This window comes from [Clostridium] aminophilum, assembly GCF_900101295.1.
GTDB classification, from domain to species: domain Bacteria; phylum Bacillota; class Clostridia; order Lachnospirales; family Lachnospiraceae; genus Clostridium_R; species Clostridium_R aminophilum_A.
In genome coordinates this window covers 1-57,671 of record NZ_FOIL01000003.1, presented here as the reverse complement: position 1 = coordinate 57,671, position 57,671 = coordinate 1, and the positions used below count along the sequence as shown (strand labels likewise).

Below are 57,671 nucleotides of genomic sequence, written 5' to 3'. Positions count from 1 at the left end.
GTCTTATCCGCCAGCGTACCGATGGTTCCCGCCCGGAAGGTCTGACCCTTTCCGAAGATAACCTCCGTGTAGGCGTGGGCTCTGGACTGATACTCTCCGGAGAAGTTCAGATCGATATCCGGCTCCTTGTCTCCGGAGAAACCGAGGAAGGTCTCAAAGGGGATGTCATATCCGTCCTTGATGAGATTCTCCCCGCAGTTCGGGCAGGCCTTATCCGGCATATCGCACCCCGCCATGCCGGCGAATTTCTTTACCTCTTCCGAGTCGAAATCCACATAGTGACATTTCGGACAGCGGTAATGCGGCGACAGGGGGTTTACCTCCGTGATACCGGACATGGTGGCGACAAAGGATGAGCCGACGGATCCACGGGAACCGACGAGGTATCCATCCTCATTGGCCTTCCACACCAGCTTCTGCGCGATAATGTACATAACCGCGTATCCGTTGGAAATGATGGAGTTCAGCTCGGTCTCCAGACGCTTTACCACGATCTCCGGAAGCGGATCGCCGTACCACTCGTGGGCCTTGTTGTAGCAGATGGTGCGGAGGGTCTGATCCGAATCCTCGATGATCGGCGGACGCTTGTCCGGCCGCACCGGCTCGATCCGCTCGCACATCGCGGCAATCTTCCGGGTGTTGGTGATCACCACCTCCTGCGCCTTGTCGCTTCCGAGGTACTCGAACTCTTCGAGCATCTCCTCGGTCGTCCGCAGATACAGCGGTGCCTGCATGTCCGCATCCTTAAACCCCTTACTGTACTGAATGATGCGCCGGTAAACCTCGTCCTCCGGGTTCAGGAAATGAACATCACAGGTGGCGCAGACCGGTTTATTGAACTGCTCGCCCAGCGAGACAATCTTCCGGTTCAGATTCTGCAGATCCTCCACCGTCTTATAGGAGCTTGACTCATCCCGGAGCATGAACTCATTGTTCCCGATGGGCTGGATTTCCAGATAATCGTAGAATGAGACGATCTTTCCGAGTTCTGAATCCGGAACACCGCGAACCACCGCCTGAAAGAGTTCCCCCGCCTCACAGGCGGAGCCGATGATAATGCCCTCCCGGTATTTCGCAAGCAAACTCTTCGGAATACGCGGCTGGCGGTGATAATACGTCAGATACGATTCCGAAATCAGCCGGTACAGGTTAATCCGTCCGAGATCATTTTTCGCCAGCAGAATGATATGGTAGGTCGGCATCTTCTGGATCATCTCCGCCGACATTTCCGACAGGGCATTCAGCTCCGTCAGATCATGGACGCCGCGGTCCTTCAGCATTGCGATGAACTTCACAAAGATCTCCGCCGTACAGCCTGCGTCGTCGACGGCGCGGTGATGATTTTCCAGAGATATCTTCAGTTCTCTCGCCACCGTATCCAGTTTGAAACGGTTCAGGTTCGGGAGGAGAAGTCTGGCAAGGGTCACCGTGTCGAGGATCGTCGGATCATACGGCAGTCCCATCCGCTGGCAGTTTGTCCGGATAAAATTGGTGTCGAAGGACGCATTGTGTGCCACAATCACGCTGTCGCCGCAGAACTCCAGAAATTTCGGAAGTACCTCCTCAATGGCTGGCGCATCCATAACCATGCCGTCATTGATGCTGGTCAGCTGCTCGATATGATACGGGATCGGAACCTGCGGATTGACAAAGGTCGAAAACCGGTCCGTAATCCGCCCGTTCTCCACTTTGACCGCACCGATCTCGATAATCCGGTTGTAAATCGGCGAGAAACCGGTGGTCTCGATATCAAAGACCACGCAGGACGCATCTAGGGACTGACCGTGGCCGTTGTGCACCAGATCCTGAATATCATTGACCAGATATCCCTCTACACCGTACAGAATCTTGAAATTCTCTCCGCGGTCCACCGAGTGATTGGCATCCGGGAAAGACTGGACACAGCCGTGGTCCGTGACCGCAAGGGCATCCCACCCCCAGGATTTTGCCTGTTTGATGATGTCTTTGATGTCGCTGACGCCGTCCATATCGCTCATCTTGGTATGGAGATGGAGTTCAACGCGCTTGATGGGACTGTTGTCCACGCGGGGCACGCGGAAATCGGCACCTTTTTTGATTCCGCTGACATTGCCGATGGCCAGCTCACCGTCAAATTTATCGATGTTGGCCACACCCCGGATGATGACAAACTGTCCCGGTTTGGTCGCCGCCTTGACATCGTCCAGACTGTCCTCATGGGCAAAGATCTTGACCTGGATCGAGTCGTTGAAATCCGTGATCTTAAAGATAAAGAGCGTCGTTCCCTCGCGGATCTCCCGGCTTTCGGTGCCGAGGATCTGACCGTGAAGAATGATATCGCCCACGCGGCCTTCCAGATCATGAATCGGAACCGTCTCGCCGTCAAAGTCCCGTCCGTAAAGAACATCCGGGTTCTCCGACCTGAAGTATCCCCGTCTTCCGCCCCGGTATCCGTCCTTGGACCAGCTTCCTTTCTGTCTGCGGTTTGAACCGGAAAAATTCTCCCCCTTTCCGGAAGCAGAACCTCCGGTGGATGCAGTCATCGCAGAAGAAGATGCCGCAGCAGCGGCTGCGGCGGTTTTCTTTTCCGCGTTTTTCGGCGATTTCTTTTTTTCCGCCGAAGAATCAAAGCCGACCTTTTTGAGTCCGCCCCGTCCGGCAAAAGCTCCGCCCTCTGCCGCAGAACCGGCGGCCCCGCCTGCAGCGGCGGCCGCCGCGACTTCCGCCGGATTCGGAAGGACTGCGCCGACAGCATTGTCCTCTGCCGTATTCTCCCGTTTTCCGGAAATCGGGAGGACATAGGCCTTCCGCTCCTGCTCCTGGCGGGTCTCCGGTTCTCTCCAGGAGACGTCAATCGCAATCGGCACACCGCACCGCTCGTTGAAGGTCTTTTCGAGAATGCGGACCAGTTCCGTCACCTTATCTCTCGCGATGGATCCGTCCTCCAGATTCAGATCCAGCATTTTTCCCTCACGGAAGGTGAGATTGGCCCTCCGGAACATGGTATAGAGAAGAATACTGTAATTCTTCAGCTCGTACAGGATACTGTCCCGGTACACCTCCATCAGGTGCTCTGCGGTATACTGCCCGGAGAGACGGTATTTTTCAATAATATGAATCTCGATTTCCTTGTTGGGAAAACACTGCTCACGGATGCTTTTCTCAATCTTAACGATATTCTGATGCCGGATCAGACGTGTCGATTCAATATATATACGGAGAACCGAGTGATCCCTGCTTGCGGAAATGCGGTCCACCTCCACCATCGCCAGAAGACCGCGAAGAGAATCGCTGATCTTCAGCATCGGAAAAACGTCAAGAAACGGTTTCATGTATTAAGACTCCTTCTCGGCGGCAATCCGGTCCAGCTCTTCCTTCAGAACAGCCAGCAGCTGATCTTCCGGAACCTTTCGAATGATTTCACCCTTTCGGATGAGCAGACCTTCACCGATACCGCCCGCAATGCCGAGGTCGGCTTCTCTCGCCTCGCCCGGGCCGTTAACCACACAGCCCATCACGGCAACCTTCAGTTCCATCGGGTATTCCTGTACCATCGCCTCCACGCGGTTCGCAAGTCCGATCAGATCAATGCTTGTCCGCCCGCAGGTCGGACAGGATACCACTTCAATTCCGCCTTTCCGAAGCCCCAGCGTTCGAAGAATCATCTTCGCTGATCGGACCTCCTCCAGGGGATCCCCGGTCAGAGAGACACGGATTGTATCGCCGATTCCCTGATGCAGGATAAGGCCGAGGCCGATGGAAGACTTGATGTTGCCCTCAATCAGGGTTCCCGCCTCGGTGATCCCCACGTGAAGCGGATGGTCGGTTTTTCCGGCGATCAATTCGTGGGCACGGACACACATCAGAACATCCGAGGATTTGATGCTGATAACCAGATTGTCATATCCCATGTCCTCGATCAGCTTCACCTTGTTCAGGGCGCTCTCGACAATGCCTTCCGCCGTCACACCGCCGTGTTTTTCCAGAAGATCCTTCTCAAGGGAACCGGAGTTTACACCCACGCGAATCGGAACCCCGTGCTCTCTTGCACAGTCCACCACCGCGCGTACCCGATCCTCTGATCCGATATTCCCCGGGTTGATGCGGATTTTATCCGCTCCGTTCTCGATGGCTGCGATTGCCAGACGGTAGTCAAAATGGATATCCGCAATCAGCGGAATATGAATTCTCTTTTTGATCTCTCCCAGCGCCTTGGCCGCTTCCGGAGTCGGCACCGCAACCCGGATCAGGTCGCAGCCCAGTTTTTCCAGGGCAAGAATCTGCGCCGCAGTCTCTTCCACATTTTCCGTCTTTGTATTGCACATGGACTGGATCAGGATCGGATGTCCTCCTCCGATCACACGATCCCCGATGTGCACCTCTCTGGTTTTCTCTCTGTAATTCATCTCTATCCCAACCTTTACCATTCCGTCCGCGGGCGGACTTTTCCGGTTTCCCTTCTTCCGAAAGGAGGCAGCCGGACTCTGTACGCCCGTGTATCTTCTTTATGACCGGAAGAACATCCGGAAATCATTGAATACCGCAAACATCATCAGTGCCATCAAAAGGGCAAAGCCGAAGAGGTTGATCCGGTATTCCGTCTGTTTGCTGAGGCGCTTGCCCCGGATCAGTTCAAGGAGAATCAGAATCAGCTTTCCGCCGTCCAGTGCGGGGACGGGAAGAAGATTCATGATTCCAAGGTTCACACTCAGCAGAACGGTCATGGCCGCAAGATTGACCGCGATGGTCAGCACCCCGTAGGGTTTGCTCTTCTCCACCGTATCGCCGATCATGCCGACAATGCGCACCGGGCCTCCGATATTATCCGCCGATACCTTCCGCGTGATCAGCTTTTCGATACTCTTGACGGTCACATAAGCCCAGTATCTCGACTCGGCATAGGCATAACGAATCACAGCGCCCGGATTCTCCGCCCGCTCATATCCTCCGCCGATGATTCCGATCTGAAATGCGTTCTTTTCTTCGGAATATTCCGGTGTAATCTCGCAGTTTTCCCGTTTTCCGTCCCGTTCATAGACAACCCGGAGAGGTTCTCCCTCATGAAAAGTCCCGTAGATCATCAGATCACGGAAAATATACGTCCGGTAGCCGTTGAGTGAAATAATCTCGTCCCCTTCCTGAAGTCCCGCCGCCATGGCCGGACTTTCCGGAGCGATCTTTCCAACCCGGGCCGGATCGGATCCCGCCACGCAGACCAGAAAACAGGATCCGGCAAATGCCAGCAGAAAATTAAATGCCGGACCGGCAAAGATGGTGAGAAACCGCTGTAAAATCCCCGCCTTTTCGTAGGACATTCCCACGAGAGCCTTCGGCGCCCGGAGATATTTCAGGTCATCCTCTGTCAGACTCTCTCCGAGCATGGCACACGAGCCTCCCAGAGGAAGAAGTTTCAGGGAATACCGGGTTCCGCCGTGCACAAAAGTGATCAGCCTCGGCCCCATTCCGATGGAAAACTCTATCACGGCGATTCCGGCTTTTCTGGCCAGCAGAAAATGTCCAAACTCATGAAACGTGATAATGCAGTCAAATATCAGAAGCGCCGCAATCAGACTTGTCATGATCCTTTACTCCCATTTTCCGGAAGCCAGGAATTCTCCCGCTTCCTTCTCCGCTTCGAGGATCTCCTCCACCGTCGGATCATCCTTCACCGTATGATGTTCCATCGCCTCCCGGATCATCTCCGGAATCGTGAGATACGAAATCTTCCGGTCGAGGAACTGCGCAACCGCATATTCATTTGCCGAATTGAACACCGTCGGCAGCGAACCGCCGCGCTTTCCGGCTGAAACAGCAAGACGAAGCGCCGGAAAATTCTCCGTGTCCGGATCCTCGAATGTGATTTTTGCAAGTTTTGCGAAATCCAGCCGGTCTCCCGGCAGGAACCGGCGCTCCGGATAATAGAGCGCATACTGGATCGGCAGCTTCATGTCCGGTGTTCCGAGCTGGGCGATGACCGCGCCGTCCTCATACTCCACCATGGAATGAATGACACTCTGCGGCTGCACGACTACCTGAATATCGTCAATTTCCACGCCAAAGAGCCATTTTGCCTCCATCACCTCCAGCCCCTTGTTGGCCAGAGTGGAGCTGTCAATGGTAATCTTTCTGCCCATCGCCCAGTTCGGATGCTTCAGCGCATCCTCCACGCGGATATTTTTCAGTTCATCCCTGGTCTTTCCGCGGAACGGACCGCCGCTGCAGGTCAGCAGAATCTTGTGGACCGGGTTCATCGACTCCCCCTGAAGGCTCTGGAAAATGGCGGAGTGTTCGCTGTCGACCGGCAGAATCTTAACGCCTTTTTCTGCGGCAAGTTTTGTGATGATATGGCCGGCACAGACCAGCGTCTCCTTGTTGGCCAGGGCAATATCCTTGCCCGCCTCGATCGCCGCGATGGTCGGCCGGATGCCGATCATGCCGACAACGGCAGTCAGGATGATATCCGCAGACGGCTCTCTGGCCGCCTCGATCAGTCCCTCCATCCCGCTCAGCACTTTTGTGTCGGTATCGGCGATGCGGGTTTTCAGTTCCTCTGCTGCCTTTTCATCGAAAAGCACAGCAAGCAGCGGGTGAAATTCTCTCACCTGCTGCTCCATCAGCGTTACATTTTTTCCGGCCGCAAGGCAGACAACCCGGAGATCGCCGTTATTGCGGACAACCTCCAGAGTCTGGGTGCCGATGGATCCCGTTGAACCCAGAATCCCGATATTTTTGATAAAAGACATGTTACTTATCCTCCCGTACTCACCAGAAACAGCAGCGCAAAATAGATCGCCGGCGCGGTGAATACCATACTGTCAAACCGGTCCAGAACACCGCCGTGCCCCGGGATCAGTGTGCCGTAATCTTTGATCTCATAATTCCGCTTGATACCCGATGCGGTCAGATCTCCGATCTGGGAAATCAGCGCACCGATTCCGCAGGCGCAGGTGCATGCGAACACCGCGCCCTCACTCTCCCGGATGAACTGCCCCATCGCAAGCGCAAAGATCAGCCCCAGCAGAGCGGCGCCGACGGTTCCGCCGACGGCTCCCTCAATGGTCTTTTTCGGACTGAGAACCGGCGCAAGCTTGTGTTTTCCGAAGAGAAGTCCGGAACAGTACGCCAGCGTGTCGCAGCCCCAGCTTGAGAGGAAGATAAGCCATACCAGAACGACGCCGTCCGGCATGGTGCGCGTCATCCAGAGATACGAAAGCATGATTCCCGGGTAAATGATGCCGACGGATGCCTCCGCGATCTTCGTGATATGATATCGCGGAAAGGTCAGCACATATACCGCCATCATCGCCATGAGCGCGGAGATCACCAGAAACATGGTCAGATCCTGACGTCCCATGAAAAGGATCGCATAATAGCATGCGCAGCTAAGATATCCGATGACGGCCGGCCCCGTCTTTTCAATTCCGATCGCCCGGTAATACTCATAGAGACCGATTATGGAAATCGCGAATGTCACAGCGAACACCGGAAGACTCCCCGCCAGAATGACAGCGACAGCCCCGGCAACGAGCACAATTCCGCTCAAAAGCCTTGTTATGAACATATGCGGTTCCTCCGTTTGTTATCCGTTTGTTATCCGTTTGTCTTGATCCCGCCGAATCTTCGGTCACGCCGGTTGAAGGCGCGGATGGCATTTTCCAGTTCTTCCCGGTCGAAATCCGGCCACAGACAATCTGTCACATAGAATTCCGCATAGGCAAGCTGCCAGAGAAGATAGTTTGAGAGGCGAAGTTCTCCGCTGGTGCGGATCATCAGATCCGGATCCGGCATGCCGGCGGTATCCAGATAAGACGCCACCGTCTCCTCGGTGATATCCGACGGTTCGATGATTCCGTTCTTCGCGTCCTGTGTCATCCGGCGGACCGCTCTCGTGATCTCGTCTCTTCCGCCGTAATTGACCGCGATGACAAAGGTGAGACCGGTGTTGTCCTTCGTCGATGTCTCCAGACCTTCGATGGCTTTCTGCAGATCCGGCGCAAACCGGGATCGTTCGCCGATCATGCGGACACGAACATTGTTCGCCATCGCAATCTTCTGAAGCCGCTTCGCGTAAAAACGGAACAGCTGCATCAGGGTGGAAACCTCTTCTTCCGGCCGTTTCCAGTTCTCGGTGGAGAATCCGTATACCGTCAGATACCGGATTCCCATGCGGGCGGCAACCTCCACGATGTTCTCCACCGCCTCACAGCCCTTTTTGTGACCCGCCGTTCTCGGAAGTCCTCTCTTCTTTGCCCACCGTCCGTTTCCGTCCAGAATCAGTGCCACGTGCTGCGGAATTACCAGTCCGTTCAGCTCTTCTGCCATATATCCTCCTCATGAACGGCCGACTGACGGCTGGTGACCCGCCGTCTTCACGCAAAAGGGGGCAGTTTATCGCTGCCCCTCTCCTCGACCGTTATCGAAATTTTCTGTCCGATCAGACAGTCATGATTTCCTTATTCTTTGTCTCAACCGCCTTGTCGACCATTTTGATCATCTTATCGGTGAGTTCCTGGATATCTGTCTCGTCGTTTGTCTGCTCGTCCTCCGAGATCTCTCCGTTCTTCTGAAGCTTCTTTACCAGCTCCATTCCGTCACGGCGGATGTTGCGGATTGCAACCTTGCATCCCTCACCCAGCTTCTTGACATCCTTTGCGAGATCCTTACGTCTCTCCTCGGTCAGCTCCGGGAATACCAGGCGGATCACGGAACCGTCGTTGTTCGGATTGATGCCGAGATCGGATGTCAGGATGGCCTTCTCGATATCCTTTACCATCTTCTTGTCCCACGGAGCAATCTGAATGATTCTCGCCTCCGGAACCGTAATGTTGGCTACACCCTGAAGCGGTGTCGGAGAGCCGTAATAATCAACTTTGATGTGATCAAGAACATGCGGATTCGCACGTCCGGCGCGGATCGCGGAAAAATCGCTGAGCATCGCGTCATAGGACTTGTTCATCTTCTCCTCAAAAACTTTGAGTCTGTCATGCATAGTCAGAACCTCCCTGAAACCTTTTTGGTTTGTTAATGTCTATCAGTCTGCGGTAACGATTGTTCCGCTTACCTTCCCCTTCAGTGCATTGGCAATGCCGTTCTCCTCGTTGAGTCCGAATACGACCAGTGGCATATGATTTTCCTCACAGATAACAGATGCGGTCATATCGACAACCTGAAGATGCTTTTCAACCACCTCTGCGATCGAGATCCTGTCGAACTTTCTGGCATTCGGATTGGTCTTCGGATCGCTGTCATAGACGCCGTCAACCGCCTTGGCAAGCAGCATGCAGTCTGCCTCGATCTCAACCGCCCGGAGCGCAGCGCCGGTATCGGTGGAGAAATACGGATGTCCGGTTCCGCCCGCAAAGAACACAACCTTATGAGCCTTGAAAGCTTCCACTGCTTTATCCTTGGAGAAGAGCTCGGTCATCGCGCCCACCTGGAACGGAGTCATAACGACTGTATCCATTCCCTCGCCGCGGAAGATCTCGGAAACATAAATGCAGTTCATCACCGTAGCCAGCATACCGATCTGATCCGCCTTTGTGCGGTCAATCTCATTGCCGGTGCGTCCTCTCCAGAAGTTTCCTCCTCCGGTGACAATTCCGACCTCCACGCCGGCATCCACTGCCTGCTTGACCTGACGTGCAACGCCGCGGACGGTCTCCTCGTCAAAACCTGTCTTTTTGCTTCCGGCAAGGGCTTCGCCGGATAACTTCAGAAGAACGCGCTTCATATCCATACTGTCTGATTCCTCTCTTTTCATCATTTTATTCTTTCTCATTCTATCACACGCCGCGCGGTTATGCCAGCGTCTTCTTCCTTACTACATTCCGCTCACTTCAGAAAAGGCAGCAGCGGCGGTTCCGTGACTTTCTGTCCGATCTTTGTGGCACGGATCTTGGAATATGCGATTTTCTGCGCCGAATAAAGGCTGTAATATCCGGACAGCATATAGCTGACCGCAATCACCACCGCAAAATACGGCATCGGATCATAACCGAACATCTCAAAACCGATCAGGAGGGAAGCCATCGGCGCGTTCGTTACCGCCGAGAAAAACGCCAGCATGGCGCACGCTGCCGTCAGCGTCGGATCCAGTCCCAGAACGGAGGCGTAAATGCCGCCGACCGAAGCTCCGATCGCAAATGACGGAACAATCTCCCCGCCTTTGTAGCCTGCGCCGAGAGACAGCGCCGTGAGAAGCATCTTCAGGATAAAATCCAACGGTCTGGATTCCCCCGAAAGACCGGCAAGAATCAGATTCGCGCCGGTGTTGTTGTAACGGTATCCGGTCAAAAGCGAACACGTGATCACGATCAGACCGCCGGCCACGATCCGGATGTAACGGTTCGGACAGAACTTCGCGTACATTGCTTCCGCATTGTGCATGATCGTGATAAACAGAACCGCGCAGGCCGCGGTAATCAGTCCCAGAAGTACCACGTGAGCCATCGGAACAAATCCAATTTCCGGCGCATTCAGCGTGCCGAAAGTCGTCGGGGCAAGCTGAAAATACTTCGCGACGCCCGCCGCCACAAACGACGCAAAAATGCAGGGAACCAGTGCGGCGTAATAGATGACGCCGACACTGATCATCTCCAGCGGAAAGATGGCCGCAGCCATCGGTGTCCCGAACAGGGCGGAAAAGACCGATGTCATACCGCACATGATTGCGATATTGGTGTCGTCCGAATCCAGTCGGAACAGTTTCGCCGCCGTCGATCCGATGGATCCGCCCATCTGGAGAGCCGCGCCCTCACGTCCGCAGCTTCCGCCGCCAAGATGTGAGAGAACACTTCCGATAAAAATCGCCGGAGCCATGGTCGGTTTCAATTTGTTTTCGCTGTATACCGCTTCCAGAACCATGTTTGTTCCGCGATTTTTCTCCTCTCCGAGAACTTTATAGAGCAGCATGATCAGAAGACCCAGAACCGGCAGGGCAAACAGGAGCATATGGTTTTTTCCGAAAGTTCCCACCGCCCATGACACTGCAAATCCAAAGGCGGTCCCCACCGCTCCGGCCGCAAGTCCGATCACGACGGAGAGAACACTCCATCGTACAAAATAAAGAATCGTGAGAACAAGCGGATGTTCTTTTCCGGTTTTATTCATGCTGCATCTCCTTTTACCTATTCGTTCCCTTCTCTGCGTCAGACGCTTCCGTCTTCTGGCTGCGATTTCGTCTTTCCGGATGCGCTTCCTTCTCCCGGATGCGCTTCCTTCTCCCGGCTGCGCTTCCTTCTCCCGGCTGCGCTTCCTTCTCCCGGCTGCGCCGCAGGCTCAGCTCTGTTCCGGCATTCAATCCTGCGCCGGGCTGCTCTCCGCCTTCTCCGGGCGCTCAAACAGCGCATTGACAAAATCGTTCGCGTCAAACTTCTGCATGTCGTCGATCTTTTCTCCGACGCCCACATATTTTACAGGAATTCCCAGCTCGGACTGGATCGCAACTGCGATACCGCCCTTTGCGGTTCCGTCCAGTTTTGTCAGGATAATGCCGGTAATCGGAGCCGCCTCCATAAACTGACGGGCCTGAGAAAGCGCATTCTGGCCGGTGGTACCGTCCAGAACAACCAATGTCTCACGATACGCATCCGCAAATTCCCGATCGATGACGCGGTTGATCTTGCTCAGCTCCTGCATCAGATTCTTCTTGTTGTGAAGTCTTCCCGCCGTATCGACGATCAGCACATCCGCGCCTCTCGCCTTGGTCGCCTGAATCGCATCAAACACAACCGCAGCCGGATCCGCACCCTCTTTCTGGGAAATCAGTTCCACCCCCGCGCGGTTTGACCATTCCTCAAGCTGCTCGATGGCTCCGGCGCGGAAGGTATCCGCCGCCGCAAGGACAACGCGCTTTCCCTGGTTCTTCAGCTGATCGGCAAGTTTCCCCACGGACGTGGTCTTTCCGACGCCGTTGACGCCGATCACCAGCACCACAGACTTGCGGTTTTCGAACTCGTAGGCGCCCTCTCCCGGAACCATCTGTGCCTTGATCGACTCGATCAGCAGTTCCCGGCAGTTCTCCGGCTCCTTAATGTGCTGCTCGGCCACCTTCCGGCGCAGATCATCCATGATTGCCGCCGTGGTCTTGACGCCGATATCCGCCATAATCAGCGTCTCCTCGATCTCATCGTAAAACTCGTCATCGATGGATGAGAATCCGCTGAAAATGCTGTCAATTCCCTTTTTGATGGAATCTCTTGTCTTGGTCAGTCCCTCGAACAGACGTCCGAAGAATCCCTTTTTCTCTTCTGCCATTGTTTGTCCTCCAGGCTCCTGTTAAATTATTTTCCGCCTTCCAGATCACTCTCGATCAGGCTGACGGATACCATCGTCGATACGCCCTTCTCCTGCATGGTGATACCGTAGAGACGGTCACACCCGAGCATGGTTCCCCGTCGGTGAGTGATGACAATAAACTGTGTGTGTTCCGTCAGCTTGTGCAGATACCCCGCAAAACGGTCTACGTTCGAGTCATCCAGCGCCGCCTCAATCTCGTCCAGAAGACAGAAGGGCGACGGTTTCAGATTCTGAATTGCAAAGAGCAGCGCAATGGCGGTAAGGGCTTTCTCTCCGCCCGACAGCTGCATCATATTCTGCAGTTTTTTGCCCGGCGGCTGGGAAATGATACCGATCCCGGCCTCCAGCACATCCACGCCTTCCTCCAGCTTCAGCGCGGCCGAACCGCCGCCGAAGAGTTCCCGGAATACGCTGTTGAATTCCCGGGCGATCTCCTGAAATTTCTCGGTGAACTGGCGCTTCATGCCCTGATCCAGTTCCTCTATGATCCGGCGAAGCGCGGCCTCGCTGGCTTCCAGATCCGCATGCTGCTTCTCCATAAATTCATAGCGCTCGGAAACTTCCCGGTACTCGTCGATCGCATTGACGCTGACCTGTCCCAGTCCCTTGATCCGGTTTCTCAGCTCCGCGGTATCCCGTTTCATGTCCGGAACCGAATCCAGCGATTCATCGCGGAACTGCTCGGCCCCCGCGTATTCCAGTTCATACTCGGAACGGATATATTCGGCACGGCCTTCGATCTTCTCTTCCAGTTTTTCCTTCTGGTTGTCCAGCCGGACGAGATCGCGGTCCAGAAGATTCATGCGCTCGGTGAGTTTTTCCTGCTCATCGAAGTAAGCCTTGGATTTTGCGGCCTCCTCGGCGCGTCTTGCCCGGGTCTGCTCCGCCTTCTGTTTTTCGGCATCGCGTTTCCCGGTTTCTTCCTCAATTCTCAGATCAATCCGGCGGATCTCTTCTTCCCTCTCACGAATCCGGTCTTCCCGGCCGTTGTTCCGCTCACAGAGCTCTTCTTTTTCTTCTTCTAACCCCCGGATCTCCTGCTCCAGACGTTCCTTTGTCTCCCGGGCGAATCCGCTCTTCTGCCGAAATCCCTCCACTTCAAGGTTGACATTGGCCTGCGCCTCTTCGGCTTCCGCCATCTCGGCGCGGAGTTCTTCCAGTTCATCGGTGAGATCCGACGAGCGCTCCGCCATATCCGCATTGTCATTCTCAATCCGCTCGAGATCTTCCTCTGCCTGACTGCGCTGCGCTTTCAGCTCCGTCATGCGGTTTTTCGCCTGCTCGATCTGTGCGCTCAGGCTGTCCGCATTTTCCCGGCTCTCATCCCGGCGCCGCTCCGCCTGCTGAAGTTCCATCTCAACCTGACTGCGGTCAAGAAGTGCTTTCTGAATAGCGTCATTGTTCTCGGAGCGGAGACGCTGATCGCTCATATGCTTTTCTTCGATCCGCAGAATCTCCGACTGATGATTCTCGACTTCCTCGAGAGCCCGGTCCTTCTGTTCCTCAAGCTCATCCATTTCCCGCTTGCGTCCGAGAAGATTGCTGCTGTTCTTAAACGCACCACCGGTGAGGGATCCGCCCGCATTCAGAAGTTCTCCTTCCAGCGTGACGATGCGGAGCGCGTAATGATACTTCCGGTTCAGCGCGATCGCATGGTCAATGGTGTCGGCCACCACGGTCCTTCCGAGAAGATAATCCATGATTCCCCGGAATTCCTGCGCCGTCTTCACCAGATCGCTGGCAAGTCCCAGAACACCCTCCTCCGAGAGTGCGGACTTCTGGGGGAACTCGCCTCTTCCCTTCATGCTGGTCTCCGGAAGGAACGTCGCGCGTCCTGCCCGGTTCTGCTTCAGGAAACTGATCAGGCGTTTCGCCGTCTCCTCATTATCGGTGACGATATTCTGAATCGTGCCCCCGAGGGCGGTCTCAATCGCCGTCTCGTAGCGTTTGTCGGTCGAAATGAGATCCGCCACAACGCCCTTGATTCCAGGAATCCGGGCTTTCTGCTCCATGACACGGCGGATACTGTTGCCGTATCCCTCATAGCGCTCCGCAAGGTTTCGCAGCGACTCCAGCCTCGTCTGGGCAATGTGGTAGTTTCGCTGTGCTGCGCTCAAGGCATCGTTCGCCGAAGCAATCGCCTGTTCTTCCTGCGCAATCCGTTCCCGGATCTTTTCACTCTCCGTGCGGAGAGACGAGAGTGACTCATCTTTCCGGGCAAGTTCTGCCTTTTTCGCATCGATTTCTTCATCGCCGGCCGTCATGTCGCTCTCCAGACGCATCTGGTTTCCGACAAGCTCTGCACGGCGGGCATCCGTTTCCTCATACTGCGTGCGGTATTTCTCGATATCCGCGGCAATTCCCGATTTCTTTTCCAGAGAAGCCATGATGGCATCGCGGATACGTCCGATCTCCGCTTCTTTCTCCGCGGCCTCCCGGCGTTTTTCCGTGAGTATCCCGGCGGAATCTTCCCCCTTTTCCCGGGCCTCCTCCACCTTTTTCATCCACTCTTCAATCTGCTCTTCGGCAGTCTTTTTCTGGTCTTCTTTCCGCGCGATGTCTTCCCCGATGGCCTGAAGCCGTTCATTGACATGCTCCGCTCCGGCCTTTTCGCTGTTGATCTTTTCACCGAGGACACCTTTTTTTCCGGTGAGGGTCTGAATCTCCAGTTCAGAAGCAGCCGCCGCCTCATCGGCCCCGCGGATCGCCGCGTCCAGTTCATCCACCAGAATCGTCAGCTGCTCGTGCGCCCCTTTCTTTTCTTCCGACTCCCTCTTGACCGTATCGAGATCATTCTGAACGATCTTCGCGCGTTCCAGCGACTCCGTCAGCTGCTCGCGCAGAGACTTTGTCTCCAAAAGGAACAGATTGATATCCAGCCGCTTCAGGCTGTCCCGAAGTTCCAGATATTCTTTTGCCTTTTCCGCCTGAATCTTCAGCGGGCCCACCCGGTGTTCGAGTTCTGCCAGAATATCATTGATGCGGACCAGATTCTGCTGCTCATCGTCCAGTTTTTTCTGGGCTTCCGCCTTTCTTCTCTTAAACTTGACGATTCCCGCCGCCTCGTCAAACAGTTCACGGCGTTCCTCCGGTCTTCCCGAGAGAATCCTCTCAATCTGACCCTGTCCGATGATGGAATATCCCTCTTTACCGATACCCGTATCATAGAACAGCTCATTGATATCTTTCAGTCTGCAGGCGGAGCCGTTGATCTTGTACTCACTCTCGCCGGAGCGGTACAGTCTTCGTGACACCGTCACTTCATCGAAATCAATGGGGAGCACGTGATCGGTGTTGTCCAGCGTGATCGCAACATAGGCGAATCCCTGCGGTCTTCTCATCTCCGTTCCCGCAAAGATGACGTCCTGCATGGATCCGCCGCGGAGCGATTTCGCGCTCTGTTCACCGAGAACCCAGCGCATGGCATCTGCGACATTGCTCTTTCCGGAACCATTCGGTCCCACAATTCCCGTGACTCCGTTATGGAACTCAAACAGAATCCGGTTGGCAAATGACTTAAATCCCTGAATCTCTATGCTTTTTAGATACATGTTCCCTGTTCCTTCTTCAGACACAGAATTCCCTCATAGGCAGCACGCTGTTCCGCAGCTTTTTTCGTTCTTCCCTTTCCGCGTCCGATCTCACGGCCGTCGATGGATGCCGCAACCTCAAAACTCTTGTTGTGATCCGGCCCTTCCTCCGCAAGAAGCACGTAGCTGAGCTCTCCGATGCCGCTTCCCTGAACGATCTCCTGAAGGTTGGTCTTGCTGTCAAAAAACAGCTTTTTGTGCTCCATGTCATTCATGATGAATTTCAGGATAAATGTCCTCGCACTCTCAAATCCGCTGTCCAGATAAATCGCGCCGATCAGCGATTCCAGCGCATCGGAAACCACGGAATTTCTCGTCCGTCCGCCGGTGGCATCTTCGCCCTTTCCGAGATGGAGATACTTTCCGAGTTCAAACTGCTCCGCACAGTAAGCAAGCGTCGGCTCGCATACCATGCTGGCCCTCGTCTTTGTCAGATCTCCCTCCGGCATATCCGGAAACCGGTGAAAGAGAAAATCACTGGTGACAACCTCCAGCACCGAATCTCCGAGAAACTCCAGCCGCTCATTGCAGCCAAGATGACCGAGATGTTTTTCGTTTGCGTAGGAACTGTGTGTCAGAGCCTGGGACAGAAGCGACTTTGTCCGGAACGTGTATCCGATCCGCTCTTCCAGTTCTCTCTCCATTGCGTTCATTCTGTTTCCTCCATGTTGTCCGCGCTTCCCGAAAACGGGCGACTCCTGCGCATATGTCCGCCGGACACAGGTCCATCGTGACCGACTGACATACAGGCAGGCAGATTCTTCTCTCCGCCATGCTCCGGTACTGCGCTGTGTAAAAAAAAGTAACGGTGGTATCGATATAAATCACGAAATTCCGAAAAAATCCCATGATAGTATGAAAGCCCGCCACCGGCGGGCCTTCCATACTGAAATGTATGAGTTCCGGATCAGTTTCCGGAAACTTCCTGACGGATGCGCTCTTCCGCATCACCGACTGTCGAAATCTTCTCGGCCTCTTCCACCGGGATCTCAATTTCAAATTCATCTTCGATTCCCATAATGATCTGTGCAAGATCAAGAGAGTCTGCACCGAGATCATCCGCGAAGCGGGTATCTCTTGTGATCTCATCCGGATCGATACTCATAACTTCAGAAATAATTTTAACCAGCTTTTCAAATTCCATGAAAGCTCCTCCTCAGGTCTCACCTGTCTTGAAATATATAATGTATACAGGATCCGCATATTGCATCCCCTGAACCATGCTCTGTCTGCCGTCTTCACCCTGTGTCCGCGGTATTCCGTTTATGTCCGTTTTCCCGCTTCCCGCCCGCTGACCCGTGTCTGCGTCTTTGGTCACGCCATGCACGGCAGTTTACCTTATGAGCGGCGAGCCGGCCTTGATTACGCCTTTGCAGCGGATTCGGCTGATTTTTCCGCATTCTCCGCCGGATTCAGTGCTTCCTGAATCTTCTCGTTGATCCTCTGTTCCGTAAAAGTGATGCACTGCAAGATCGTATTGTGCACTTCGACCGCTTTCGCGCTGCCGTGTGTCTTGACCACAAGGCCCTTGCATCCGAGAAGCGGAGCGCCGCCGTACTCGGTCACATCAAAAGCCTTCATCGACTTTTTCAGCGCCGGTTTCGCCATCAGGGCACCGATCTTTGAGATAAGAGTTGACATCAGCCCCTTCTTGATCATATGAATCAGTGTTGATCCCAGTCCCTCATACAGCTTCAGAATCACATTTCCGGTAAATGCCTCCGTCACGATCACATCCGCCGCACCGTGCGGAATCTCACGGGCTTCGATATTGCCCACAAAATTGATATCCTTACATGCCTTCAGAAGCGGATATGTCTCTTTGGCGAGCGCATTTCCCTTTTCTTCCTCCACGCCGATGTTCACGAGACCGACGCGCGGATTCTCCACACCGATGACGTTCTTCATGTAAATGGAACCCATGCGGGCAAACTGCACCAGGTTGGAAGCCTTCGCGTCCACATTCGCACCGCAGTCTATCAGAAGCGAGATACCCTTCTCCGTCGGAATGAGCGGAGCCAGCGGCGGTCTCTCCACGCCTTTGATTCTGCCCACGATCAGCATTCCGCCTGCAAGAACGGCACCGGAACTTCCGGCGGAGCAGAACGCATCGGCTTCACCGTTTTTCAACAGATTCATACCGACGACAATGGAGGAATCCTTCTTTTTCCGAAGAGCGTTGACCGGATGTTCTCCCGTCTCGATCACTTCCTCCGCATGGACAATTTCCACCAGCGACTCATCGCCGCCCTGCCGTCTGATCTCATCGCGGATCACCTGCTCCCGGCCTACCAGAACAACACGGATGTCATTTCTTTCACGGGCAGCACTCAGAGCACCTTTAATAATCTCGCCCGGGGCATTGTCTCCGCCCATGGCGTCAACCGCAACTCTAATCATAATCTGATAACTCCTTTTCGGCACGGACTGCCGTTTTGTTCGATCGCACTTCCGATCGTAAAATCAGTTATTACTATACTAAAGATTGGATTTGAAATCAACAAGATAGAAATCTTCTGATCCGTTCCAGATCATTCTGTGCGTCGAACCGGCCGAGATCATAGATTTCCTGCAGTTTTACCGGGTCAGCCTCCACCCGGCCGATGCGCAGCGGACGGCTCGGACGGATCAGGCAGACCTCACCCTTCTCCGCCATTTTTTCAATATCCTGTACCTGCCGGTTATAATGAGCAAAGCGAAGCCGGAGCTGTTTGGCAAACTCCGGATATCTGCGGTAGAAATTCCCCGGCAGCCACCATGCGCCGGCCTTTTTCCGGTATCCCCGATCACGGGTAAGAACCACCACATTTCGGCCAAAGCCCAGCCGGCGGAACGCCCGCACCGGAATCGAATCCGTGCAGCCTCCGTCCATGTACTTTTGTCCGTTCCACTCCACCGGTCTGGAGATGTAGGGCAAGGTCGCCGAAGCACGGAGAACATCGATCCCCTCATGGAGATCATCAATCCGGATCAGTTCGGATTTTCCGGTCTCCATGTTGCTGCAGCCGCAGTAGAACTCCATGGGGTTCTTCCGGAACGTCTCGTAATCAAAAGGATCCAGCTTGTCCGGCAGTTCATGGTAGCTGAACTCCACGCCCACAAAATCCCCGGTCAAAAAGAAATTCCGCATGCTCATAAAGCGCTTGTCCTGACCAAAACGCTTATAATAACGAATGCTCCGTCCGTTCTGTCCGGAGGCAAAGGAGGTACCCATGATCGCGCCCGCCGAGACGCCGACCAGACCGTCGAAAGTGATCCCGTTCTCCATCAGTACATCCAGGACACCGGCGGTATACATGCCGCGCATTCCGCCGCCTTCCAGTACAATTCCGTTTTTTGTCTTTTCTTCCATGTTCCGATGTCCTTTCTGTATTAATGCAATCTTTCTGCAATGATACAATATTTTGAACTATTTTTCCACTTGAAGACACGGGTGATCCGTAACCGGTCATTTGCCGCGGAGCGTTTTCGTTTCACAGGGAATTTCGTAGAAATTTCCTGTGAAACATAATGAAAGGACCCCCGGTGCGCACCAGGGGTCCCTTTATTGATCTTCGCGAAGAATTGATATTCGTTAATTAGTCCTCGACTCTAACGATCTCTTTCTTGTTGTAAGTACCGCAAGCCTTGCAGACTCTGTGCGGCATCATAAGAGCTCCGCACTTTGGGCATTTAACCAGAGTAGATGCTTTCATCTTCCAGTTAGCTCTGCGACGATCTCTTCTTCCCTTAGAAGACTTGTTCTTCGGACAGATAGACATGACTACACCTCCTTTTTCGAAAAACACTGTTGTTGATTATAGCTACTGTAAAACAGTTTGTCAACAAAAATCTGTGAGGGATTACCCGTTTTTTGCTCCATCGGAAGTTTGAAACACCGCTTCCAATGGAACAGAAAACCGCGCGGACCCGGAAACCGGATCCGCGCGGAAAAATCACGTTATCCTGCTTTCACAGAGATTACTTTACCAGTGCCAGGGTATCTCTTGCGATTGCAAGCTCCTCATTGGTCGGAACGAGAAGAAGCTTAACCTTGGAAGCGTCGGTGGAGATGATTCTCTCCTCGCCGCGTACATTGTTCTTCTCCTTGTCAAGCTCAGCGCCGAGATATGTGAGATGTGCGCAGACATTCTCTCTCATCTCGATGTTATTCTCACCGATACCTGCGGTAAATGCGATCGCATCAACACCGTTCATCGCTGCAGCGTATGCGCCGATGTACTTGATTACTCTGTAATCGAATACGTCAAGAGCAAGCTGTGCTCTCTTGTTGCCCTTTGCAGCAGCATCGCCGAGGTCACGGCCGTCGCTGGATACGCCGGAGATTCCGAGCATACCGGACTTCTTGTTCAGAACGTTGTTCATACCCTCGAGATCAAGTCCTTCCTTCTTGCCGACGAACTCGATGATAGCCGGATCGATGTCACCGGAACGGGTACCCATTACAAGACCCTCCAGCGGAGTAAGGCCCATGGAAGTATCAACAGACTTGCCGTGATCAACTGCGCAGATGGAAGCGCCGTTGCCAAGGTGGCAAACAATGATCTTCAGATCTTCCGGCTTCTTGCCGAGCATCTTTGCAGCCTCAGCGGATACGAATCTGTGGGATGTTCCGTGGAAACCGTATCTTCTTACCGGATACTTCTCATAGTACTCGTGCGGAAGGCCGTATGTGTAAGCAACCTCCGGCATGGTCTGATGGAAAGCGGTATCAAATACAGCAACGTTCGGAACGCCCGGCATAAGCTTCTGGCAGGTACGGATACCGATCAGGTTTGCCGGGTTGTGAAGCGGAGCAAGATCGTTGCACTCTTCGATTGCCTTCATCGCTGCGTCATCGATCAGGCAGGAAGCGGTGAACTTCTCTCCGCCGTGAACGACACGGTGACCTACCGCATTGATCTCTGCAAGGCTCTTGACAACGCCGGTCTTCTCACCGGTCAGTGCAGCAAGAACAGCAGAAATTGCCTCGTTGTGTGTCGGCATTGCGATCTCGGACTTCTCCTTCTCGCCGCCTGCCGGCTGATAGGTCAGAACACCGTCGATACCGATTCTCTCGCAAAGACCCTTTGCCAGAACTTCCTCGGAATCGGAGTTGATCAGCTGATACTTCAGGGAAGAGCTTCCGCAGTTGATAACAAGAATATTCATTTTTTTACCTCGCTGTGCGTTAATATGCCCGCGCAGGAAGGAGCCTGCGCGGGACGTTATTTATGAAAAAAGATTTTCACGAAACCCTTTTTCGATTTCACCAATAAATGATGGAAGCAACGGAACCGCGTTCCTTTATTACTTCGCCATCTGTGCCTGAACTGCTGTCATGGCAACAACACCGACGATATCGTCTGCGAAGCAGCCTCTGGACAGATCGTTAACCGGCATGGACAGACCCTGAAGAACCGGGCCGTATGCATTTGCCTTTGCAAGTCTCTGAACCAGCTTGTAGCCGATGTTTCCTGCCTCAAGCGACGGGAATACCAGAGTGTTTGCCTTGCCGGCAACCGGAGACTCCGGAGCCTTCAGTGCAGCTACAGTCGGATCAAGAGCGGCATCGAGCTGAAGCTCACCGTCAAGAGCAACCTCCGGGAACTTCTCGTGAGCGATCTTAACGCCTTCCTGAACCTTGGTTACATCATCATGCTTCGCGCTTCCGTAAGAAGAGTAGGAAAGCATTGCAACCTTCGGCTCTGCGCCGATAAAGCTCTTGAAGGACTCAGCGGAAAGACCTGCGATCTCAGCAAGCTTTGCGCCGTCGAAGTCGGTGTTAACTGCGCAGTCAGCAAATACGAAGCGGCCGTTCTCACCGTACTCACAGTTCGGAACCTCAACAACGAAGAAACCGGATACGGAAGAGATTCCCGGCTTTGTCTTCAGAAGCTGCAGTGCCGGACGAATGGTGTTGCCGGTGGAGTGGCATGCACCGGATACTACGCCGTCTGCATCGCCGCACTTGCACATAAGGCAAGCATAGTACATATAATCAGCCATCATCTGCTTCTCAGCATCTTCCGGGGTAAGACCCTTCTTTGCTCTGAGCTCGCAGAACTTGTCGATATATTTCTGTCTATTCGGATCAGTTGCCGGATCGATTACGGTGATACCGTTGGTATCATAATCTTTTCCGTGCTCTGCAGCCTGCTCCGGTGTAGCAAGAATGACGATATTTGCAACGCCTTCCTTAACGATCTTAACAGCTGCCTCCCAGGTTCTGTGATCCATGTACTCCGGAAGAACGATCGTCTTCTTGTCAGCCTTTGCTTTTGCAATCATCTCATCAATAAATGCCATTGTAGTCAAACTCCTTTCGCGAGTGTGAAAATTTTTCCTGATCTATTATATACCGCAAAAATACAACGTACAAGGCTAAAACGTAAGAAAAAAGAAAGATATATATTTAACAGGGCCAAATAGTATCGGTGTATTTCGCTGTTTTTTCCGGAGTTCGGCTGCGCCATGGCCCCTCGGCTCCGTGCCTCCGGTCCGATCCCGTCCGTGCCTGCGGGTCCCGCGGAAATGTTGACATTACGGGATTTCGGCACGTATAGTAGAGTCATCACGCAAAAGAGTCTTTGACCACGGCAGCGGACCGTTTTCCGCCGTCGGACGGAAATGATCTTTTCGCCGAAATTTTTCAATGTGAACGAAAAAAAATACATTCCGGAGGAACTGCCATGAAGATTACGGGCATCATCGCCGAATACAATCCCTTTCACGCGGGGCACGCCTATCAGATCGCCGAGGCCAAAAGACGATCCGGTGCCGATGCCGTCTGCGTCATACTGAGTCCCTCCTGGGTTCAGCGCGGAGAGCCGGCGGTCTTTCGCCGGAGCGCCCGCGTACAGATGGCGCTCGCCGGCGGCGCGGACATTGTCCTTGAGATGCCGGCTCCGTTTGCGGCTGCGGCGGCGCCGGACTTTGCTTTCTGGGGAACCTCTGTCCTCACCGGCATCGGCTGTGACGCGCTCTCCTTCGGATGTGAAGATGACGACGCCGCGCTTCTTCAGACCGCGGCCCGGATTCTTGCCGAGGAACCGGAACCCTTCGGCGCGCTTCTGCGGGACGGCCTGAAAAACGGCCTCTCCTACCCTGCGGCGCGCGAGGCCGCATTTTCCGGATATCTGACCGGAGCGGGGCCGGCGGATTCTTCTCTTTCCGGGCACTGCCGTGCCGATTTTCTCATAACGGAAGAATCCATAGAAGCTTCCTGCGGTGCCCGGTGTTCCGAACGGCTGCACCGGCTGCTCTCCGAGTCCAACAATATTCTGGCACTGGAGTACTGCGCCTCTCTCGCCCGGCAGAAACAAGCTCCGGAGATCATCCCGGTCCGTCGCGTCGGCGCTTCCTATAATGAAACCGGGCTTCCGGCTCTTTCGGGAAATGACAGCTCTCCGGCACCGGACAGCGCAGCGCCTTTTGTCTCTGCCATGGCGATCCGGAACCGTCTGAAAGAGGATGCAGCGGCTCCTGCCGATGAACTTCGCCCCTTTGTTCCGAAAAATGTCTTTTCCCTGATGGAAAAGGAAACGCCCCTCTTCCCGGAAGATTTTTCCGATCTTCTTCAGTACGCGATTCTCCGTTCCGACCGGGACTCTCTCCTTTCCATCAGCGATGTGGGCAGTGACATCGCCGGCCGGATTCTGGGAACCTCATCGGATTTCCGTTCCTTCCGCGATTGGATTGACCTCTTGAAAGTCCGTCAGTTCACCTATACCCGGATCTCCCGCGCGCTGACCCACATTCTTCTGGGGATCCGGACCGACGAAATCATGAATTGGAAGGGAACCCCCGATGCCCGATATGCCAGAATTCTCGGTTTCCGCCGGGAGTCCTCCCCGGTGCTCCGGGAGCTGAAAAAACGGACTTCCATCCCGATGATCACCCGGCCGGCAGACTATTTCCGGACACTCTCTCCTGCTGCACGTTCGCTCTTTGAGAAAAATGCCGCCTGCGAGCACATTTACCAGACGGTTTTGACATCAAAAAATCGCGCCGCCCGGAAAACGGGTGCGCGATTTGAAAATGAATACCGGTCAGGGCCGGTCATCTATCCTTCCGCCGGCGAAAAAGCCTCCGATGGATCGGCGTCCTGACACATCAGTTCTCAAACTTTTCAACCGTGGTATCGTCGATGAACTGTCCCTTAATCTCGCCGATTCTCGCAAAATGCGGCTGTGTTCCGTGTACCGCAAGGGCCTCGGCGTCACGCCACTTTTCAACCAAAAGAATTTCATCGCTGCCGTCCGCCGGGAAATAATAATCATATTTGATGTTTCCGTCCTCGGCGCGGCAGGCGGCACCGATGCCCTCCGCATCAATCGCCTTCAGAAATTTCTCTCCCATACCGGGTTTGCACTTGTAAGTCACATTCAGAACGATCATTTTCTCACCTTTCCTGTATCGCTTCAAATCTTCGAGTCACTTGTTCTCCTGCTGCGCTCTCCCTGCCTCACAGCATCTTCATTCTTTTCAGAATCCACAGAAGAATGATGCAGATGACAATGATGATGGCGCCGATGATCCAGAATCCCTGGAAGGTATTCGCAAAGGGCATCCAGCGCGTGTCCACGTTCATTCCATACATGCCGGAGATCATGGTCGGAACCGCGAGAATCAGTGTGATGGACGTCAGCCGCTTCATCACCTCATTCAGACGGTTGTCCATGAGAGTGGAAATCAATTGTCTTGTACCATCGATGATATCGCGGTAAATCTGCGTCATCTCGATGGCCTGCTGGTTCTCGATGATGACATCGTCCAGAAGTTCCCGATCTTCCGGGTACTGCTGAAGCTGACCGTACCGCGCAAGCTTGTTCAGAACGTTCGCATTGCCCCGGAGTGACGTGGCAAAGTAAACCAACGTCGATTCCAGCTCGTGCAGGCTGATCAGATCGGCCTCTTCCGTGATCTTCTCGATGTTCTCCTCGAATTCGGTTCTCGCCTTGTCGATGACCGTCAGCGCGCGCTGATAGGCCAGCGACACGCGGAGCATGATCTGATACACAAAGCGGAGTTTTTTCTTCGTGGAAAAACCTCTCACTGCGTTATGATGAAAATACTGCAGAATCGGGGTTTCCTCCGAGCAGACCGTTACGATGTGGTTTTCCGTGAGAATCAGACCCAGCGGAATTGTTGTATATCGCTGTTTGCTGTGGCGCACCTCCCGCGACGGAATGTCGACGAGAATCAGCGTATAATCTTCCTGAAGATCCACACGGTTCTTCTCTTCCGGGTCGATCGCCGCCATGACATCGTCATGATCCACGCCGAGTTCCAGCTCAATCCGGCTGGCTTCCGCCGAAGACGGATTGGTCATCTCGATCCAGCAGCCCTCCCGCCCCGGATGGTGCAGCTCTTTGATATCTTTCAGTTCATGAACGACAGAATTCTCTGTCCGGAAAATACGCATCATATGGTCCGACTCTCATTAACGCTCAAATTTAAAATAAACAATCACCGATCCGTGGTCACGGTGAACCCAGACGGCATTGTCGTCACCCTCGTCCGCCGCAAGCTCACAGATCTCATATCGGCCGTACTCGTGGCCAGCCTCACCTTTTTTCCCATGCTCTGCACTGCTGCCGAGATCGCCTTTCTGGAAAACGCACACCGCATCGATGATCTTCTGAATGTTGTCCCCCTCAAAGAATACTTCGCGAATCCCTCGAGACAGATACACATTATCGCCATTGATCGTGCCGTAAAGCGCGGTTCCGGTTCTTCTTTTTTTCACATAGTCTTTTACTTCGTTGAAATCTTTCACCTTTTACTCCTCCGCTCTCTTCTTTTTTGTTCCAGAAACCGTATTCATACACGTGTATCCCGGCCCGTTCCTCTTCCATTCGGACCCCCATCCGGCCGATTTGCGGTTTCTGTCATCTGCTTCAATCATACCGCGAAGAAGCAGTTTAAGCCAGCAAAATCACACAGCAGTTTTCGGCCGCGCAGTCCCTCCCGGCTTTCCCTTTGACTTTGCTTCCTTACAGCGGCGTGCGCATCCTCACGGAGCGTTTTTGCTTCAAAGGGAATTTCGGAAAAATTTCCTTTGAAACAAAAAAGACGGCGCCTGCAGAACCGTCTGCAAACGCCGCCATCACTTCATCTTCTTACAATATCTGCAGCAACATTCATCGATGTCCGCTGCGATATCCGGTACCGTCAGTTCTTAAAAGAGTGGATCGGTGCCGGGATCCGGCCCTTACGGCCGATAAACTGCTCACAGCTGAACGGATTGACCGGAATGATCGGCGCATAACCGAGAAGACCTCCGAACTCCGCCTGCTCTCCGACTTTCTTGCCGATCACCGGAATCAGCCGGACTGCCGTGGTCTTCTGGTTCACCATGCCGATGGCCGCTTCATCCGCGATCACGCCGGAGATGGTCGCCGCGCTGGTGTCGCCGGGAACCGCGATCATATCAAGGCCCACCGAGCATACACAGGTCATGGCCTCCAGCTTCTCAAGCGTCAGCGCACCGCGGCTGACCGCATTGATCATACCCTGATCCTCGCTGACCGGAATGAACGCGCCGCTGAGACCGCCGACATAAGAGCAGGCCATGATGCCGCCCTTCTTCACCTGGTCATTCAGCATTGCCAGTGCTGCCGTCGTTCCCGGCGCGCCGGTGGATTCAAGGCCGATCTCTTCGAGAATATCCGACACACTGTCGCCGATGGCCGGAGTCGGTGCAAGGGAGAGGTCAATGATGCCGAACGGAACGCCAAGACGCTTCGACGCCTCCTGCGCAACAAGCTGTCCCACTCGGGTGATCTTAAACGCTGTCTTCTTGATGGTCTCGCACAGTTCCTCAAAGCCGCAGTCCCGCATCTCCGGTGTGCCGAGAACCGCCTTCATAACGCCCGGACCGCTGACGCCGACATTGATGATATCATCCGCCTCGGTCACGCCGTGGAACGCGCCCGCCATGAACGGATTGTCGTCCGGTGCATTGCAGAAGATCACCAGCTTTGCACAGCCGAGAGAATCATTGTCCTTCGTCAGCTCGGCGGTCTGCTTGACAATCTGTCCCATCAGACGGACTGCATCCATATTGATGCCGGTCTTGGTGGAGCCCACATTGACACTGGAACATACAAAATCCGTGGTCGCAAGCGCCTGGGGGATGGAGCGGATCAGAAGTTCTTCCGCCGGTGTCATTCCCTTGTTGACCAGAGCGGAGTAACCGCCGATGAAATTGATGCCGATGGCCTTTGCCGCGCGGTCAAGGGTCTTTGCGATGGTCACAAAGTCCTCCGGCGTGTGACAGGCCGCTGCGCCGACCAGCGCGATGGGCGTCACGGACACCCTCTTATTCACGATCGGAATTCCAAATTCTCTGGAGATCTCCTCTCCGGTCTGCACCAGTTTTCCGGCACGGTTCAGAATCTTGTTGTAGATCTTCTCATTCAGTCGATCGAGATCACTGTCCGCACAGTCCAGGAGACTGATGCCCATCGTGATGGTGCGCACATCCAGTGTCTCGCCGGAGATCATATTGTTGGTCTCCATGACTTCCTGCATACTAATCATATCTGTTTCCTCTTTTTGCTGTAAAATCAGTCCACTCGTTATTATACGTTATCGCACCTCAAAGTCACTCATCAAAGACGGTGCATGCTGGTGAAGATCTCTTCTCTCTGGCACAGGATGCGGACGCCGATCTCCTCTCCGATGGCCGCCAGATCCGCAGCCATATCGTCAAACGATTTGTTCATCTTGGAGATATCTACGATCATCATCATATTAAAATATTTCTGCAGGATCGTCTGCGTGATGTCCAGAATGTTAATGTTGTTCTCCGCGAGATAATTGCAGGTCTTTGCAACGATGCCCACTTTGTCTTCGCCTACGATCGTGATAATGATCTTGTTCATAGATTTCCTCCTGTTCTGATGCCGGCACCGGGCCGGCGTACCATGTTGATTATATGGTAACGACTTCGCTCATCGCGTCGCGGGTAGCAACGGTGATGTCAAAGTCCTTACTTTTGTAGGAATTGTCGCTCTCGTCGATCTCGAGTTTTACAGTCTCGTAGGCCAGCTCCGGATAATTGTTTTCCTTGGAGAGGTGGCCGAGGAAAATGTGTTTGATCCCGTCATTTAATATCTCCGAGATCAGTCTTCCGCTGTTCTCGTTGGAGAGATGGCCATAGTCGCCGAGAATCCGGCGTTTGAGCGGATACGGATAAGGCCCCGCCTCCAGCATGCGGACATCGTGGTTGGCCTCGATCAGCGCCGCGTCCAGATTCCGCAGATGGTCCACGATATACGGGCTGTAGTGTCCCATATCCGTCGCCACCGCAACGGATTTGCTGCCGCAGGAAATCCGGTAGGCCATGGGCTCCGCCGCGTCGTGATCAATGGAAAACGGCAGAATATCCAGATCTCCGATCCGGACATCCGCATCCGCCCCCACTTCGTGATAGAGTTCCGCATCCACGCGATCCAGCGATTTCATCTGTTTCATCGCGCGGACGGTTCCCGGCGCCGAATAGATCGGGACGGAATATTTCTTCGACAGAATATTGAGTCCGGAAATATGATCCGAATGCTCGTGTGTCACAAAAATGGCAGTCAGGTCTGCCGGGGAAAGACCGAGTTCTTTTAAGCCGAGCTCGATGCGTTTATTGCTGATGCCTGCGTCTACAAGGACATGCGTGTCGTCCGAACCGACATAGGTGCAGTTTCCGTTGGATCCGCTGGCGATGGATACCATTCTCATCGTTTTGTTCTCTCTTCCATGATCGTCCGAAGCTGCGCCCGGACGTCTTCTTCTGTACCGCTGTTGTCTATCACACGGTCCGCCTGTCTCGCATATTCCTCATCCGTGAACTGATTTTCAATCATCGCCCGGCATTTTTCTTCACTATATCCGCGGCTTTCCATCAGTCTTTTTATGCGGATTTCCGGATCGGTCCGGACATACCAGACCTCGTCGAAATAGCGTTTTCTGGCATCCGCGTCAAAGACAGCAGCCTCGGTAATGACAAGGTCTGCCCCGGAAGCGGACATTTTCTCATCGATCACCTTCCAGGTCATCGGATGGATCAGCTGATCGATCGTTTTTTTTGCCTCCGGATCCCGGAAGATCCGTGCGGCCAGCTTCTGACGGTCAATGGTGCCGTCCGCGGAAAGATACTCCGTGCCGAAGGTACGGACAACCGCATCGTATCCGGCATCTCCCGGTTCCATGAGTCGCCTGGCCTCGTCATCCGCCAGAATGATCTCCGCACCGTATTCTGTTTTCAGAATCGAGAGCACCGTGCTTTTCCCAGCACCGACGCCCCCGATCAGATATATTTTGCTCATATTGTGCTATTGTACTCCATTTCAAAGCAGAATAATATGCTATTATTTCATGATGCTTATTATCTCCTTTGAAAGTCCTTATTTTATGCGGTTCTGTGCTTCTTATGTTCGACCGAGTGCCACAACGAGTGCCACAGAATATCATTCCGCATGAAGTTTTAAAGAACTTTCAACGCATTTGCCCCGAGATTGATTTCAACAAACCTGGCGCAATACGTGCCATTCGATTGCTGATAGATCCCTTCCCAAGCTCCTTTCCTTTGAGATCTTTTCCCATCCGAACCTCCTTACATAAAAAAGAAGCCCAGATAAGCTTGATAAATTATACACTAATCAGGGCCTCTTTTACAATGTGATTAAATCTTTCAAAGCGGTACGTTTCCTATAAAAAGCCGCATTTACAATGGTTCTAGATCTCAATTCTGTCTGTTATGTACTTTTCAAACTCCCTTCTCTTCACCAGCTTTTTCTTGCCCACGTAAAGCACAAACGGGCACCTCGGAGAACGCAGCATCGTCTCCAACCGGTTAATCCCGATATTGGAATACTCTGCAGCCTCCCGAATGGTCAACGTAACCTTCTCATAGATCGGAACCCTCTCCGGTTCCTTCTGCGTGTTCTGATTTGCGATCAAAGTCATCTGGCTCCTCCCTTCGATGCATGAAATACCGTTTTTCGTACCCGATGGGGACCCACATAACTTTATTTTCTGTTCTTATACTCCTTCTTCATCTTCTCAATCGGATTCTTTGCCGAGATCCTATCGGCTTCTGGAACCTCTGCATCCAACTCCATCAGTTTATTCACTCTCATGTGTTTATTGTTGTGGCTGTCTCTCTTACTTGCCGCTTTCCACGGTTCCTTACCTCGGCCATTGTATATCTCATACACATCTCCGTTCTTTGTAAGATATAAAGCGATCAGGTAATCCGGTTCTTCGTTGATCACAATATCGTCCTGCTGCGTAATCTTGATCTGAATCCTTTTCCCATCAACCACACCGTCATGTGCAGGCATCGATGCCCTATACAAGCTGATACCGTAATAATAGCTTGCCATGACTTCACCGATGCTGCCCACAAGATGACCATCCAAGGTAAAATGTCTTCCTGGGAAATCCGCTTCCAATTCCTTCACTATTCCTATCAAACGTTGTATTTTTTCCTTTACTCCGTTCATCTTCTCTACAGAATACGGAATCGAATCATTTTTCTCCATAGGATCACCACGCTTTCCCTTAAAGCCGAATGATAATACAATTTTCGTTTAGCCTTCCTACTCAGCTCTTCCCCCGTTGTTCCTTATAGAATGGGCTCAAGTTGATAAACAACTCTTTCAGTTTTTCCGGATCATCGCAGTTCCTAAACAGATACTCCAATAATTCTTCCTGCCTTGCCTGTCCCAAGGTAAGTCGGTACATAGAAAGAATTTTTATCAGCCGCTCATATGCAAGTCCGTCCCGGCTAAAGGGATACATCGGAACGATTCGTTCGATCTTAACCATGTCCTCGGATTCACGAAGCCCCCAATACGGTATCAGATCTGAAGAACCTTCCGTTTTTTCAACCCTGGAGGCCTCTTCAAACATCTCGTTCCAAACATCGTTTTTAAAATGGATCCTTCCGTACCGCTGAGCGACGTTCTGCCGTATCGCCAGGCATTCAAAACGGTTAATCCGTCCTTCCCTCTGTTCCAGATCAATCGGATTCGATGGCAGGTTCCAATGCACAATCCTTCGGCAGTAATTATGGAAATCCAGCCCTTCCTGTCCGATTGAGGTTGTGGCAAGCACAAACGGCCGAAACGGCGAATTAAAGGCGTTCCGTATAGTCTTTTTACGGTCCGTGTCCGTTTCTTTTCCATCGCCCTTTGTAAATGCAACGGCAAAATGGGTCCTTATATTGGTCGGCCTGTCTTTCTGACCAAGCATCCTTTTCTGAAAGCTCTTATAGGTATCCACGTTGTACTGTGTGGTTCGTATATCCATTGCCTCCATCATCTGGCGATGCAGCTGGGCCACTAGAGCTTCATCATGGTCAAGGCCGTTGGAAATAAGGTGCGCATATTCATCAAATACCGCCTGAAGATTCCCCTGTCTACAATAGGTCAAAAGATTCTTCCAATGCGCATCCTCTGACTTTCTTCCGCAGGCCAGCTCAACGACCGCAGTGGATTCTGCCGAATTCATGCGGTTTATAAACACTCTCGCTAAATGGCTCGGCATGTATGAGGGCATTACCTCATCCTCTTTCAGATATCTTCGGTACGCGCGATGGATGCAAATCGCCGGTGAAGCAATCGCCATATCCGTCAGTACATCGATAAGGTCATCCGGTCTTTTTCCCAGATTCGCAAACTGATTGCTGTGCGACTCGTAAAACAAATCCCGGAGCATCTCAAGGTGCGCCTTGAATCCTTTTTGCTTCTTGGATTTTTCATCGCCATCGTCATAATCAGCCAACTTATCTCCACTGTCGATCCAATGATACGCGTACTCCGCATCGTCCATCAGGAGCGGGGCTATGTAGTACCATCTTTTATCCGGGGTTCCGCGATTGCTGCCCGGATATCCCTTCAGTTTTTCCGCGATTTTCGCCTTAACATCTCTCTGGATTTCCCGTATATTCATCCCGGCATTCATACATTCAATTGGATCATAACAGTCTGAGAGGAATTTCGAAGGATACAGCAGGCAAAATAACGTCATCGCAGACGGAGTTCCGTTACTTACGGAAAAATTCATTCGTGCGGAAGGATATCTCTTCTCTCCACTATAAAAATAATGTGCATCCCTGTCGTGATAATCCTTTGCGAGCTTCCCGACGGTTCTGCGCTCTGCCTCATAAGAAATCAGGCTGGCAATCATCCTTGGAACCATTTCCCAGGAAGAAAAAATCAGCGTCTTGGTGGATTTTTCGGTATCCTTAAACACGCCCTGCATCTCATAATAGGGTTTCGAGGGTGGCATCCATAAAAGCTTTTCGACTCCCCTCTGTAATACCGTATCCATAACTCTTTCGAGCCTTGCGTTATTATTTGGAATCTTGTCATACCGATCCAGGGCATTTCGATTCAGCCAGAAACAGTCTTTTTTGATCTTGTGAACTTCCAACGGATGGCTCTTAAAATATTTTTCCACATTACGCTTTAACTGATAATCCCTCATGAACGACATCAGATATGGCGTGGATTTAATGTAATCCACTGGAACGTGATAATTTGCGCCGATCGCGTCCAAAAGTTCCTGTGCCTGAACGTATGACCGAATATCCTGTTCCAGCACTTCCAGTGGCAGATGGACATCACTATCGTCAATAATGTCCGCGTTCTCTTTGGCTGATATTCTTTCTGTTCTGCATACGGTCTGATACATTGCTTCTTCCGCCGCATCCTTTGCGGCAAGGATCGTGGTATCTCCCCGCGTCATTTCTTTCAATTTTACGGAATAATCCTTCCAGACGGTGAGAAATTCGTTTCCTGCATCCGACTCCTCATTCAGGAAATCCATGACAGATAAAAACTCCGTGTAATGTTCATCGATCCTTGCTTCATCAATTTCTTCCGGTGTCGAATACATCTTATACGGTGTCGCGGAAAGAAGAAGCATCCGGACATCATCGGAATGGAAGAACTTATTGGCCAGCATGCCGGTTTCGGAATCCGGATCCGAGTTCAACAGATACTTGAATCTCTGAAATTCGTCCATGATGACAAGATCCGGCTCCAGTTTTTCCAGACTGATCTTTGCAAAGATCACCCGGAGCTGACCGATGATTTTATTATTCCCGACACGTTCTCCGCCATTTCTTCTTATGGCGCGGCAAAGATCTTTTATGCCATCAAAATACGTCTTGTCCTCAATCCAGACCGAAGACAGTTCGATCCGGAGTTTATCCGTCATGTATTGAAAATACCTGCCTCCCGATTCCTGATCACATTCACCGGCAAGATGCTCATAGAAACCCTTACACCATGCGTGCCAGGCACCCATGGCATCATTCATCATCGCGACTTCCAGCTCCGAAAGATATCTCCTAAATTCCGGCATCCGTCTTAAGATTGCATACATCAATGCGCGCTCATCCACGATACCAGCGCCGGATGTCATTCGGAAAGAGGTATCCGGGGTCAACGGGATCAGTTGTATATATCGCTCAATCAGTTCAGCGTCATTTTCCTGCCGGAAGATATTCAGATGCTGCATGGAAAGACGCGACCGGGAAGCGCTTTCGGTCTTTGCCTCATTGGTAATTCTCAGTTTCCGAAGATTCTGGTCCGCGATCGCCGCATTAGAGCATATATAGACAACCTTAAATAGACTGTCTCCTTCTTCACGGCGCAACCTTGCCATCTTCGCCACCGTTCCTCTCGCAATCAACGTCTTTCCAAGTCCTACTTCATCCGAGACAAGTACTCTTCTTTGACCATGGCGGTAAAGATAATCGATCCGGTTCACGGTAGCTTGCTGAAAGTCCTTCAGGCCGCTCATGATCCTCTTTTCGATTGCATCCAGTTCCCCGGTGACACCCTCTTTAGCCATTCTGTTTCACCGCCTTCTTAAATGTCTCATACAGCTTTTTGAAATCCTCCGGAATAACCCCGTCCTCGGATATTGTCCTCATCAGGTATTCGATCCCTTTGAACTTTTCCGGGCTTATTGCCGCCGTCTGAAGCATCTTTTCATATAATGCCGGTATGGAATTTGCCGATCTGCTCCTTCCTGCCATCGCCTGACCTCCGGCCAGATTTGCTTCAAGCGCAGACAAAATAGAATCATCTCCAAGCAAAAAAGCAATATACCGGTAAAAGCAATTTTCGTCGCTTACGACGCTGGACACGACGGCTTTTTCCCGATTTTCCGGAAGCCCCTCCGTATGGATGATCAGCACTCGTTCCACTCTATGTTCTCCATCAGAAACTCTTACCACATAAAACTCGGAAAGCTGTGTCACGGTCAGATTTCGGAAAACCATAGTTGAGGTAAACTCTTCCGCCTTATTAGAAAGCAGTGGTCTCACCAACACCTGATAATCCTTCGTGTCACACTCCTCAAAATGAACGCAGACCGAATAATGATCTTCCGATTCCGGCTTTGCGATTGCGGAAGGATTACTCCGATTGATCCCCTTAATGACGGCATTCAATGCACTGGTTTTATCGTCTTCTTCGCTGATGATGGCATTTTGCAGATGAACCCTCTGGAACGGGTTATCATCATTATCTTCCTCTCCGCAAAACAGAGCGTTCTTCAGTTTGTCCATGTTGAGATGCCGGTTCTTTGCCGTAAGCCGAAGCATAAACTCCACATTCCCATATACGGCGTTATGCGACGCATTCAGTGATCCAAGATAAAGATGTGACGTCGAGTTCTTCCGCATCATATATACCTTTGCGTGGATATCCTGCTTTTGTATGGATTCGGCCTCCTCTGATATTGCCGTTTCGCCATCAATCACATTATCCCGCATGGTATAAATGTTGAAGTTACTGACATCCTCCGGTTTCAGGCGTCCAAGCGACATCTCCCTCGTGATCAGCATATACCTGGCATCCTGTATGGAGGATTTGGAATTCCTGCCATTAAAATCCCGAATCACGCTACCGGAAACAAACGGAGAGATGATCATGATTTCATGAAAAGTCTCCGTAAAAAGCTCCGTTTCCTCAAAACGGTAATGCTCCCCGTTCCCGCCTTTGATACCATTCGGTATAAACTGGAAATCATAGAACTCTTTTTCTTCCGGTTCAAATACAACACGGGAAAGCTCTTTGATTAAGCCTCGGATTCCCTTTGCCTTCTCTCTGCCGTTATCATCGGATGAAACATGTGAAAGAAGATATCGCAGGAAATCGCATATCGGCTCATTCTTGTCGGTCGCTTTTCTTGACACATAACCGTCCATAAAATATGTGATATCCCAGCTGCGGTCAAAGGTCAGATTACGGCTTAAAACGATAACGCGATAATACAGTTCTCCCTCCGCATTCTTGTAACGAATCAGCCAGAACTTCGGATGGAACGATGGAAATGCTGCGAATCCTCTCTGCTTCACCGTCCTCACAGAGAATACCATCTTTTCCAGAAGAATATATAGCGGCGTCACCTTGTTCGGCATATGGATCTGACCGCCCTCACAAAAGAGAGCCACCTTATCTCCGGTGCTTCGAAGCGCTTCCAAAAGACATACTGGATTATTCATCAGCGCGCTGTCGGTTTCTTCCGACAAACCAAGTGCAAGGCTAACCCCTACAAGAGCATCCAGATCAAGAGAATACGTGGTCCCCACCGCAAAATCGAGATGATATCCCGGCTTCGGTGCGAGGATCTCCCCATAATCCAGCCTGTCATTATTTGGATTTAACATTCAGACCCTCGCTTTCAAAAATGTCTTTTATGATTATCTTGGCATTGCCAAAACGATAGTCCAGAACGCCTCCTCCATACCATGTGTACGGATCGAATTCTCCGGGATGCATCGTTTTCGCGCGGTTCTGTTTCAATTCCCGTTCTCTTCGCCGGATCTCCGTCATCAATCCTTCCAAATCTCCCCTTGACATGAATTCCTGAGTTTTCTGAAGAAACCGGCAAAGGAACACATTACGGTACAGCTGAAGCCTTTCGATTATTTTTTCCAAATCAATATCCGCATACTCATCCAAAGATGGGTTCATGTTCTCCCACTCACGGTTTGCGTCCGGGTTCTTCCCCACCGAAACGATGATGTTGTAAACCGTTCGGATGACGTACAGGAACATCGAAAAGCTACTTGCAAGGCTGTAATCGTCCCGTACCCTTTCCGGAAACAGATGTATCAGGCCTTCGAGCTGAAGAAAACTCTTCGACTCAAAGACCTCAACCATATCATTCTTCAGGATATAAGCCATCATGGAATCCGGATACGCCTGGATCATCTGCCGTTTCAGAAAATCTCCTTCCGCTTCTGTAAGCTGAATGTCCAAATTCTCTTCCCAGTCCTGCATATAGGTGGGGATCTTCCAAAACTGCATCTTAAAAAGCTCCCCGGCATCCTTATCGTCGGATTCACTCTCCTCTGCATTGTCATTCCGATTCCCAAGCTTTGTGAGAGTCTCCTTCTGATTTTTTAATGCGCACATGGCGCGGACATATTCTGTGAGAGATAACGAACCGCCGGTAAATATACCGTAGTTTCGAAGCCCTGCCCAATAGATATCCGCCGGTGTACGCTTTACCCATTTTCCCTGACCTAACGAACGGCTGCCGATGATTCCTTCCGTGTCTTTTCCATTGGCAAGAAACCGTTCGCCGCAATGCCGCTCTACTTCATCCAAGGCCCGGAGCACCCGATTCGGGTTTGACTCTCCGCTGTATTCCAGGTCCTTCAGCGCATAGGGGACAATCATAAAATACTTTGCCCTTGTCTGGATCGTAGATGTTCCCGGAAAGAATGTGTTGGCAAATCCGTCTCTTACCGGCGCAATGCCAAGCTCATCAAGCGTACCGGCTTCTGACAACATATCCAGTACGCTCAACACCTTACTTCTTTCACCTTTTGAAAAATCGATCCATCCAAGCGGCATATCTACGGCCTTCTTTCTATATCTGCCCTGCTTCCTGCAATTCCTTCAGCATCTTTCCGTCTTTATTAAGCCATGCCGTCCGACCATTCACACTGCGTCCAAGGATGCATGCCGCCGCAGTAGACGGACTATGAAACTTCACATCTTTCACAAAGACACCATTTGAAACTCTTCCATCATCAATCAGTCTCTGACGATATTTCCGGATCGACTGAGCGCATGAATTCGTTTCCCGATACGAAAACTGTGACCCTTTCTTTCTGTAATAGTTTAACTTTGTTCGAAACGCAAATCTCTAACATAGTTTGGATCTTTTAAACAACTCATATTCCCTCCAATAATAAACCGACATTTTGCTCCACGTGGCTTACCCATTCTTAAGAATGCATCGTTTAAAACCTACGCTCTTTCGTACACCATCTCTGTCACTGCCTGATCTATCAACTCTTCCGGCCTCGTTTCCGGTCGGATCCACTCGCCGATCAGCTCCTTCGGCATGATCAATGGCATACGGTCATGAATAAACCGAATCTCCTCTTCTGCCTCTTTCGTGAGAATGACAAAAGATGGAAGCCCATCCTTTATCTGATATAAGCCGCACAGCCAGGTAATATCTTTCCCTCGGGGTTGAATAAGATACTTATCTAACGTGTGGACCTTTCCATCACTCCCCTTTCTGTGTTCCCACTCAAAATACCATGATGCCGGAATAACGCATCGGTGCCGCTTCCAATCATTTTGAAATAATGGCTTCTCAGCTGCAGTTTCAACCCTTGCGTTAAACACAAGTTTTCCTATATCATATCCCCATTTCATCGGGAAAACCGCTCGCTTTCCGCGACGATCCGAAGCAATGACCGGTACAACTTCCGACGGAAAACGTTCTCCATATGTCCGGACGCCTAACTCCCGCTTTTCCAGGGCCAGTTTTAGCTGAGATGCATTCATGAGGCGAATGATCTCATCCATTTCCGCAGATTCCTTAATACAATATCTGCCGCACATGCGCTCTCCCTCCACATAGATTTCCCTTACCGGATGAACATTGCATCCATCTTCAGCACGAGTCCCTATATATTGATCTTTCAGTTACCATTCTACGATTTACTCTCACTCAACATTTTGAGTATACCGGCATTTCGGAAATGCGCTGCATCCCCAAAATGAGTTGCCGGCATTCGGACCCTTTTTCGCAACACGAAGAACGAGTTTACTTCCACAACGAGGACAAATCGGAACACTCTCTGGACCCGCCTGTTCGTCCAAATACGTCGAACAAGTAGCCCTTCCAAGATAATTCTTTTGGATCGCTTCAATATGCGCCGCTTTAACCGCCTGATCCGCATTGGTGTACATCTGCAGTTTCTCATAAATCTCATCGATCCGATCATCCGAAACCATGTCTGGATTCGAATTCCAGATCTCGCGGACCGTCGCATACGTTCGTTCACGCTTGATTACATATGCAAACGATGATAAAGAAATCTCTTTCAGCTCACACCGCTCCGAAAATACGATGATAGAAAACAGCGGAATGTCACTCCCAACCACCTTCTCCATCCATTTCATATGCGAACGATTCTGCATGACCGGATTATAGAATCGATATTTCTGCTTGTTGGGCAATACCGCCGTCCAGTTCTTATTTTGATCATTTCCAAAGATCCAGCCAGAATAATTCTTGCTTTCAAAGATAAAAATCCCCTTCTGCGTGATAAACACCAGATCCAATTCCGATGTTTCTCCATTCGTTTTTGGAAGGTAAACATTCCGAAGAACTTTCCCCTTCCTTCCAAACAGCTGGACAAGCTTCAGTTCCCGTTCGGTCAGCGTCTCTCCACGCTTTCCAACCCATGCTTCGTCAAAAATGAGATCCAATACTTTGTCGATAAGACCTTTCCCCACGGTTCATCCTCCAAGCTGCATTCATTCTACCTGATCCCGATACCTATTAGAAATCCGAAAAAACCTTTCCGGCCTCAAATCCATTCATCCACATTATACATCCGAAACCTGCATAAAAGAGAAAACATGTTTCAGAAGATTGCTTCCCTTACAAGGCAATTCATGCAGTTCCTTTCAAGCAATTATTTTTGCTGAAATCACCGTCATTACACAAAAAAACAGTAGCACGAAGCGTTATCACCTCATGCTACTGTTCATGGTTATGCTTATCTGGGCTTGATCTACAAAGAAACAAATGTTTTAAAAATAACCTTTAGGATATCCAAATCTCGGATGCATCGCGTGCCAAATCGAGTGCCCAAAAACAAAAAATCTATATCAATCCATAACAAATTACATAGTGTAGGATAATCCAGACCCCCCTGTACTTATGCGGGTTCCATAGAGAAATATCTTATTTTAGGGAGATATCAAAAATCAGGTCTCCAATAATATTGGTTATTATTAGAAATTATTTCGCAAAATTTTAATATTATCTTACATCCATTAGATGCTATAATTCGCGTTATTTTGTGCAATTTTCACAGAAAATAGATCCCGGATTTGGCGTCCAGGATCTCAAGATTATCTTATGCAAAATCTACGCAGTATGATATATCATTGAGTAAAGGCTCCTTCAACAAGTACTTTAGAATGATCTTTTCATTTCGTTTTCAAAATCGAGAAAAAAGCATGAGTGATCGCAAAAGTGTGCTTTTTTTGAAATAATCAACAGGAGGATAGATTCATGAATGCGAACGAATTCTTTCAAGCGTATAACGACCTACTAAAAGAAGATGCCGTTGCCACAAAGGAGCAGATTCCTTCGTATCCGGATCTATTTGGCAGAACCTATTTACAGATTTATAAGAATAACGAGCCTGCATTTACGGAACTCGTAAATAAATATGTTGTAGATAGAATCATTTCTAACGCATATCCAGTTGATGATCCAAGACATATGGAAAGTCAACACGAATACTTCCGTATAGACTCCATTGGCTATCAGCCTCGCTGGAAAGAAATCCCCCAAAATGAAGTGGTTCAATCTGGTCTAAATCCTCACTTTTGGGATTTGAAGATTGCAGTCGAGCACGAAAATGATAAAACAGACTGGATGGATGAAATCATTAAACTAATTCACATCCGTTGTCCTTTGAAGGTTGTGATCTCCTACAATCATTGCGATCAAAGAAGTCAAGAACTTGAGCAAAAGCTTTCTCATGTGGCTAAGTGGATGCAACGGCTCTCAGTATATAGAAATGATAATGAAGAATTTCTTATTATTCTCGGAAATGCCGCGCCGAAGGATAAAACAAACGGTGATTATCAAACTTTCGACTATAGAGGATATTTATTTGATCCGGTTTTTGGTGTTTTTAAGCAAATTTAGAGGTCATAGGTATGAACGAAAAAATGTCTCCAGAGGAAATTGAGACGTATAAACAGGACGTTAGAGCGAAAGAAAAGAAAACGGTGATTAAGCTTATGATATTTTTTGCAATTGTATGCATTCTCCTGTTTACGCTCACTCCTATAGGTCTTCTTCTGTTTCCGATTTGGTTTGTATGGTGCATGGCGTATAATATAAAGTATACTCTGGAACGCAGAAAAAAACCTGAAATATGGAAGACTCGCAAAAAAGAAATTGTTCGATCAGCTCCGTTTGGTGATTCAAGGAAAGCTTCAAAGGAAAAATTTAAAAAAATGGCGAAAACCCAACATCAAGCGCAAAGCACAAGAACAGATATGAATCTAGCGCAGAATGTAATTGCTTCATATGCACTCGGCAAAGTTGCAAATACCGTGCTGAATGCCGGGGACAAAGGCCAAGGGATACGTCGCAATCCCAACACGGAACGATATGCAGCACAAGACTACTTTAGTAAACCGGTTGAAATTAGGAATCTCAGTATGCGTCGGAAGCTCACAAGAGAAAATGTGCGCTTTAGAAATGGCGGAAACGGCTATATTGAAACTATGTCCAATGGTGCTCAGTATCTGGTAGGAGCCGGATTGCGTCGAATCGGCCACTATGATCCGATGAGAAATGAAACCTTTGATGAAAGAGGAAGAAGTGTTGGTAAAGGAAACTTGTTAAAGTCATTATTGTAACGAGTAAAACTTAGAAACAACTCATTCTGTGCGAAGCTTGTATGTGTTCCTGATCTCATGAGCTGTCACACGGCTGCTCTCTTTGTCTGTCGCTGAACTGCTCAAGTTTGTGTCATTGTTACGTTTGATGTTTCCCGCCGGGAATAGTTCCCGGCGGAAGCAAATATTACTCACTCGTTGCGAGCATTTCGTGATCAGCCACATAGCTGACCATGTGATCATCGATGAGGCGCTTCTGATGCTGGAAGGCATACATAAGGCTCTTCTCTCAGAATCTGCCATAGTCATAGGAATATTTCGCATTGCCATACTTTCTGCCAAATCCGGATAGGCCGTAACCATTCTACTAAGGATAGCTAATTCTTCTTCCGTCAAATAATTCTTCGCTACAGTAACATCATACTTATGAATCTTGCTATTCGGAGAACCTTCCCATGTCGTGAGTCCCATATGCTCTTTCTCGGCATCCGCTCTGTTATAAATCACTTCTGCTGCGGTCTGACCATGAACAGCATAATGAAGCTTGTTTTGAACAGCTGCAAAAAATCGCTTTGTTTCCTTTGCTGTCGAATCATAATCAATTGAAGTCGCGTAAATATCCGTTATCTTCTGATAGAATTTTCGTTCCGATAAACGTATTTCTCGAATATGTTCCAATAACTGTTCAAAATACTCCTTCGTTAAAATACTCCCGCCTTTTTTGAGCCTTTCATCGTCCATGGCATAACCTTTAATCGTGTACTCTTCGATTATAGTATTTGCCCATTTACGAAATTGAACTGCTTTTTCCGAGTCTACTTTATAACCAACTGCTATGATAGCCTTAAGATTATAATGTAACGTATCATATTCTTTTCCATCATCGGCAGTTGTTCGAAAAATCCGAACAACTGAATTCTCATCTATTTCTCCATCTTCATACAGTTTATGCAAATGATAATTGATTGTACTCTTTCCAACATCGTAAAGAACCCCCATCATTTTTTGACTTAACCAAACATTCTTATTAAACTCCCTTCTCTCACCTCCACAATCGAATACACTCCCGGCGGAATAAACCGAACCCTTCCGAAGTTTGTTCCCAGTCCCGTCCGGATATTTAAATATCCCCATGGGAATCGCTTCATAGATGCCATCATCCTCCACCGTCCATGCATAATCCCCTAACAAAAAGAGACCGATGTTACTCGATCTCTTTCCGGCAGTATCAACTGCTTAATTTCTATTTTCGTTTAGCCAAAGATCTGTCCTGGCAGCTTAAGCTTTTCTTTGGTCGGAAATCCTTTATCGAACTCATCCACGTCTTCATCATTCACATAATAGCCCTGTGGAGTCTGATACACTCCGGTGATCTCATCAAGATATCCCGGGATCAGTTCCTTACAGAGAAAGAATGACGAATCTGCATCCTCCGGCAAATCATGATAACGAATACCAAACTTGCTGGCATAGTCGAAACCACTCTTGCCGTAGAAATCGATATTGCCCTCAAAAAGGACAGCTCCAAACCCCATTTCTGCAGCCTTATCCAAGGAGTAGTCCAGTATCGCCTTTCCGTAGCCCTTGCGTTTTAACTCTGGAATGATTCCGATCGGTCCCATTGTTAATACTGGAATCTTCCTTCCGTCATCAGACTTGATAATCGTCTTCATGAACATATTCTGTCCAATCAGCTTTCCATCAATCTCCAATACGAAATCCAGCTCCTTCACGAATGCCGGATCATCCCTCAGCATGTGAATCACATAATGCTCACTGCAGCCCGGACGATATACGTTCCAAAACGCCTCTCTGACAAGGTTTTCTACTGCTCTGTAATCTTCTCTTTTCTCTAAACGAATCATGTAGTCATTTTTATTCATTGTTTTTCCTCCTGAAAACTTGTGACCAAAAGCTGCCTTTCAGCGGGAGGCTTGTTCGATCGTAAGCAAACCTCCCGGTCAGCCCACAATCTCCAGTGTGTTGTACTTTTTCAAAAAGCACTCTCCTTATAATGTTTTTTATAAATCAAGCCTTGCGGCCTAATTTCTTCGCTTGATTTCTTACTCTCCTGATAGTGATATCATAACACATTGTCGACAAATCTGTTCGATCAATTAAAACTCCTACAGTGTAAAGCTCACCGACCACAACCCCTTATAGCTTGTATCCTTTTCCAATTTACTTTTGAAGCCATCCACATACATCTGTGTCTGCTTCACAGCAACCGTCTCTAGATCGAAATACTTGACCGTGATACGTTCCTTCTGCTTATACCCCATCAGTTTCTTCAGCCATTTAACCGTCACCACAAACGAAACCGCGATCGTCCGGACGCCTGCTCTCACCACATCCCTCTGAAAGGTTCCGGCCTCCGTTTCACCACCGGAATCCGCTTCTCGGTCTTCCATACTTACTTCGTACGAAGTAGGCAGAGGTAGATTTTCACCATCAAAATTTAGATATTGAATAAACGCCATCTTGCTCCCTTCGCTTTTACTGCGGAACCCTTCGACTATAAACCTAAAACTTCCCACACCGAAAAGGTGTGGGAAGTTTTAGCAATTTAGCAGAATAAATATCTTAAAACTATTACGAAAACTGGAATCATTCTGAAACATCATCCAAAAATTTTAAAATGATTCCTAAGTTGTGCAAAACTCTCAAATCTCTTAATACCCTACCGCCAAGAGACCGAAAGCAACCTCTGAACCTGTGAATCCCTCATATTCAAGTTGTTTTTTTAGACCAGTTCGTGAAAAACTCGTATACTTGAGATACGCCTCCGCTTTTTTAGCACACTGTACTTCCCAATCAGCGCCTACAGCATCTACTGCATATGTTGCCTCAGAACTAGAAAAACCTTCATATTCGAGTTGCTTAATTAATCCCTTTCTCGAAAATGACATATATTTGAGATACTGCTGAGCCTTCTTAACGGCATTTTTCATTCCAAGAGTCACCGTTTGCTCCGCAGTTTGGGCGTTCGGCTGTATCCATGCTCCGTCAGGTCCAACCTGATAGCCATCTGGAGTTGTAGTATTAATTAGCATTTCACCAGATGATCCGACATAGTAATTTCCAATCCACTGATCGTGGAGCATATATCCATTCTCGTCAAAATAATACCATTTACCATCTGAATCCTGCATCCAAGAATTTGTCGGATAACTTCCATCATCATTTTGATACCAAAAGCCTATTTGATTTTGCTGCCATGATCCAGCAATACATGTAATTGAGGATCCGAACGTCAGTGCAAGGATTGATGCTATAATACAAATTCTCTTTTTCATAATATTTTACCTCCCAAAGCAGTATTAACAACATCTACATCCAATATTAGCACTTTTTTGATTATATTGTTTTAAAAATAATGTTTATTCATAGACAAATAATATACTTCTATCCTTTTCTGTGGCACAGTTATATCGTCCAGGCAAAATATGATCGACTAAAGCTCCCCTTACCGAAAAAGGTGAGGGAAGTTTTATCAAGAAACTGAATGTTCCTCTGCCTTACCTTCCCCCACTTCTTAAGTTCGCTCTCTGCTGGGCATTCACGATCACCTCATCCAACATAGTACCTCCCAGATAAACCGGAATCACGATATCACTGTCCTGACCGGAACCATTCATCCCGCGAACAACATCCCGGATCGCAGAAACAAGTCCAGACAGATCCGCACTGCTCACTGTACCGCTTCCTGCTCCGGCCATCGCCATCTGCAGACCGTTCACCTGCGGATTCACCACCATATCTGCCGAAAGAGAATGGAGTTCTCTCGTAACCAGGCCTTTACTCTTCTCAATTCCCTCTGCCAGCCCTACCATAAAATCCGGCATCCAGCTTTCATAGTCCGTAAGCGGACCTTCATCCGGCACAGAATTTTGTAAAAAAAGACCCCTATACCATTTCTGATATAGAGATCTTTATTCGTCATCTTAACTTAATGACATTGCTCCGAAGAGATCCTTTACAAAGCACGTACAAAGAAAAACAGAGCTAACATCACACGAATGCAATGCCGCTCTGTAAAAGATAAACTTTTTCTATGTGGATAGCATTTTACCCAGTAACAAACCAACTGTCAACTACCTTTTTCAGGAAATCAAATGTGAAGAGATCCTTAATGAATAATTATTTCTGTGTGTATTTATTGTTTGTATCTCAAGTTTCCTCCCAAGCTGCCATCATAGCAGTACCATTTTCACGAACTCTTTTATGAAACAGAATCATATCCGATAGTTCGTCCGCCAGTTGCAGCGCCTGCTTAGCCTGCTCAAATTGTACATTTCCCATAAATGCATGAACAATATTCGTATCGGCATGCGTGGTTGTTATTCTTGTAAGTTCTTCCATCCTAACTCCAAGGTAATTCGCTATGGACTTAAGCTCAACAGCATTAATCATACGTGTACCGTTAAGCATCTTATTCACCGTCTGTTTATTTGTTCCGATTGCATCTGCAAGATCGGTCTGTTTCTTGTTCTGTGTTTTCAGAAGCTCAAGTATATTACTTGCTATTATTGCATTCATATCAACCATTATCCCTGCCTCCTTTCATGATAAGCATCCACTTATCCACTTGTATTGTATAGTACAGCACAGATATAGCCAACATTTCATTTACCACTAATCTGTGTTTTTAAATAAAGTAACTATTTAAGTTACTATATTGAAGTTTCAAGTCATCGTTTGGTACTCCTCATCCATTTCGCGATTTTGCACATTTGAGCTACACGCCGTTCTGGATGAGATTTGGCTGTAGAGATTTCTTCTCCCCTACCGGTCATGCCAACGATCACCGCGCCTCGCATGAATCTGTGAGTGGCAGGACTTACACAGCGCGATCAGGTTGCTCCGATCGTGAGTGCCGCCTTCACTAAGTGGGAGCTTATGATGAATCTCCTCCACCGGAACGATCAATCCACGTGCAAAGCACAGCTCACAGAACGGATGCTCCGCCGCATACTTGTCGCGGATCCGTTTCCAGGCACGACCATATCTTCGCTTCGTGTTTCTATCTCTGCCATACTTTTCATATTCGCTGTTTGCCTGATGCGCATGTTTCTCACAGTATCGTCCATCCATAAGAAGTGTACATCCCGGATAGGCACACGGATGTTTGGGTTTTCTTGGAATAAAGTTTTTTTCCATAAAAAATCCCACACTCTTTTTTAATTTTAAGGTGTATCATGTAGTAAGAAATACTTTTACAAACGTAATTAGGAAATCCTTTTATTTCCTATCTCAATATCGCGAATAATACAGGACCTATAGTTGGAGATGATGTTAAGCATTTTAGTTTAGAACGACTTTTGGTCGATCATTCATCACTCCAGGCTATTTATCATTTTGTATTCTCAAAAGGAGGAACATGTTATGAAAAAAATCAAATGGTTACTGGCAATGATTGTTGCAATGGTGCTGTCTATGAGTATGGTTTCATTTGCAGGAGTTTATGGTAGCACAAACGAAGAGTGCTATTACAATCAGGAGTGGCGAAACGCATTCTCCAATTATTGTAATCAGATTCTAAAAAGCGGTGATGATGATCTCCAGATTTATTGGCTTGATAACGAAAACGATCATAGCCAGGATAAGGTTGTAGCTATTTCTTATGATCAATCTATGAAGACTAAGAGTTATGGGTTTCATAGAGCAATTGTAATGTATCCGAGTGGTAGAACTTATACCACATGTTATAAGAACGGAGACGGTAGCTATTCAGATGCAAATGAACTTGTTAATTGGCGAGGTGAGATCATGCGTCTCAAAGATCTCAACGAATTCTCCAGATTTGCACCAGCGCAGTAAAGTCTCTCTTAAGAGCTCTTGGAATTTTCAGGGGCTCTTATTTACAAAGCCCCGAAGGACTCACATTCCTCGAGGCTCTGCTCTTTTCTCTAAATCCAGTATAATAGTATCACAGGACCATATTAAAAAAGTGATATAACTCGCTGATATAAAAAAGGAGGGATAGTATGTATTTATCAATGCTCAACAGTGAAAAAAAACATTTATTCTTAAACCTTGAGATTTATCTCTCTAAGGTTGACAGCGATTTTTCGGATGCAGAAAAATTAATTATTGATGCTCATTGTATGGAAATGCATATCGACAACAACAATTACGATGTTGACATGACTCAAAGTGAGGTCTTTGATGGTCTCAAAAAATTAACACTTCAAGAACGCAAAATTGTATTTCTTGAGTTGGTTGGCACAATTATGGCTGATAATGTTTACCATGAAGGTGAAAAGAGATTAGTAAAAAAACTGGCAGAAATCCTTGGAATGACAGATGCAGATATTGATTTGGCGTTTTCTATCATTGCAGATATGAAGAACGTCTATGAGAGATGTGCAGACTATATAAAGTAAGGAGGCTGCCCTATGGATCAACATCAAGAAAAGATAGCATTGATGAGAAAGTATGCAAGCGACATCAAAACAAGTTTTCCTTTTCATATCAAGGGAGATATTCCTTCAAAAATAATCGATAATGCCATCAAGAAATGGGCTAATGGCCTTGATCGAACTAAAATTATTGGCTTCTACGATACTACTGTTATGAATATCGGAAAGGAAGGATACATTTTTACTGACACACAAGTGTATTATCTTACAATGTTCGAGAAGCCTAAAAAGTTGTGGTATGACGATATTGAATCAGTTAGTGTGGAAGGACATAATACAAAAGATTGCAAAAACCGGCTTGTATTCCATTTGTATGATGGGACCACTGTAGCATGGGAGGATTCATTTTTGAACAAAAAGCCTCTTAAGGACTTTTTTGATGAGATGTTGAAACTAATCAATGGCCCGTCCAGCAAAACTGCTTCTATTCAGTATGCAGATGCCAAAGTAGAAGGCGCCATTGCCGGAGGAGTTTCTGCAGGTGCATATAGTCAAGTTAACAAATCCTTCGATGAAGAACGGTTTCACTCTGCGCAAGGACATGGATTTGCTGCTGAGAGAGCCAACAATTTATACGACAAGCTAACAGGACATGATGCTAGAATCGTCGGTGATGACAATGTCAAGAACGGAGCTGACCGTATTGTTGATGGCGTAATGATTCAATCAAAATACTGTCAGACTGGTAGTAAGTGTATCAATGAGTGCTTCGATGAAAATGGTAATTTCAGATATTTGAATAATGGGAAACCAATGCAAATAGAAGTCCCGTCTGACAAATATGATGCTGCAGTTCAGGCGATGGAAGAGAAAATCCGCCAAGGTAAAATCCCAGGAGTAACGGATCCAGAAGAAGCAAAGAACATAGTTCGAAGAGGTCATTTCACTTATGAACAAGCAAAGAATATTGCTAAAGCTGGCACGGTCGAATCGTTGACATATGATGCGGTTAATGGTGCAATCATAGCGACATCTGCTTTTGGAGTTACTGCTATAATAACTCTCGCATCAAATCTTTGGAATGGTGAGGATTTTGATAAGTCCTTAAAACTTGCTACTTATTCAGGCCTAAAAGTTGGCGGAACGGCATTTATTACGACGATAATTGCAGGACAGTTATCAAAAGCAGGATTAAATAGCGCATTAGTAGGCAGTTCTGAGGCTGTTGTCGCTTTTATGGGGCCTAAAGCGTCAGCAATTCTAATTAATGCTTTTCGAAATGGTAGCAATATATACGGGGCCGCCGCTATGAAAAGTGCGTCAAAACTTCTGCGGGGAAATGTTATAACCGCTAGTGTGACGGTTGTTGTGCTTTCTTCGTTTGATGTTGTTAACATTTTTCAGGGAAGAATTTCAGGCAAACAATTGTTTAAAAACTTAACAAATACTGCATCGACAGTAGGCGGAGGAACAGCAGGATGGCTTGGCGGTGCAGCTGTAGGATCCGCCATATTACCTGGAGTAGGAACGATTGTCGGAGGATTAATTGGTTCTATGGTGGTCGGTGCTGGTGCTGGCAAATTAAGCGATACGGTTTTAGGAACATTTATTGAGGATGATGCGGAGGAAATGGTTCGAATAATCCAACAGGAATTTGGAACACTTTCCACGGATTATCTATTATTACAAAAAGAAGCGGAAAAAACGGTGGATAGACTTAGTGACAAACTTGATGGAAGCTTGTTAAAAGATATGTTTGCAAGTAGTGATAGGCACCAATTCGCGCGAAATCTTCTCGTGCCTATTATCGAAAGTGAAACGAAAAAACGTAAACATATTGCGACTGTAAGTGATGAGCAGATGGCAATCTGTCTTAGATCGGTTTTGGAAGATATTTCAGATGCCGTTGAGTCTGATAATAATCCTGTGCCTGCTTACTAAAGATAAGGAGGTTTGACATGGACAAGAAGATACTCATAAAGAAAATGAAGGAGTTTATTCCAGTCAAGGAAAAAGAACTGAATGAAAAAAGTGTTTACATTGAAAACATGAGTTTTGCGGCTCTACGTGATAGTCTAATTGGACTGGGAACAATCCTTGATGAGGATTTTGATGCCAATTCATATGTGGTTAATGTTCCAGCTGGTATAGCAAACAAAAATAGTGCAGTTGTCGCGGTACAATTGAAAGAAAGTGAATTGTTTCTGTTAGGCTTCGCAAAGGAAGGACTTATTAGTCAGCATACCGCCGAGAAAGCAATTGAAAAAGTGATTAAAAAAGTCTCAAAATATGTAAAAAAATAACCGGAAGATATCAACTACGAAACGAGTTCTGGGATACAGCCAAAATCTTCAAATGCAGATATTTTGATAATCTCATTCCTCGTTACCTGCATAAAAGATCCAATAGCATGCATAAAGCCACAGCATGAAACATATCATACTTCATGCTGTGGCCATTCCTATGCATTCTTTCTGAACTGAGTTTTCCTCCGGCTTCAGATGGTTCCAGACCGAACTGACCCACTATAGTTTTTGGAACTCTCTACCTTTCAACGTATTTGATTTCAAGTTCTTCCGCTAAAGAAATAAGTTTTTTATATGCGTTTCTTGTTGCATTATGATCCGATATTATTACCGAGACGTTTTTGTCTCGTTTTAGAATACTATCCTTCAGTTGTTCCAAAGAAATCGGCGCGTTGTTACAAATATACGTCTCCCCATCTACCAGAACATTCAGCTCAATAATCTGCGCTTCAGCTGTGGATTCGTATTCATTACCGCCGCCGTCCGTGGTTTCCTGTTCTTGACTTTCTTCTGATGGAATTTCAGCCGATTCCATTTGTGCGATAGCAGTATCGGAAGCTGCCGCAAGATCTTCCTTCTTCCAAAAGCATCCTGTATTCAATACACAAATCAGTATAATCGCTCCAGATAAAGCTAGTTTAGTTCTTTTCTTCATAAGGTATATGGGCCTCTCTTAACGAATTAATGATATTGCTATAAGCATTGCGTGACGCGTTATCATCGGAAATCTGTACCACAATATCCGTTTTCTTCGTTTCAATCAGTTTGATGAGTTCTTCTACGGAAACTCTATTATTCTGATACCAAAACTCATTTCCGTTGACAGTCACTTCAATGTTTTCTACTTTGGCTTTAGTTTCTTTCGGTTCTTCATTATCCTGATCAACGGTGGATTCCATTGCCACAGAAGATTCATTTGACTCGGCTACAATCTCAGATACGCCGTTTCCTTTTCCGGCACCAAATCCATTTCCCAAACCAATTCCAAAGCCGAAATGTAGAATGGCCAAAATAACTAAACCAATCAAAAAAAGAGGAAGGCTTATTTTGACAAGTCTTATTAATAACCCAAACGGGGACATTAACAGTTTTCCCAAACCAAGTAATAACTTACCCATTTTTTATGCTCCTAAACTAACATCAGTAACTGAGAAATACAAATGTGGAAACGTCGATTGCAACTGATTCAGACCTTTTTCAATTCTTCTATATGCACGATTTGAACCACTCATGTCCATATTCAATATTACATCACACAAAATTGTATCGTTTTTTTCATAGCCAGAATGTTTCATGCTCTCTTGCAACTGTTTTTCAAAATCATCGTCACCCGATAACTTCCCTACAACCGTATCGGAACGAAGGAGTCTGACATCCCATTTATTATGTCCGTCAGAGTCTTTTTCTTCACCAATATCTACAATGAGTTTTATGTTATCTCCATTTTTGAAATCGATGATTCCCTTTTTATTCTCTTTCTCATTCGTTGAACTAATTAACTCTATGGATTTCTTCATCTGTTCTGTTATTTCTTCAGCCTCAACCTTTGCAGCATTTGCTTCATTCACCGCATTTCTGACTTTTTCCTTGTCATTCTGAGCATCAAGCGTACTAAACAAAACAAAGAAGAAAATAATGATCAGAGTTACATCCAACAACGAAGTAAAATCAAGTATTACATCTCGCTTCATATCAAGCCATCCATTTATTTGCTATACTCTTGTTTTTCTTTATTGATTACTACCTCAATCCTATCTGCTATAAATGCATTTCCAAATTTAAATATTAAAGAAAAGATTATTCCCCAGGCTGTCGACGTTAACGCTATAAAAAAATTATTTTTTATGTTTTCCATATCTCCAGATGCAAGGTCCAAACCAAGTAATCCCATAACTGTGCCTAACATCCCTAATAAAGGGAAACACGAAAGTGTTGTCAAGAATAATGTGTAAACAATGGAGGTTATTTTCACCTTAGAGTCTTTAAACCAGCGCAATTTTGCACATAAAACTATAAAAAAGCCAAATTCAATAAGTGCCGCTAAAGAAATTAACCAATCGCTTTGTAAAAGACTACTCGTTAGTTTTCCCCATGCTTCTACCATGACAATTCCTCCATAATTATATAAACCTTATTTGAGTATAACACTTTTTAATCATACTCACACAAAAATCCCGTAGCCATCAGCATTTTACTGAAAGCCACAGGATTCATTGCGCATTTCCGAAGCGTTATTAGGTTTGATTCATCTGAACAGTCGCATTAAACTTCTTTCAGTTTCATTATGTTTTACGCCTTTTCAAATACCATCTCCGTGAGCGCCTGACCGACAAATTGCTCCGCCGGTACAACTTCCGACGGAAAACGTTCTCCATATGTCCGAACGCCTAACTCCCTCTTTTCCAAGGCCAATTTAAGCGGAGACGCATTCATGAGGCGAATGATCTCATCCATTTCCGCGGATTCCTTAATATAATATCTGCCGCACATGCGCTCTCCTTCCAAATTAAGCATCCTAACACATCAAATCTCACCGGGTTTAATATAATGCCCCTGCTCGCATTTGATATAGATTCCATACGGACCAACCGCAGCATGAATCCCGCATCGATGCATAGGGCAAGTGACATTTTCCACATCGATATACCAATTGATAAGATCCGAAGTAAGTAAAGCCGTCTCTTTGCAGGAAGCAGATGAACACTTCAAATAGAATTTTCCTGTCTTTCCTCTGGCCAGCATCATTGGATGCTTGCAGACTGAACATTTTTCTTTTTTTCGCACAAAGGCATCCAAGCCTCCGGATCCAGTTCCCTTGTCATTCGGATCAATGGTCTCATTATTGCTTTTTTCAAGAAATGTTTTTCTCTGCCCATCGATTTCTCGATAGTCCAAACCCGAAAATGCCCTGATCATTTCAATGGTATGTTCGCCTTTTACTCGATAGTATGTCGGGACAACTGTTGAAAACGTGCTATTTTTATCCCGAAAACACCCTCTGGATTTCGGAAGACCATACCATGCGATCTTTTCATCTATGACGATCATCGGAAACGCTGCATTTTCTGACGCCCATGCAATCCGTTTCCAATCTTCCGGGAGATTCTCATAATCCTTCGTTTTACAAAGGACCCGAATATTATTCTTTTTTGCGATATCGATGATACTTAAAATACGCCCTTGAGTCTCTGCATCGAGTTCGCCATCCGGAAGAGAAATAATGATCTCTTGCTTTGCTCTTTCAGCGTCTTTTTGGAATGCCTCAACTGCAATATCAAAATCCCTATAATTGATGATATTCTTTGTTTCAGGAAGCTCTGCTACATATGACGCAAGGGTTTTATTCTTGACCGATATCTCATTTCCTGACTGCATCAAATATTTTAGCAGATTCCAAAAAATATGCTGGGATGTTCCATATTTCATTTCCCAGAATTTGACATAGGATACGATGATCAGTTTTCCTTTCGCCCTTGTCAATGCAACATTGATTAGTCGATTAACCGAATCTACCTCTTTTCCCATCAGCCAACCAACCTTTGATGCAGGGTAACTTTCAACCGCATCAAAAATAATCAGATTTCTTTCGGATCCCTGGAACTGGTGAACAGTGGAACATACGATATCCGTTTGGTTGGCCTTCCGATAATCCTGAATCATTGCTCGAATAAGACGTGTCTGCGCTGCGTATGGAGTGATGATTCCAACACTCTTCTCCCCATTTCGTTCTGCTTTAATCGCAGTTTGGAAAGAAACAATCGCACTTAAGATGTTAAAGCGCGAATTATCGCTATTCTTCATCGCTGACGCATATGCACCGGAAAGATTGATCAGATTTATCGCCTTTCCTTCAAATGGATTTCTGCCAACCACCTCCTGTCGGCTCGTTGATACGCTTGGATGGTCTACAAGCAGGCTCCCATAAATATACTTGTTTGGAAATGCAGAGATCAACGGATGCATACGTCTCTGCTCATTCAGCATTACAAGCCAGGGATGCGCACATACCTTTGACCCTTTTACCATTCCCAAATATGAAAAAATATCCGTTTCCAAGACTTGTTTTGCTCCGGATTGAGCAATTGGAGGCAGCTGACGGAAATCTCCGACCAGTACTACTTTTTCTTTCGAATACATCGAAGCGCAAATGATCTGCGGAACATAGGCCATACTGACCTCATCAAACATCACAAGATCGAATTTCATTTCTTCGAACAATGGATCGATCGTCACCTTAGATATTGTTGTTGCCACAAAATTCGCATATCTTACATATTCGCGTTCTGCATTTCTAACCTCTGCCCGCAGAGCCTTAAGATCTTTTTCGATCAGATCTCTCTCCCTCGAAAACGCATTTCCCTTCGCAATCAGCTCATTCTTCTGTTTCGAGAGCCGATCCATCCGGTGCTTTAGACCCGAATTCTTCATCAATGCATAATTAAATGCCGAAGCACACTCATCCTGTGACAATACCTCATCTCGGACAAATCCATATCGAAGCACTTTCCCACTATGTAGCAGCGATTCCATCTTTTCCTCTCTGAGAATCGCAACCGTTTGCTTCACTACCCCATCCACGGATACGTTACTGTGAGATACAGCTAGAACAGACTTACCTTTCTTCACTGCTTCCTTGGCAATCTGTGCCATAGTATATGTTTTTCCGGTTCCCGGCGGTCCCCAAATAACAGTTATGTCATTTCTCTGGACAGCGTTCATAGCCTCCATCTGTCCCTTCGGGATCTTAACGGCAGGATCATCGGTGGCCATCTTAGGACCGCTCCGAATAATCATCATCGCCAGTCTATTCCTACTGGCCTTTTCCATTTTCTTCGCCAAGGCTTCTAGCAGTTTCCATGGTTCAACACTCATGAGTGCCTGACCGACTTGTTTTCCGAAATCTCGATCAACTATAACAATGATCTGGAAGCCTTCACATACCAAAACCGTTCCCGAAGCTTTATCTATTCCTACGTTCAGAGAAATCGGAGCATCATCCGAAATATACAATTCAGCTTCCATTTCAAAACTATACGTGTAATGGCCGTTCGAATCTGAAATTCGCTGTCCATTACTGAGTTTATATTTTCGTCCGCCTTCATTCTGAAGAAACGTCATCTCTTGAAGGGTTGCTTTTCTGTATTCCTCAATCTCCGGAATTCTTATCGTTTCCGGATCATCGGGCTCTATCAATACGATACTGTGCTCTGTTTTTTTCTTTTCTATCTCGATATTATTTTCAATACGGTCAAATTCCTCCTGGCTTAATCGACTCCTCATCACATAGTCAAGTTTTTCTCCTGACTCTCTATTAAAGGAATACCCTATCTCATATCTATACCCATCGCTAGAAAGAAAATAGAAAAAAGCATAAGCTTGCGCAGCTAGGAATTCTCTTCCCTTGATCGGCACATCAACACTAAATTCCTTATGTGCCTTTTCTTTCAGTTTACAAAAACCTGTATAATACTTGTCATACTTGCGTTCTAACTTATCAACTAAGTAAATCTCATTCAAAATCACATCCGATTCTTTACCTTTTTGCGACATGATTTTAAAATTCACCTTCGCGACTCCGTCAAATACAGTAATCCTCGGAAGCGTTATCTTAAAAGAACAGTTATCAAAATTCTTTTCCTTTACCCCACTCATTGCTACAAAACTCCATCCTTGATCCAAATCCGGTTCAGAGTCCCATCTGAAACCAAAAAATATATCCCCGCTGATTTCTTTTATCCACTTTTGTCCTTCATGTCTTAAAGCATTTACAATTCCTCTGTGGGCATGATTTTCTGAATTTTTTCGCCTTGGAATAGTTACATTTACCTTTCTCATCCATAAATTTGCATATTCCATAAGCATCATGAACATAATATTGGGGAATGTTTTTCTTCTCCGTTTTTCTTTGTATATGCATTAAGAACACATCATCTGCCTTGACAATATCAAGTATTTCAGGCTCCGTCGATTCTTCAATATTGACATAATACATTCCACAGAATGGACATTTTTTCAGAGATTTTTTTATTCTATTTAGCCCTTCATTACATACCAAACACTTGAATAAATCTGATGTCTGTTTATGGCTTATAGCTTTGTCTGCCTTAGCAAGCTTTCTCTTTTCAGCCGTGAGGCTTTCCTTATATTTCTCAATACTATCACGCTCAATTTCATCCGCTGTCTTTCGATTCTTCAACAGCTTTTTATAGGCAGCTTCCGTTTCAGCATACTCACCACAATGACTAGATCCTCCACAAGCATCCATGTAATATTTTGAGCGTGGACTCACACACTCTCCATTTGCATTATGGATACAACGTGATTTATGCCGTCTAGGATCATCTTCATCTTTTTTGGTGTATCCAATATGCCATGGTGTATCTGGCAATCTATCCATAACTCCTCCCAGTTTTTTCACTTAGAAATAGATTCAGAATTTGGTTCCGCGGTTGAATTAAAGTCCGAAAGCAGTATTAATTTCACATATATTATACATCTGTAATCATTACCAATCCATCCGATCTCATTTGACGGTTGCTGATTCTCCCATTCCCGCTCCCTTTTGGCATGGTTCCCTACGACGCAGAGATAACTTACTCGGCAGGCGTCTTCTTTATTGAAATCACAACCCAAAAAACAGCACCACGAAGCATTATCACCTCATGATGCTGTCCACGTCTACTGCTCTCCTGGGTTTAATCACTACATCCCTTAATCAATCGTAAGTACCCTTGCCCCCTGTTTCGCATATTGCTCCGGCAAAATCCCAATACGCCATCCGTATTGAGAGGTTTCAATGTAATAGTAGTTTTTACCATCTTTCTCGAAATGCGTTCCCTGGAGATTCGTTCCCAGGACTCCGACTGCGCAGTGATTATCATATATAAGCAAAGCAGATCCATACCCCATCGCTTTAATGATGCCGCAAAGAAGAATGGATTTATCCTCACAATCTCCCCCCTTATCATTTAGAGTTTCTATTGGATATTTGGGATATTCCGTATCATTATCTGGAATATAGTCAAGGGACTGCACAAATGCGATCGCATCGCATACAGCCTTAAAATCTGAATCCCCATTCTGTCTAAAAGCTTTCGCCAATCCTTCACAGATCTTTGTGTTCATCGGATCATCGATGTAGTTCTTCCATTCCTGAACATTATAATACCGATCTAACGAACGGTAATATTCCGCTGCTCCGACCGGAAATTTTTCCTGTGTTAATTCTCTGTTTTGTCGTCCATCATAGCTCTTATACTCATATTTTCTTGGCTCGACTTTACTTGTATCAATTTTTGACAGATCCGGTTTCCTATCATCCGCCAATCCCTTTTCTGCCTTCTTCGTAGCATTCAGATTATTATCAACGGCCTGCTGTCCACTCGAACTGTTCCCCGTCTCGTTTTGAATGCTTTTTAACACTTTGTTTGTCTGGACTTCCTTACTATAGGAAACCGTACTTCGATTCTGCTGTGCGGCCTTCCTTTCCCTGTATATTTTTAGAACATTACCGCCTACGTCAATCAGAAAATATAATACAACCGCCCATAGAATTATTTTCAGTACCTTCCACTTCCGCTTAGGCGGTTCCTTATCGTTTTTCGGATATGGAAATAATTCAGGACTGCCATACACACCCATTCAATCACATCTGATCCATTTATCAAATAGATGATCGGATCTTTTCCTTTCCCTCAGATTCTTCTGAGATAGTCACTCTGTCCACCATTCTTATGCTGCTTTGAATCTGCTCTTGTCCATTTCTTCGAATGCTTTCATTCTCATAATATCACATTCCGATTCTATGCGATAATTTTATAATTTCTCAAAATCCTCATCACACAAAAAACAGCAGCACGAAGCGTTATCGCCTCATGCTGCTGGATAACGTATAATAAGTTTCGCAAATTCAATTTCATATAAAAAATAGACATAGTCTATTGCCGTCGGTAAAATTAAGTTACCACACCAAACCCACCGAGGAGGCAATAGCTATGTCTGATAACATTATACAGCTTAATGAAGATCTCATAAAGAACAATCTGAAAGATCTGGTACGGAATAGTGTTGAGGAAACCCTCAATGCATTGCTTGATCACGAAGCCGATGAGCTTGTAAATGCTGATAAATACGAGCGTTCCGGTGATCGAAAAGGGTACCGCTCTGGGCATTATGAGAGAAATTTTACGACTACGTCCGGCGATGTCACACTCAAGGTTCCAAAACTAAAGGGGA

The 57,671-nt window shown here is 48.0% G+C and carries 57 protein-coding genes (1 of these 57 running past the window's edge); 8 read left to right on the top strand and 49 right to left on the bottom strand.

Going from position 1 to position 57,671, the window contains the following annotated elements; translation table 11 throughout:
- From BMW41_RS01530 to pta, 19 genes are all read right to left on the bottom strand, one after another.
- Positions 1 to 3,311 carry the 5' portion of a PolC-type DNA polymerase III gene (locus tag BMW41_RS01530; protein ID WP_074648246.1) on the bottom strand. It extends 1,330 nt beyond the left edge of the window, so 3,311 of the gene's 4,641 nt are visible here — the first part of the coding sequence; the start codon lies at positions 3,309 to 3,311; the stop codon falls past the left edge of the window.
- 3 nt (positions 3,312 to 3,314) lie between these two features.
- The gene (ispG, locus tag BMW41_RS01525; RefSeq protein WP_074648244.1) at positions 3,315 to 4,385 is read right to left on the bottom strand and encodes a flavodoxin-dependent (E)-4-hydroxy-3-methylbut-2-enyl-diphosphate synthase; all 1,071 of its coding nucleotides are present in this window, start codon (positions 4,383 to 4,385) and stop codon (positions 3,315 to 3,317) included.
- 99 nt (positions 4,386 to 4,484) lie between these two features.
- A complete protein-coding gene (gene rseP, locus BMW41_RS01520) occupies positions 4,485 to 5,558 on the bottom strand; it encodes an RIP metalloprotease RseP (protein WP_074648242.1) in 1,074 nt (357 codons plus the stop codon).
- Positions 5,559 to 5,564: 6 nt separating this feature from the next.
- On the bottom strand, positions 5,565 to 6,722 hold the full coding sequence (locus tag BMW41_RS01515) for a 1-deoxy-D-xylulose-5-phosphate reductoisomerase (protein WP_074648240.1): 1,158 nt from the start codon (positions 6,720 to 6,722) through the stop codon (positions 5,565 to 5,567).
- 5 nt (positions 6,723 to 6,727) lie between these two features.
- Positions 6,728 to 7,540 (bottom strand): phosphatidate cytidylyltransferase, encoded by an 813-nt coding sequence (locus BMW41_RS01510; protein WP_074648238.1) that lies wholly within the window; start codon positions 7,538 to 7,540, stop codon positions 6,728 to 6,730.
- 29 nt (positions 7,541 to 7,569) lie between these two features.
- On the bottom strand, positions 7,570 to 8,301 hold the full coding sequence (locus BMW41_RS01505; RefSeq protein WP_074648236.1) for an isoprenyl transferase: 732 nt from the start codon (positions 8,299 to 8,301) through the stop codon (positions 7,570 to 7,572).
- Positions 8,302 to 8,413: 112 nt separating this feature from the next.
- Positions 8,414 to 8,968, bottom strand: coding sequence for a ribosome recycling factor (gene frr, locus BMW41_RS01500; RefSeq protein ID WP_031472763.1), 555 nt, complete (start codon positions 8,966 to 8,968; stop codon positions 8,414 to 8,416).
- A gap of 42 nt (positions 8,969 to 9,010) precedes the next feature.
- Entirely contained in the window at positions 9,011 to 9,715 is a 705-nt protein-coding gene (gene pyrH / locus BMW41_RS01495) for a UMP kinase (RefSeq protein WP_031472765.1), read from the bottom strand.
- Positions 9,716 to 9,810: 95 nt separating this feature from the next.
- Positions 9,811 to 11,088 (bottom strand): chloride channel protein, encoded by a 1,278-nt coding sequence (locus BMW41_RS01490; RefSeq protein ID WP_074648234.1) that lies wholly within the window; start codon positions 11,086 to 11,088, stop codon positions 9,811 to 9,813.
- Between the two features lie 13 nt (positions 11,089 to 11,101).
- Positions 11,102 to 11,278, bottom strand: coding sequence for a hypothetical protein (locus BMW41_RS14485; RefSeq protein ID WP_177171128.1), 177 nt, complete (start codon positions 11,276 to 11,278; stop codon positions 11,102 to 11,104).
- Positions 11,275 to 12,234, bottom strand: coding sequence for a signal recognition particle-docking protein FtsY (gene ftsY, locus BMW41_RS01485; RefSeq protein ID WP_074648232.1), 960 nt, complete (start codon positions 12,232 to 12,234; stop codon positions 11,275 to 11,277). The genes BMW41_RS14485 and ftsY overlap by 4 nt, the downstream gene beginning before the upstream one ends.
- Before the next feature lie 26 nt (positions 12,235 to 12,260).
- Entirely contained in the window at positions 12,261 to 15,827 is a 3,567-nt protein-coding gene (smc, locus tag BMW41_RS01480) for a chromosome segregation protein SMC (RefSeq protein WP_074648231.1), read from the bottom strand.
- A complete protein-coding gene (rnc, locus tag BMW41_RS01475; RefSeq protein ID WP_074648229.1) occupies positions 15,818 to 16,519 on the bottom strand; it encodes a ribonuclease III in 702 nt (233 codons plus the stop codon). The genes smc and rnc overlap by 10 nt, the downstream gene beginning before the upstream one ends.
- Before the next feature lie 254 nt (positions 16,520 to 16,773).
- Entirely contained in the window at positions 16,774 to 17,010 is a 237-nt protein-coding gene (gene acpP, locus BMW41_RS01470; RefSeq protein WP_031472777.1) for an acyl carrier protein, read from the bottom strand.
- A 218-nt stretch (positions 17,011 to 17,228) separates the two neighbouring features.
- Positions 17,229 to 18,266, bottom strand: a complete 1,038-nt coding sequence (plsX, locus tag BMW41_RS01465; protein ID WP_074648227.1) for a phosphate acyltransferase PlsX — start codon at positions 18,264 to 18,266, stop codon at positions 17,229 to 17,231.
- Between the two features lie 97 nt (positions 18,267 to 18,363).
- Positions 18,364 to 19,218 carry a patatin-like phospholipase family protein gene (locus BMW41_RS01460; protein WP_074648225.1) on the bottom strand — a complete coding sequence of 285 codons (855 nt, stop codon included), beginning with the start codon at positions 19,216 to 19,218 and terminating at the stop codon, positions 18,364 to 18,366.
- Positions 19,219 to 19,444: 226 nt separating this feature from the next.
- Complete coding sequence (rpmF, locus tag BMW41_RS01455) at positions 19,445 to 19,627, bottom strand: 50S ribosomal protein L32 (protein WP_031472783.1); 183 nt, start codon at positions 19,625 to 19,627, stop codon at positions 19,445 to 19,447.
- Between the two features lie 199 nt (positions 19,628 to 19,826).
- Positions 19,827 to 21,017 carry an acetate/propionate family kinase gene (locus BMW41_RS01450; RefSeq protein WP_074648223.1) on the bottom strand — a complete coding sequence of 397 codons (1,191 nt, stop codon included), beginning with the start codon at positions 21,015 to 21,017 and terminating at the stop codon, positions 19,827 to 19,829.
- 138 nt (positions 21,018 to 21,155) lie between these two features.
- Positions 21,156 to 22,154, bottom strand: coding sequence for a phosphate acetyltransferase (pta, locus tag BMW41_RS01445; protein ID WP_031472787.1), 999 nt, complete (start codon positions 22,152 to 22,154; stop codon positions 21,156 to 21,158).
- Between the two features lie 383 nt (positions 22,155 to 22,537).
- Here pta and BMW41_RS01440 point away from each other — a divergent pair, with 383 nt between their 5' ends.
- A complete protein-coding gene (locus BMW41_RS01440) occupies positions 22,538 to 23,956 on the top strand; it encodes a tRNA(Met) cytidine acetate ligase (RefSeq protein ID WP_074648221.1) in 1,419 nt (472 codons plus the stop codon).
- Between the two features lie 4 nt (positions 23,957 to 23,960).
- Here the strand turns inward: BMW41_RS01440 and BMW41_RS01435 are convergent, their stop codons facing one another.
- The 15 genes from BMW41_RS01435 to BMW41_RS01365 all read right to left on the bottom strand — a co-directional run bounded on the left by BMW41_RS01435 (position 23,961) and on the right by BMW41_RS01365 (position 38,635).
- On the bottom strand, positions 23,961 to 24,272 hold the full coding sequence (locus BMW41_RS01435) for a putative quinol monooxygenase (protein WP_177171127.1): 312 nt from the start codon (positions 24,270 to 24,272) through the stop codon (positions 23,961 to 23,963).
- A gap of 40 nt (positions 24,273 to 24,312) precedes the next feature.
- Entirely contained in the window at positions 24,313 to 25,275 is a 963-nt protein-coding gene (locus BMW41_RS01430; protein ID WP_074648217.1) for a magnesium transporter CorA family protein, read from the bottom strand.
- Between the two features lie 15 nt (positions 25,276 to 25,290).
- Positions 25,291 to 25,626: a hypothetical protein gene (locus tag BMW41_RS01425; protein WP_074648215.1), complete on the bottom strand. Its 336-nt coding sequence runs from the start codon at positions 25,624 to 25,626 to the stop codon at positions 25,291 to 25,293.
- A 395-nt stretch (positions 25,627 to 26,021) separates the two neighbouring features.
- Positions 26,022 to 27,392 carry a PFL family protein gene (locus BMW41_RS01420; RefSeq protein ID WP_074648213.1) on the bottom strand — a complete coding sequence of 457 codons (1,371 nt, stop codon included), beginning with the start codon at positions 27,390 to 27,392 and terminating at the stop codon, positions 26,022 to 26,024.
- Positions 27,393 to 27,463: 71 nt separating this feature from the next.
- Positions 27,464 to 27,736 carry an ACT domain-containing protein gene (locus BMW41_RS01415; protein WP_031472799.1) on the bottom strand — a complete coding sequence of 91 codons (273 nt, stop codon included), beginning with the start codon at positions 27,734 to 27,736 and terminating at the stop codon, positions 27,464 to 27,466.
- A gap of 49 nt (positions 27,737 to 27,785) precedes the next feature.
- Entirely contained in the window at positions 27,786 to 28,583 is a 798-nt protein-coding gene (locus BMW41_RS01410; protein WP_074648211.1) for an MBL fold metallo-hydrolase, read from the bottom strand.
- Positions 28,580 to 29,170: a dephospho-CoA kinase gene (gene coaE / locus BMW41_RS01405; RefSeq protein ID WP_074648209.1), complete on the bottom strand. Its 591-nt coding sequence runs from the start codon at positions 29,168 to 29,170 to the stop codon at positions 28,580 to 28,582. Before coaE ends, BMW41_RS01410 begins: the two co-directional genes overlap by 4 nt.
- Positions 29,171 to 29,579: 409 nt before the next feature.
- Complete coding sequence (locus BMW41_RS01400; RefSeq protein ID WP_074648207.1) at positions 29,580 to 29,810, bottom strand: excisionase; 231 nt, start codon at positions 29,808 to 29,810, stop codon at positions 29,580 to 29,582.
- Positions 29,811 to 29,872: 62 nt separating this feature from the next.
- Positions 29,873 to 30,388, bottom strand: a complete 516-nt coding sequence (locus BMW41_RS01395) for a DUF6998 domain-containing protein (protein WP_083378718.1) — start codon at positions 30,386 to 30,388, stop codon at positions 29,873 to 29,875.
- A 61-nt stretch (positions 30,389 to 30,449) separates the two neighbouring features.
- On the bottom strand, positions 30,450 to 33,710 hold the full coding sequence (locus tag BMW41_RS01390) for a helicase-related protein (protein ID WP_074648205.1): 3,261 nt from the start codon (positions 33,708 to 33,710) through the stop codon (positions 30,450 to 30,452).
- A complete protein-coding gene (locus BMW41_RS01385) occupies positions 33,703 to 35,535 on the bottom strand; it encodes a phospholipase D family protein (RefSeq protein WP_074648203.1) in 1,833 nt (610 codons plus the stop codon). The genes BMW41_RS01390 and BMW41_RS01385 overlap by 8 nt, the downstream gene beginning before the upstream one ends.
- Positions 35,519 to 36,730 carry a DUF6361 family protein gene (locus BMW41_RS01380; protein WP_074648201.1) on the bottom strand — a complete coding sequence of 404 codons (1,212 nt, stop codon included), beginning with the start codon at positions 36,728 to 36,730 and terminating at the stop codon, positions 35,519 to 35,521. Before BMW41_RS01380 ends, BMW41_RS01385 begins: the two co-directional genes overlap by 17 nt.
- Positions 36,731 to 36,746: 16 nt before the next feature.
- Positions 36,747 to 36,914 (bottom strand): DUF4357 domain-containing protein, encoded by a 168-nt coding sequence (locus BMW41_RS15405; protein ID WP_420341565.1) that lies wholly within the window; start codon positions 36,912 to 36,914, stop codon positions 36,747 to 36,749.
- A gap of 215 nt (positions 36,915 to 37,129) precedes the next feature.
- Complete coding sequence (locus BMW41_RS01370) at positions 37,130 to 37,735, bottom strand: SOS response-associated peptidase (protein ID WP_074648199.1); 606 nt, start codon at positions 37,733 to 37,735, stop codon at positions 37,130 to 37,132.
- Between the two features lie 105 nt (positions 37,736 to 37,840).
- On the bottom strand, positions 37,841 to 38,635 hold the full coding sequence (locus BMW41_RS01365) for an NERD domain-containing protein (RefSeq protein WP_074648197.1): 795 nt from the start codon (positions 38,633 to 38,635) through the stop codon (positions 37,841 to 37,843).
- Between the two features lie 787 nt (positions 38,636 to 39,422).
- On the opposite strand from BMW41_RS01365, the gene BMW41_RS01360 reads away from it, so the two are divergent.
- Together BMW41_RS01360 and BMW41_RS14095 are read left to right on the top strand one after the other, a co-directional pair.
- Positions 39,423 to 40,067: a hypothetical protein gene (locus tag BMW41_RS01360; RefSeq protein ID WP_074648195.1), complete on the top strand. Its 645-nt coding sequence runs from the start codon at positions 39,423 to 39,425 to the stop codon at positions 40,065 to 40,067.
- Between the two features lie 11 nt (positions 40,068 to 40,078).
- Positions 40,079 to 40,789, top strand: coding sequence for a BTB/POZ domain-containing protein (locus tag BMW41_RS14095; protein WP_083378716.1), 711 nt, complete (start codon positions 40,079 to 40,081; stop codon positions 40,787 to 40,789).
- Between the two features lie 21 nt (positions 40,790 to 40,810).
- Here the strand turns inward: BMW41_RS14095 and rhuM are convergent, their stop codons facing one another.
- The 7 genes from rhuM to BMW41_RS01320 form a co-directional block, all read right to left on the bottom strand.
- The gene (gene rhuM, locus BMW41_RS01350; protein ID WP_242870268.1) at positions 40,811 to 41,959 is read right to left on the bottom strand and encodes a RhuM family protein; all 1,149 of its coding nucleotides are present in this window, start codon (positions 41,957 to 41,959) and stop codon (positions 40,811 to 40,813) included.
- A gap of 62 nt (positions 41,960 to 42,021) precedes the next feature.
- Complete coding sequence (locus BMW41_RS01345) at positions 42,022 to 42,651, bottom strand: GNAT family N-acetyltransferase (protein WP_074648194.1); 630 nt, start codon at positions 42,649 to 42,651, stop codon at positions 42,022 to 42,024.
- A gap of 243 nt (positions 42,652 to 42,894) precedes the next feature.
- Positions 42,895 to 43,248, bottom strand: coding sequence for a hypothetical protein (locus tag BMW41_RS01340; RefSeq protein WP_074648193.1), 354 nt, complete (start codon positions 43,246 to 43,248; stop codon positions 42,895 to 42,897).
- A 192-nt stretch (positions 43,249 to 43,440) separates the two neighbouring features.
- Complete coding sequence (locus tag BMW41_RS14265) at positions 43,441 to 44,064, bottom strand: Ltp family lipoprotein (RefSeq protein ID WP_074648191.1); 624 nt, start codon at positions 44,062 to 44,064, stop codon at positions 43,441 to 43,443.
- A gap of 222 nt (positions 44,065 to 44,286) precedes the next feature.
- A complete protein-coding gene (locus tag BMW41_RS01330) occupies positions 44,287 to 44,601 on the bottom strand; it encodes a hypothetical protein (RefSeq protein WP_177171125.1) in 315 nt (104 codons plus the stop codon).
- A gap of 337 nt (positions 44,602 to 44,938) precedes the next feature.
- Positions 44,939 to 45,316 (bottom strand): helix-turn-helix domain-containing protein, encoded by a 378-nt coding sequence (locus BMW41_RS01325; protein ID WP_074648189.1) that lies wholly within the window; start codon positions 45,314 to 45,316, stop codon positions 44,939 to 44,941.
- 237 nt (positions 45,317 to 45,553) lie between these two features.
- Positions 45,554 to 45,913 (bottom strand): HNH endonuclease, encoded by a 360-nt coding sequence (locus tag BMW41_RS01320; RefSeq protein WP_074648365.1) that lies wholly within the window; start codon positions 45,911 to 45,913, stop codon positions 45,554 to 45,556.
- Positions 45,914 to 46,153: 240 nt separating this feature from the next.
- Here BMW41_RS01320 and BMW41_RS01315 point away from each other — a divergent pair, with 240 nt between their 5' ends.
- The 4 genes from BMW41_RS01315 (at position 46,154) to BMW41_RS01300 (ending at position 49,433) form a co-directional block, all read left to right on the top strand.
- On the top strand, positions 46,154 to 46,588 hold the full coding sequence (locus BMW41_RS01315; protein WP_074648187.1) for a hypothetical protein: 435 nt from the start codon (positions 46,154 to 46,156) through the stop codon (positions 46,586 to 46,588).
- Between the two features lie 167 nt (positions 46,589 to 46,755).
- A complete protein-coding gene (locus tag BMW41_RS01310; protein WP_074648185.1) occupies positions 46,756 to 47,154 on the top strand; it encodes a hypothetical protein in 399 nt (132 codons plus the stop codon).
- 12 nt (positions 47,155 to 47,166) lie between these two features.
- Positions 47,167 to 49,071 (top strand): hypothetical protein, encoded by a 1,905-nt coding sequence (locus BMW41_RS01305; RefSeq protein WP_074648183.1) that lies wholly within the window; start codon positions 47,167 to 47,169, stop codon positions 49,069 to 49,071.
- A gap of 17 nt (positions 49,072 to 49,088) precedes the next feature.
- Entirely contained in the window at positions 49,089 to 49,433 is a 345-nt protein-coding gene (locus BMW41_RS01300; protein WP_074648181.1) for a hypothetical protein, read from the top strand.
- A 241-nt stretch (positions 49,434 to 49,674) separates the two neighbouring features.
- Here the strand turns inward: BMW41_RS01300 and BMW41_RS01295 are convergent, their stop codons facing one another.
- The 8 genes from BMW41_RS01295 to BMW41_RS01260 form a co-directional block, all read right to left on the bottom strand.
- Positions 49,675 to 50,091: a hypothetical protein gene (locus BMW41_RS01295; RefSeq protein WP_074648179.1), complete on the bottom strand. Its 417-nt coding sequence runs from the start codon at positions 50,089 to 50,091 to the stop codon at positions 49,675 to 49,677.
- Positions 50,075 to 50,554 (bottom strand): hypothetical protein, encoded by a 480-nt coding sequence (locus tag BMW41_RS01290; protein WP_074648177.1) that lies wholly within the window; start codon positions 50,552 to 50,554, stop codon positions 50,075 to 50,077. Before BMW41_RS01290 ends, BMW41_RS01295 begins: the two co-directional genes overlap by 17 nt.
- Before the next feature lie 3 nt (positions 50,555 to 50,557).
- Entirely contained in the window at positions 50,558 to 51,127 is a 570-nt protein-coding gene (locus BMW41_RS01285; protein WP_074648175.1) for a hypothetical protein, read from the bottom strand.
- A 14-nt stretch (positions 51,128 to 51,141) separates the two neighbouring features.
- Positions 51,142 to 51,540, bottom strand: a complete 399-nt coding sequence (locus BMW41_RS01280; protein ID WP_074648173.1) for a MotA/TolQ/ExbB proton channel family protein — start codon at positions 51,538 to 51,540, stop codon at positions 51,142 to 51,144.
- A gap of 185 nt (positions 51,541 to 51,725) precedes the next feature.
- The gene (locus BMW41_RS01275; RefSeq protein ID WP_143050782.1) at positions 51,726 to 51,950 is read right to left on the bottom strand and encodes a hypothetical protein; all 225 of its coding nucleotides are present in this window, start codon (positions 51,948 to 51,950) and stop codon (positions 51,726 to 51,728) included.
- A gap of 9 nt (positions 51,951 to 51,959) precedes the next feature.
- Positions 51,960 to 55,292, bottom strand: coding sequence for an AAA domain-containing protein (locus BMW41_RS01270; protein ID WP_207646857.1), 3,333 nt, complete (start codon positions 55,290 to 55,292; stop codon positions 51,960 to 51,962).
- Complete coding sequence (locus BMW41_RS14480) at positions 55,186 to 55,833, bottom strand: hypothetical protein (protein WP_074648167.1); 648 nt, start codon at positions 55,831 to 55,833, stop codon at positions 55,186 to 55,188. The genes BMW41_RS01270 and BMW41_RS14480 overlap by 107 nt, the downstream gene beginning before the upstream one ends.
- Positions 55,834 to 56,147: 314 nt before the next feature.
- Positions 56,148 to 57,077 carry a transglutaminase-like domain-containing protein gene (locus tag BMW41_RS01260; protein WP_074648165.1) on the bottom strand — a complete coding sequence of 310 codons (930 nt, stop codon included), beginning with the start codon at positions 57,075 to 57,077 and terminating at the stop codon, positions 56,148 to 56,150.
- Between the two features lie 353 nt (positions 57,078 to 57,430).
- On the opposite strand from BMW41_RS01260, the gene BMW41_RS01255 reads away from it, so the two are divergent.
- Positions 57,431 to 57,671: transposase (locus BMW41_RS01255; RefSeq protein WP_177171122.1), on the top strand; the 241-nt coding region annotated here is incomplete at its 3' end.

Bases quoted from the DNA above. Each gene is read 5' to 3' on its own strand.
- BMW41_RS01440 (WP_074648221.1), top strand. From the start codon at position 22,538: ATGAAGATTACGGGCATCATCGCCGAATACAATCCCTTTCACGCGGGG.
- BMW41_RS01460 (WP_074648225.1), bottom strand. From the start codon at position 19,218: ATGGAAGAAAAGACAAAAAACGGAATTGTACTGGAAGGCGGCGGAATG.
- BMW41_RS14265 (WP_074648191.1), bottom strand. From the start codon at position 44,064: ATGAAAAAGAGAATTTGTATTATAGCATCAATCCTTGCACTGACGTTC.
- rseP (WP_074648242.1), bottom strand. From the start codon at position 5,558: ATGACAAGTCTGATTGCGGCGCTTCTGATATTTGACTGCATTATCACG.
- BMW41_RS01295 (WP_074648179.1), bottom strand. From the start codon at position 50,091: ATGAAGAAAAGAACTAAACTAGCTTTATCTGGAGCGATTATACTGATT.
- BMW41_RS01285 (WP_074648175.1), bottom strand. From the start codon at position 51,127: ATGAAGCGAGATGTAATACTTGATTTTACTTCGTTGTTGGATGTAACT.
- BMW41_RS01450 (WP_074648223.1), bottom strand. From the start codon at position 21,017: ATGAATATTCTTGTTATCAACTGCGGAAGCTCTTCCCTGAAGTATCAG.
- BMW41_RS01275 (WP_143050782.1), bottom strand. From the start codon at position 51,950: ATGCTTAATTTGGAAGGAGAGCGCATGTGCGGCAGATATTATATTAAG.
- acpP (WP_031472777.1), bottom strand. From the start codon at position 17,010: ATGGAATTTGAAAAGCTGGTTAAAATTATTTCTGAAGTTATGAGTATC.
- BMW41_RS01330 (WP_177171125.1), bottom strand. From the start codon at position 44,601: ATGGTAGGGCTGGCAGAGGGAATTGAGAAGAGTAAAGGCCTGGTTACG.
- rpmF (WP_031472783.1), bottom strand. From the start codon at position 19,627: ATGTCTATCTGTCCGAAGAACAAGTCTTCTAAGGGAAGAAGAGATCGT.
- BMW41_RS01505 (WP_074648236.1), bottom strand. From the start codon at position 8,301: ATGGCAGAAGAGCTGAACGGACTGGTAATTCCGCAGCACGTGGCACTG.
- BMW41_RS01325 (WP_074648189.1), bottom strand. From the start codon at position 45,316: ATGGTTGATATGAATGCAATAATAGCAAGTAATATACTTGAGCTTCTG.
- BMW41_RS01395 (WP_083378718.1), bottom strand. From the start codon at position 30,388: ATGGAGAAAAATGATTCGATTCCGTATTCTGTAGAGAAGATGAACGGA.
- ftsY (WP_074648232.1), bottom strand. From the start codon at position 12,234: ATGGCAGAAGAGAAAAAGGGATTCTTCGGACGTCTGTTCGAGGGACTG.
- rnc (WP_074648229.1), bottom strand. From the start codon at position 16,519: ATGAACGCAATGGAGAGAGAACTGGAAGAGCGGATCGGATACACGTTC.
- BMW41_RS01385 (WP_074648203.1), bottom strand. From the start codon at position 35,535: ATGTTAAATCCAAATAATGACAGGCTGGATTATGGGGAGATCCTCGCA.
- BMW41_RS01310 (WP_074648185.1), top strand. From the start codon at position 46,756: ATGTATTTATCAATGCTCAACAGTGAAAAAAAACATTTATTCTTAAAC.
- BMW41_RS01410 (WP_074648211.1), bottom strand. From the start codon at position 28,583: ATGAGAATGGTATCCATCGCCAGCGGATCCAACGGAAACTGCACCTAT.
- BMW41_RS01430 (WP_074648217.1), bottom strand. From the start codon at position 25,275: ATGATGCGTATTTTCCGGACAGAGAATTCTGTCGTTCATGAACTGAAA.
- BMW41_RS01305 (WP_074648183.1), top strand. From the start codon at position 47,167: ATGGATCAACATCAAGAAAAGATAGCATTGATGAGAAAGTATGCAAGC.
- frr (WP_031472763.1), bottom strand. From the start codon at position 8,968: ATGCATGACAGACTCAAAGTTTTTGAGGAGAAGATGAACAAGTCCTAT.
- BMW41_RS01300 (WP_074648181.1), top strand. From the start codon at position 49,089: ATGGACAAGAAGATACTCATAAAGAAAATGAAGGAGTTTATTCCAGTC.
- BMW41_RS01360 (WP_074648195.1), top strand. From the start codon at position 39,423: ATGAATGCGAACGAATTCTTTCAAGCGTATAACGACCTACTAAAAGAA.
- BMW41_RS01315 (WP_074648187.1), top strand. From the start codon at position 46,154: ATGAAAAAAATCAAATGGTTACTGGCAATGATTGTTGCAATGGTGCTG.
- BMW41_RS01400 (WP_074648207.1), bottom strand. From the start codon at position 29,810: ATGACTTTGATCGCAAATCAGAACACGCAGAAGGAACCGGAGAGGGTT.
- BMW41_RS01345 (WP_074648194.1), bottom strand. From the start codon at position 42,651: ATGAATAAAAATGACTACATGATTCGTTTAGAGAAAAGAGAAGATTAC.
- BMW41_RS01490 (WP_074648234.1), bottom strand. From the start codon at position 11,088: ATGAATAAAACCGGAAAAGAACATCCGCTTGTTCTCACGATTCTTTAT.
- pyrH (WP_031472765.1), bottom strand. From the start codon at position 9,715: ATGGATATGAAGCGCGTTCTTCTGAAGTTATCCGGCGAAGCCCTTGCC.
- ispG (WP_074648244.1), bottom strand. From the start codon at position 4,385: ATGAATTACAGAGAGAAAACCAGAGAGGTGCACATCGGGGATCGTGTG.
- BMW41_RS14095 (WP_083378716.1), top strand. From the start codon at position 40,079: ATGAACGAAAAAATGTCTCCAGAGGAAATTGAGACGTATAAACAGGAC.
- plsX (WP_074648227.1), bottom strand. From the start codon at position 18,266: ATGATTAGAGTTGCGGTTGACGCCATGGGCGGAGACAATGCCCCGGGC.
- BMW41_RS01415 (WP_031472799.1), bottom strand. From the start codon at position 27,736: ATGAACAAGATCATTATCACGATCGTAGGCGAAGACAAAGTGGGCATC.
- BMW41_RS01370 (WP_074648199.1), bottom strand. From the start codon at position 37,735: ATGTGCGGCAGATATTGTATTAAGGAATCTGCGGAAATGGATGAGATC.
- BMW41_RS01270 (WP_207646857.1), bottom strand. From the start codon at position 55,292: ATGGAATATGCAAATTTATGGATGAGAAAGGTAAATGTAACTATTCCA.
- BMW41_RS01390 (WP_074648205.1), bottom strand. From the start codon at position 33,710: ATGGCTAAAGAGGGTGTCACCGGGGAACTGGATGCAATCGAAAAGAGG.
- smc (WP_074648231.1), bottom strand. From the start codon at position 15,827: ATGTATCTAAAAAGCATAGAGATTCAGGGATTTAAGTCATTTGCCAAC.
- BMW41_RS01515 (WP_074648240.1), bottom strand. From the start codon at position 6,722: ATGTCTTTTATCAAAAATATCGGGATTCTGGGTTCAACGGGATCCATC.
- coaE (WP_074648209.1), bottom strand. From the start codon at position 29,170: ATGAGCAAAATATATCTGATCGGGGGCGTCGGTGCTGGGAAAAGCACG.
- BMW41_RS01340 (WP_074648193.1), bottom strand. From the start codon at position 43,248: ATGGCGTTTATTCAATATCTAAATTTTGATGGTGAAAATCTACCTCTG.
- BMW41_RS01260 (WP_074648165.1), bottom strand. From the start codon at position 57,077: ATGGGTGTGTATGGCAGTCCTGAATTATTTCCATATCCGAAAAACGAT.
- pta (WP_031472787.1), bottom strand. From the start codon at position 22,154: ATGGCATTTATTGATGAGATGATTGCAAAAGCAAAGGCTGACAAGAAG.
- BMW41_RS01280 (WP_074648173.1), bottom strand. From the start codon at position 51,540: ATGGTAGAAGCATGGGGAAAACTAACGAGTAGTCTTTTACAAAGCGAT.
- BMW41_RS01510 (WP_074648238.1), bottom strand. From the start codon at position 7,540: ATGTTCATAACAAGGCTTTTGAGCGGAATTGTGCTCGTTGCCGGGGCT.
- BMW41_RS01420 (WP_074648213.1), bottom strand. From the start codon at position 27,392: ATGATTAGTATGCAGGAAGTCATGGAGACCAACAATATGATCTCCGGC.
- BMW41_RS01290 (WP_074648177.1), bottom strand. From the start codon at position 50,554: ATGGGTAAGTTATTACTTGGTTTGGGAAAACTGTTAATGTCCCCGTTT.
- BMW41_RS01380 (WP_074648201.1), bottom strand. From the start codon at position 36,730: ATGCCGCTTGGATGGATCGATTTTTCAAAAGGTGAAAGAAGTAAGGTG.
- BMW41_RS14480 (WP_074648167.1), bottom strand. From the start codon at position 55,833: ATGGATAGATTGCCAGATACACCATGGCATATTGGATACACCAAAAAA.